Here is a 55,771-nt window from a genome sequence, read left to right as displayed (position 1 = left end):
CGGGGCGCTTTCCTTGGTCAGGTAGCCGGAGGCGCCGGCACGGATCAGGTTGATCGCGTACTGGTCTTCCGGGTAGGTCGACAGGATCAGGACCGGCAACTCGGGCTTGCGCTGGCGAATCAGCTTGAGCACATCGATGCCGTTGCGGTCGGGCATGGAGATGTCCAGCACCAGCACGTCGAACTCGGCATCGCGCAGCTGCGCCATGACCTGGTCGCCGCTGCCGGCCTCGCCCGTCACCTGGATATCGGGCTCTTCGGAAATGAACTGGCGCAGCCCGGCACGCACAATCTCATGGTCGTCGGCGATCAGGACGCGGATCATGGTGGGCTCCACGGTGTTGAACGGCCCGGCACATCTGCCCGGTGCACGTCGGGTGCAGGCGGAACCGCTTGCGATGATGTCATTGTAGTGCCGCGCGCGCGTGCAGGATGTCGGTGTCAGGCTGACAATGCGGGGCGGCGGGAGCGCAGCCGGCGGCGCGTTCTGCGCGCACCAATGCAAAGCGGGACGGAAAAGATCCGTCCCGCTTTGCTGCGGCGCGTCAGGCCCGTGAACATCCCTGGAGGGGGCCCGGCGCGGCCGGCACCGGTTGAGGCTGAGGCTAGTACTGCAAGAGACTATTGGCGCTTACTGCGGTGACTGGCGAGGTTACTGCGCCTTGGCGCCCGCTTCCGCACCAGCGCTGACACCCGCGTCGGCCTTCGACTTCTTGGCCGACTTGGCGGCGTGCTTGCCATGCTTGGCCGCGCTGCCGGCGTCTGCCTTGGCGGCATCGGCGGCGTCGGCGGCGGTGCCCACACTCTTGTCGACGGCCGAGCCGGCGGTGGACAGGCCCTTGTCAGCCGCGCCTGCGGCCCCCGTCGCGGCGCTGCCGGCGGTATTCAGGCCACCGTGCGCCGCGGCGGCTGGCGCGGGGGTACTCACTGATGCGCCGACATCGGCCTTCGTGCCAACAGAGACGCCGGTGCCTTGGGCCATGGCCAGCGAGGAAGCGGCGGCGATCGACAGGACGGACAGGGAGAGCAGCAGTTTCTTCATGGACAGACTCCTTTCAGGGCCCACGGCGAAACATTCGCCGCGGTGATCACGCTGGTGATTGCGTGTATCGAGCCCTCAGTCTAGGGAGCCGGACCGCGCCGGTCTGTGAGCAGTTGAAAGGCTATGTAAGGAGTTGTGAGGCACCGCACACGGTGCCCCGGCATGGCATGGCAGGTCGCCCGCAGCGCTTTTCCCTGCTGCATCAACGGGATGGCGGCGGGGTGCCGCCACCGGCGCCGCCGCCCTGCCGTCGCACCCGGTTACAGGTTGGGTGCGAGCGCGCGCTCCAGCGTGGCGCGGTCTTCGTGGCGGCGCGCCGCCATGTCGTCGAGCTGGTCCTGGCCGATCTTGCCGATGGTGAAGTAGGTCGAGTCGGGATGCGCCAGGTAGAAGCCGCTCACCGACGCGGCTGGCGTCATCGCCAGCGATTCGGTGATGCCCATGCCGATCTCGGCCGCGTCGAGGAATTCGAACATCGGGCCCTTGACGGTGTGCTCCGGGCAGGCCGGATAACCGGGCGCCGGGCGGATGCCGCGGTACGACTCGGCGATCAGCTGCTCGTTGCTGAGCTGCTCGGCGGCGTCGTAGCCCCACAGATCCTTGCGCACGCGTTCGTGCAGGCACTCGGCAAAGCCTTCGGCAAAGCGGTCGGCCAGCGCCTTGAGCATGATCGCGCTGTAGTCGTCATGGTCGGCTTCGAACTGGGCCTCCTTCTTCTCCACGCCCAGGCCCGCGGTCACCGCAAACAGGCCGATATAGTCGGCGATGCCGCTGTCCCTGGGCGCGACAAAGTCCGCCAGGCAGCGGTTGGGCCGGCGCACGCCGTCCACCACCGGGCGCTCGCTCTGCTGGCGCAGGTTGTGCCAGGTCAGCGCAACCTTGCTGCGGGTCTCGTCGGTGTAGATCTCGATATCGTCGTCATTCACCGTGTTGGCCGGCAGCAGCGCGATCACGCCGTTGGCGGTCAGCCAGCGGCCCTGGATCAGGCGCGACAGCATGGCCTTGCCGTCCGAGAACACGCGGCGCGCGGATTCGCCGACGATCTCGTCGTTGAGGATGTCGGGGAATTTGCCGGCAAGGTCCCAGGTCTGGAAGAACGGGCCCCAGTCGATGCAATTGGCCAGCTCCGCCAGGTCATAGTTGCGGAACACGCGCCGGCCGATGAACTTGGGCTTCGGCGGCACGTAGGTGCTCCAGTCGATCGGGGTCTTGTTGGCGCGCGCCTGCGCCAGCGTCACCATCGGCGTGGCCTTCTTGTTGGCGTGCTGGGTGCGGATGCGGTCGTAATCGGACTTCAGATCGTCGAGGTACTTTGCCGCGCCGTCGTCGGACAGCAGGCTCGAGGCCACGCTCACCGAGCGCGAGGCGTCCGGCACGTACACCACCGGGCCTTCGTAGTTGGGCGCGATCTTGACCGCGGTATGCACGCGCGAGGTGGTGGCGCCGCCGATCAGCAGCGGGATCTTCTTCACGCGGAAGTAGTCGTCGCGCTGCATTTCCGACGCGACATACGCCATTTCTTCCAGCGACGGCGTGATCAGCCCCGACAGCCCGACGATATCCGCGCCCTCGACCTTGGCGCGCGCCAGGATCTCGTTGCACGGGACCATCACGCCCATGTTGACCACTTCGAAGTTATTGCACTGGAGCACCACCGACACGATGTTCTTGCCGATGTCGTGCACGTCGCCCTTCACGGTGGCGATCACGATCTTGCCGCGCGCCTTGACGTCGCCGCCGGCCTCGGCCAGCAGGCGCTTTTCTTCCTCGATGTAGGGCAGCAGGTGCGCCACGGCCTGCTTCATCACGCGCGCGCTCTTGACCACCTGCGGCAGGAACATCTTGCCGGCGCCGAACAGGTCGCCGACGATGTTCATGCCGTCCATCAGCGGGCCTTCGATCACCTCGATCGGACGGCCGCCGCGCGCCTCGACCTGCTGGCGGACTTCTTCGGTGTCTTCGACGATGAAGGTGGTGATGCCGTGCACCAGCGCGTGCGCCAGGCGCGCGCCCACCGGCACCGGCTGCTCGGGCGTGCCGCGCCAGGCGAGGTTTTCTTCCTTCCTGGCGCCGCCGCCCTTGAAGCGGTCGGCGATCTCCAGCAGGCGGTCGGTGGAATCCTCGCGGCGGTTCAGCACCACGTCTTCCACGCGCTCGCGCAGCTCGGGGTCAAGCTGGTCGTACACGCCAAGCTGGCCGGCGTTGACGATGCCCATGTCCATGCCCGCGCCGATGGCGTGGTACAGGAACACGGTGTGGATCGCCTCGCGCACCGTGTCATTGCCGCGGAACGAGAACGACACGTTGGACACGCCGCCGCTGACCTTGGCATACGGCAGGTTCTGCTTGATCCAGCGCGTGGCGTCGATAAAGTCCACCGCGTAGTTGTTGTGCTCTTCGATGCCGGTCGCGACCGCGAAGATGTTCGGGTCGAAGATGATGTCTTCCGGCGGGAAGCCGACTTCATTGACCAGGATGTCGTAGCTGCGCTTGCAGATCTCGGTCTTGCGCGCGAAGGTGTCGGCCTGGCCCTTCTCGTCGAAGGCCATCACCACGCTTGCCGCGCCGTAGCGGCGGATCAGCTCGGCGTGGTGGCGGAACTGCTCTTCCCCTTCCTTGAGCGAGATCGAGTTGACCACGGGCTTGCCCTGCACGCACTGCAGGCCGGCCTCGATCACTTCCCACTTGGACGAATCGATCATGATCGGCACGCGCGCGATGTCGGGCTCCGAGGCGATCAGGTTCAGGAAGCGAACCATGGCGGCCTTCGAGTCCAGCATGGCCTCGTCCATGTTGATGTCGATGATCTGCGCGCCGTTCTCGACCTGCTGGCGGGCCACCGCCAGCGCTTCGTCAAACTGGCCGTTCAGGATCATGCGCGCGAAGGCCTTGGAGCCGGTCACGTTGGTGCGCTCGCCGACGTTGACGAACAGCGTGTCGTCGTCGATGGTGAAGGGCTCGAGGCCGGACAGGCGCATCGGGCGCGGGGGCAGTTTGTTGTCGCTCATGTTCAGGGGCTCCGGGCTCAGGCGGCGTCGCGGTACTGGCCGGGCCAGGTGCGGGGGGTCTTGTTGGCCACGCGCTGGGCGATCGCGGCAATATGCTCGGGGGTGGTGCCGCAGCAGCCGCCCACCAGGTTCACCAGCCCGGACGCGGCGAACTCCTCCACCAGCGAGGAGGTGACTTCGGGCGTTTCGTCGAAGCCCGTGTCGCTCATCGGGTTGGGCAAGCCCGCGTTCGGGTAGCACGACACCGCGGCGTCGCAGATCTTGGCCAGCTCGGCGATATACGGGCGCATCAGCGTCGCGCCGAGCGCGCAGTTCAGGCCGAAGGTGACCGGCCGGGCATGGCGCAGGCTGTTCCAGAACGCCTCCACGGTCTGGCCCGACAGGATCCGGCCCGAGGCATCGGTCACGGTGCCGGAGATCATCACCGGCACGCGTTCGCCGGTGTCCTCGAACAGCTGGTCGATGGCGAACAGCGCCGCCTTGGCATTGAGCGTGTCGAAGATGGTCTCGACCAGGAACACGTCGGCGCCGCCCTCCAGCAAGGCTTTGCCCTGTTCGTAGTACGACGCGCGCAGCTCTTCGAAGGACACGTTGCGCGCGCCCGGGTCGTTCACGTCGGGCGAGATGCTGGCGGTCTTGGGGGTCGGGCCGAAGGCGCCGGCGACAAAGCGCGGCTTGTCGGGCGTGCTGTACTTGTCGCAGGCGGCGCGTGCCAGGCGCGCGGCCTCGACATTCATCTCGTACGCCAGGTCGGCCATCTTGTAGTCTTCCTGCGCCACGCGGGTAGCGCCGAAGGTGTTGGTCTCGATCAGGTCGGCGCCGGCGGCCAGGTATTGCTCGTGGATCTCGCTGATGACCTGCGGGCGCGTCAGCAGCAGCAGTTCGTTGTTGCCCTTGACGTCCACCTTGTGTTCCGCGAAACGCTCGCCGCGGTAATCGGCCTCAGACAGCTTGTAGCGCTGGATCATGGTGCCCATGGCGCCATCCAGGATCAGGATGCGTTCTTGCAGCAGCCGGGGCAATTCGGCAGCCCGGGTGTAGGGGCGCGGCGCGGCCGCGGTCGATTCAGGGGCACTCATGGCGGGGAACTCTGGAAAGGCGGGGCCGGCGGAGCTTCGACGGTAGGCCGCGGTGGCCGATGGCGGCCAAGGAAGTGCGATTTTATCAGGTGTATCAAGGCCTTGCGGTCGCCTTCGGTTGCCTGGCGGACGGCCTGGCGCCTACACTGAGAGGCGTAACCATCACCAACGGCGTCGCCGACAGCGCCATCGACAACAAGCGCCCCGGCGCCCTGCTCCCACCCGACCATGCAACACCTTGCCCCTGCCGCCGCCCAGGACCTGCTGGCGCAATCGCCCGAAACCCTCTTCATCGACTGCCGCAGCGAGATGGAATACCTGTTCGTCGGTCATCCCAAGGGGGCGCACAACGTGCCCTGGAACGACGGCCCCGACTGGGAGGTCAACCCGCATTTCGTGCAGATGGTGAAGAAGCTGGCCGGGCAGGCCTCGGCGCGGCCGGTGCTGCTGATCTGCCGCAGCGGCAACCGCTCGTCGGCGGCGGCACGGGCGCTGGAAGGCGCCGGGTTCACCAACGTCCAGTTCGTGCTGCACGGCTTCGAGGGCGACCTCGACGCGCAGCGCCACCGCAATACGCTCAACGGCTGGCGCCATGACGGCCTGCCGTGGGAACAGTATTGAAGACCGTCGTCAGTCACGCCAGCCAACAAAAACGCCCGCCGAAGCGGGCGTGATCGTTCCAGGCAAAGCCGCTCAGTGCATCACCAGCGGGTGCGTCATGACATTGTCGAACTTGCCGAGAAAGTCGTCGACTTCCTCCACGGATGGCTCGCTTTCAATCAGGCGTTTGACGTCGGCGCGGAAGCTCTCGGCAAGATGGCCGCCGAGAAAGATTTCGCGCTTCAGGTTCTTGTCGACGATTTCATAGCCACCGAACTCAAGCGGCGCCTGATCGACATCCGCACCGAATTCCACGATGCAGTAGTTGTCGCTGTTGTAGATCATTTGCATGGCACACCTCCTGGGCGTCATGGATGGGCGGCATGCCCTTGTTGGTTCTCGCCTCAGTTGATGCCTTGAGGGGGCGCCGCGGCTTTACCTCCAAACTTGGGGTGACCGGCGGGAAATCAAGTTATTGGTGCCGGTCACCACGTTGCCACGATTTTCTGCCTTACATAAGTTGGGCATCGGCCAATGCAACAAGTTTCTTGAGCCTTGAACATCAGTGTGTTGCTGGTCACGGAACATCGCACTGGCCCCCACATGCGGCGCTCCCGAGAAAGGCGTCCAGTGCGGCATGGAAGCGTTCGGGCTGCTCCACGTGCACCAGGTGCGCCGCTTGCGGCAGTACTTCGAGCCTGGCGCCGGGGATGGCCGCGGCAATGCTTTGTGCCATTGCCACGGTGGCGCCCTGGTCTTGCTCGCCCGCTACTACCAGCGTAGGACAATGAATGCGGGAAAGCGCGCCGGCGAGGTCAAAAGCCATGATTGCCTCGGCCACCCCCACGTATCCCCGTACCGGCGTGGCAATCAGCGTGTTGCGAATGCGCGACACTTCGTCGCGGTGCGCCGCATGGAAGGCCGGGGTCAGCCAGCGCCCGAGGGTGGCATCGGCCATGCCGGCCATGCCGTGGGCCTCGGCCTGGCCGATGCGGTTGTGCCACATCGGGTGCGCTTCCATCGGCGTCTGGCTGTTGGTGGCCACCAGCGCCAGCGACAACAGCCGCTCGGGATAGCGCAGCCCCATGGTCTGCCCAATCATGCCGCCTACCGAAATGCCGCAGAAATGTGCCTGCGGGATCTCCAGCGCGTCCATCACGGCGACCACATCGTCGGCCAGCCGCGTCATGGTGTAGGGACCGAGCGGGGCGTCGCTGGCGCCGTGGCCGCGCAGGTCCGGGCGCACCACGCGGTAGCGGCCTGCCAGGTGCTGCGCGGTGGCGTCCCACAAGGTGTGGTCGGCGGCCAGGGCATGGGTCAGGATCACCCACGGCCCGTCCGCCCCGTCCACGCGCACGTACAGGTCGGCGCCATCGGCGCGGATGCGCCGGGTTTCGGCGGGTGGCGTGGCAACGGTCATGGCTGGCCTCCTTTTCGGTTAAGCATGCGTCGGTCCTGCGCACCCGGCGGCACTACTGTCCTTCCTTGCCGCGGTACACCAGCTCGATCTGGGTGCCGTCGGGCTCGGTCTGGCGCAGGCGCACCGGCATCCAGCCCAGTGACTGCGCCAGCCAGATCTCGACGCGGCGCCGGTCGCTGGCGCGGCGCGGCAAGCGCACAAAGTGCTTTGCACGCACCGCGCCCTGGCCGGTATCGATCTCGTCCTCTCCAACATACTGCACTTGCATGGGTTCCACATCCCGCGTGTCGGCCACCTGGAAGGTTTCGGTCACACCGGGAGTGGCGTATCGCTGCGGATTGCCGCGCGCCAGCCCCACCAGTTGCAGGAATACGCTGAAGCGGTCCTGCGCCCCGGGCGGGAACGGCGCCTGCGTGCCCGAGGCAAAGACCACCGTGCTGGCCGCTCCGTCAAAGCGCGACGCCTCCGACTTGTTGCGGCGCCGTTCTTCATAGCGCTCCGGCAACAGGCCCTGTTCGGTCATCGCCCCGCTGCTCTGGAAGGCAAAGCGGAACCACAGCACGCGGGTTTCGACGGCCAGCCGGTAGTGGCTGCCGTCCTGCTCCCAGCGGATCAGGCCATCGGGGTTCTGCACCCCGTTGACGTAGCTGGCGTAGTGCATGGTTGCCGACGGGGGGGCGTTGTAGCGCACGCCGTCGACCCCGCCTTGCGGTCCGCCCGAGGGCGCGGGGGTCGGCGCAGGCGCGGCAGGCCTGGCAGCGCTGCCTTCGCCGCCGGTGCCGGCGGCCATCTCGGCCGGGCCTTTGGGGCTGGTGGCGAGCGGGGGTGCGGGCGCAGGGGCGGGCGCCTCCTGCGGTTCGGGCCGGGGTGCCGGCGCGGCCGGCCTGGGCTGCGGACGCGGCCTGGGCATGGGCCGCGGCGCGGGCGCAGCCGGCGGCGCGGGCGGCGGCAGCAGCACCGCTTCCAGCGTGGGCGTGGTGCTGACATCGACCGGGATCAGCGGTCCCGGCATGCGCACGAAGCCCACCACGGCCAGCACGTGGACCAGCAGCACCAGCGCAATGACAAAGATCCAGCGCCGCCGGCGCCGGACGCGGGGATCCGCGCCGGACCGGGCGTGGGAACTAGGATTGGCCGGTTTGTCCGGCCGGCGTGGCGGCACCAAGGTAGCCGAGTTCCGATGAGAGCTGTTGGGCGATGTCACGGATGCGACATTCCATCGTACCGCCCCATTCTGCATCGAATATGCTTTGCGCGCCCAGTACGATCAGTCCCATGGCGAGGTGGCCGTTGGCGTTGAACACCGGCATCGAGAACGCATTGATGCCCGGCAGCACGCCGCCCAGCGTGCGCGCGGCGCCATGCGCGCGCACCTCGGCGCAGATGGCGTCGTACTCGGCCAGCGTGCGCGGCATGTCGGGCACGCCGTCGTTGCCGCGCGCACCCAGTTCGCGCTCGATCAGCGGCAGCGTCTGCTTGCGCGGCAGATAAGCGCCGTAGAGCCGGCCGGTGGCGGAGTTCAGCATCGGCATCACATCGCCCAGGCGCAGGCTGACCGTGACCGGATGGCTGGACTCCTCCCAGTGCACCACGGTGGGACCGTGGTTGCCCCACACCGCGATGCCGGCGGTCAGGTCCAGTTCGTCGCGCAGCTGCGACAGGATCGGGCGCGCCTTCTTGACCGGATCGAGCCGGTTCAGCCCGGCCAGCCCCAGCTGCAGCGCAAACGGCCCCAGGTCATAGCGCCCGCTGACGGGATCCTGCGCCACCGCGCGCAGCCGCATGAAGCTGACCAGGTAGCGGTGGGCCTTGGCCGGGTTCATGTCGGCGGCGGCGGCCAGGTCGCGCAGCATCATCGCGCGCGGCGATGCCGCCAGCGCCTGCAGCAGCCTGAAGCCCACCTCGATGGACTGGATGCCGGAACGCAGCTTGGCGTCTTCTTCTTCGATCTCTGACATGCGGCGATGGACGGGCGATTCCCGGAAGCGTGAGCGAGCAGGTGAATTTACTATACCGAAATCGATTTACCAAAACTGATCAAGGCGGCCGACTGAGTACGCGCGGGCCTTGCACTGGCTTGAAGCGCCAGATTAGGCGCTAGACTAGCGGCCATCGGGCCTGCCCCCAGGGCGCCCCCATCCCTACCGCACTGCATCCATGAAACTCGCAACCCTGAAGGACGGTTCGCGCGACGGCCAGCTGGTGGTCGTGTCGCGCGACCTGAAGACCGCCCACACCGCCAGCGACATCGCCGGCAAGCTGCAGACCGTGCTCGACGACTGGCAGTTCTTCGCGCCGCAGCTGCAGGACCTGTACGACGCACTCAACGCCGGCCGCGCGCGCCACCCCTTCCCGTTTGCGCCAAGGGACTGCATGGCGCCGCTGCCGCGCGCCTACCAGTGGGCCGACGGCTCGGCCTACGTCAATCACGTGGAACTGGTGCGCAAGGCGCGCGGCGCCGAGATGCCGCCGGAATTCTGGACCGACCCGCTGATGTACCAGGGCGGCTCGGACGACTTCGTCGGTCCGCAGGACGATATCGTCAGCGCAAGCGAGGCCTTCGGCATCGACTTCGAGGCCGAAGTGGCCGTGATCACCGGCGACGTGAAGATGGGCGCCACCCCCGAGCAGGCCGGCGAAGCCATCCGGCTGGTGATGCTGGCCAACGATGTCTCGCTGCGCAACCTGATCCCGGCCGAGCTGGGCAAGGGCTTCGGCTTTTTCCAGAGCAAGCCGGCCACGGCGTTCTCGCCGGTGGCGGTGACGCCTGATGAACTCGGCGAAGCCTGGCGCGAGCGCAAGGTGCACCTGCCGATCACCGTGCACTGGAACAGCAAGAAGGTGGGCCAGCCCGACTGCGGCACCGACATGGTGTTTGACTTCGGCCAGCTGATCGCCCATATCTGCAAGACCCGCAATGTGCGCGCCGGCAGCATCGTGGGCTCAGGCACGATCTCCAACGTCGACCGCAAGAAGGGCTACTGCTGTATCGCCGAAAAGCGCATGCTCGAGACCATCGACGAAGGCAAGCCGTCGACCGAGTTCATGAAGTTCGGCGACGCGGTCAAGATTGAAATGTTCGATGCGCTGGGCCATTCGGTGTTCGGCGCGATCGACCAGCTGGTGGCGGCGGCCTGAGGCACGCGGGGGCCACGTGTGTGGCGGCGCGCCGGATATGCATATAATTAACCGACCAATCGGTTGGTAAATTGACGATGCCTCCGGCGCCCCGCTGACCCACGACTTCACAGGCCCCCGATGACTACCCCCACCGCTGACACCCCCCCCCTTTCCCCCCGCTACGAGCGCTATCGCGCCCTGACGCTGCGCCGCCACGGCCCCATCCTGGAAATCATCATGGGCGCGGCCCAGTCGGCCAACCAGAAGCTGGCCACGGCCGATGCCAACATGCACCGCGAACTGGCCGAGATCTGGCGCGACGTCTCCGCCGACCCCGAGGTGCGCGTGGCGCTGATCCGCGGCGAGGGCAAGGGCTTCTCGGCCGGCGGCGACCTGGCCCTGGTCGAGGACATGGCCAACGATTTCGAGACCCGCACCCGCGTCTGGCACGAGGCACGCGACCTGGTCTACAACGTCATCAACTGCGACAAGCCGGTGGTCTCCGCCATGCACGGTCCCGCCGTCGGTGCCGGGCTGGTGGCCGGCCTGCTGGCCGATATCTCGATCGCCGCCAGGACGGCGCGCATCGTCGACGGCCATACCCGGCTGGGCGTGGCCGCGGGCGACCATGCCGCCATCGTGTGGCCGCTGCTGTGCGGAATGGCCAAGGCCAAGTACTATCTGATGCTGTGCGAGTCGGTCAGCGGCGAAGAGGCCGAGCGGATCGGCCTGGTCTCGCTGGCGGTGGAAGAGGATGAACTGGTGGCACGCGCCTTCGAGGTGGCCAACCGGCTGGCAGCGGGGTCGCAGACCGCGATCCGCTGGACCAAGTACGCCCTCAACAACTGGCTGCGCATGGCCGGCCCCGCTTTCGATACCTCGCTGGCGCTTGAATTCATGGGCTTTGCCGGGCCCGACGTGCACGAAGGCATGGCGAGCCTGCGCCAGAAGCGGCCGCCACAGTTCAGATAACGACGACGCAGCCGCCGGCCCGACCGGCCCTCCTGGCCAATCCCGGGGCTGCGCCGCACACGGAGCGCGCAACCATGTTCGGACAGATTCCAGATTTCACCAACGGCTTCGACTTCATGCGCCGGCTGTGGGGCAGCGGCACCGGCATGTCCGCGGGCATGATGCCCGGCCTGCAGGCCATGACCCCGCCGATGGACCTCGACGACCTCGACAAGCGCATCGCCGACCTGAAGGCCGTGGAGAGCTGGCTGCAGCTGAACACCAACCTGCTGCGCACCACCATCCAGGGCCTGGAAGTGCAGCGCGCCACGCTGGTGGCGCTGCAGACCTTCGGCAACGCCCTCTCGCCCGAGGCGATGCAGTCCGCGATGGAAAACGTCGCGCGCGCGGCCAACACGCCCAGCGCCGCGGCACCGGAACGCACCGGCGCGGATACCAGCAGCAGCGCGCAATCAGAGCCGCCTGCCGCCGAGACCCCGCAAGCGGCCGCCAGCGACACCGGGGCAGCCTTGCCGCCCAACGCCGCGCTGTGGTGGGACATGCTGCAGCAGCAATTCAACCAGATCGCCAGCGGTGCCGCGGCGGCCAGCATCGCACCGTTCGGGATGGGCGGTTTCGGCGCACCCGGCGCCGCCAGCGCGGCACAGGCAAGCGCGGCGAAACCGAAGGCCGCCGCGCCAGACCAGGGCGCTGCCACCGGCACGGGCAAGCCCGCCGCCAAGAAGGCGCCTGCGAAGAAGGCACCGGCCAGGAAGCCTGCCAGGGCAAAGCCGGCGAAGGACGCGGGCAACGGCGGCGACGATGCCGGGAACGGTGGCAACAAGGCCACCAACGGCAGCAGCAAGACCTGACAGCCAGAACGTCCGATCCTTCGTCCACACCGACGCAATGCACCGCGAGCCCTTCCCGGCAGCCCGTTCCGCGCCGCAATCCGGCCCCGATCCGGCCGCCACCGCGCTGATCATGATGGGCGGCGGCGCGCGCGCCGCCTACCAGGCGGGCGTGCTGAGCGGGCTGGCCCGCATTGCCGAACGGGTCGGCAAGGGCCGTGGCGCGATGCCGTTCGGCATCATCGCCGGGACTTCGGCAGGCGCGATCAATGGCGCCGGGCTGGCCATCCATGCCGCCGACTTCCAGGCCGCCACGCGGAGCCTGGGCGCACTCTGGCACAGCATCCACGCCGACGACGTCTACCGCACCGATGTGCTGCGCGTGGGCATATCGGGGGCACGCTGGCTGTCGACGCTGGCGCTGGGCTGGGCCACGCAGCGGCACGCACCCCGCGCGCTGTTCGACAACACACCGCTGGGGAGCATGCTGGGCGAGCTGTTCGAGCCCGCGCGCGTGCAGGCCAGCCTCGACAGCGGCGCGCTGCAGGCGTTTGCGGTCACGGCGCTGTCATACAGCACGGGGCGCCATGTGACCTTCTACCAGTCGCACCGCCGCATCCATCCGTGGCACCGCAGCCAGCGCCTTGCGGTGCCGGCGCAGATCACGGTGGACCACCTGCTGGCGTCGTCGTCGATCCCGTTCCTGTTCCAGGCCATGGCGCTGGAGCTGGACGGCCACCATGAGTGGTTCGGCGACGGCACCATGCGGCAGATGTCGCCGCTGTCGCCGGCGATCCACCTGGGCGCGTCGCGCATCCTGGCGATCGGCGCGGCCTCGCGGCAGCGCTCGGGCTGGTTCGACACCATGCCGGCAGGCGGCTATCCGTCGCTGGCGCAGGTGGGCGGCCAGGCGCTGGCCAGCATCTTCCTGGACGGCCTCAATGCCGACCTGGAACGGCTGCTGCATATCAACCGGCTGCTGGCGCGCATGCCCGAAATCGCCGGTGACCGCGAGGGCTGGCGCCCGGTGCAGGTGATGACGGTCGCGCCGAGCGAGCCGATCGAAGCCATCGCCGCCGAACACACGAAGCAGCTGCCGCGCACAGTGCGCGCACTGCTGGCGCCGCTGGGCGGCACCGAGGCGCGCGGCGCCGCCTTCGCCAGCTACCTGCTGTTCGAGCCGGCCTTCACCCAGGCGCTGATGGCGCTGGGCGAGCGCGACGCCGAGGCCCAGGCCGACGAACTGGCGGCCTTCCTGTACGGCATCGTTCCGGGCCCGGCGCCGGCCACGCCGGCCGCCGGCGAGCGCACGGGCGAGCAGGTTGTTTCTCCCTGAGTCCCGGCCGTCACATGGCGTCCAGCCAGGCGCCGCGGCTGGCACATTGGCGCGCCGGCACACCGCTAATCGCCCGCAGAATGTGCGCGCTTGCGCCAGTCTCCGTCAAAAAGCGTTGCATTTGCCCCGATCCGGGCTAAAAAAGAAGAAGAGAATAATTCGCATCTGGTAGAATCTGCCCGGAATTTCAAAGGCTTACCATGCTCTACCCCGAACTGTTCAAATCGTTGGAAGCCGTCCGCTGGCACATGGACAAGGACATCCCCTGGGAGTCCTTCGACGCCAGCATGCTGACGGACGACCAGGCCAAGACCATTCGCATGAATGCGATCACGGAATGGTCCGCCCTGCCCGCGACCGAGATGTTCCTGCGCGACAACCGGCACGACTCTGACTTTTCGGCGTTCATGAGCATCTGGTTCTTCGAGGAACAGAAGCACTCGCTGGTGCTGATGGAGTACCTGCGCCGCTTCCGCCCGGACCTGGTGCCGACCGAGGAAGAGTTGCACGCGGTGCGCTTCGAGTTCGACCCGGCCCCCCCGCTGGAAACGCTGATGCTGCATTTCTGCGGCGAGATCCGCCTGAACCACTGGTACCGCCGCGCTGCCGAATGGCACACGGAGCCGGTGATCAAGCATATCTACCGCACCCTGTCGCAGGACGAAGCGCGCCACGGCGGCGCCTACCTGCGCTACATGAAGAAATACCTGGCGCAGTTCGGCGACAGCGCGCGCGCCGCCTTCGCCAAGATCGGCGTGCTGATGGCATCGGCGCGGCGCACCGAGAAGCCGCTGCACCCGACCAACCTGCACGTCAACAAGGCGCTGTTCCCCAACGACACGGTGCAGTCGCGCCTGCCGGACCCGGACTGGCTCGAGCACTGGCTGGACGAGCAGATCCGCTTTGACGAAGGCTGGGAAAAGAAGGTCATCGAACGGATCCTGCACAACATGTCGCTGCTGTTCGAACGCACCTTCGAGACCGTGCAGGACCTGAACCGCTACCGCAAGGAACTGAACGCCAGCCTGCAAGGCACCGGCGGCGCCCAGCCGGCGCAAGCCTGACGCCAGTCCTGCCGCACGAAAAAAAGCCCCGCCGAAGCGGGGCTTTTTTTCTGCCTTGCTACTACCTTGCGCATTCCCGACAAATGCGACCCGCCGCGGCACACCGGACCGGGCCCGGCTCTGGCGGGTATTCTTGATTGCTGTTTTCCCGATCCCGGAAAATCCAGCGCCTGGCATGCTAAACGAGTTGGCCGCCACGCAGGTAGTAGCCGGTTACTACGTCATTCGAATGCCGTTCCATGCACTGTCGCGGGGCGCCTGCAAACCCACGCCTGACGCCCTTTCGCCGATTTTATTTATATCGGAAAATAAAATAGTTAAATCACGAGGCGATTATCACGACACTTACGCATTCCATGCCAGGTATTACGATTCCATTTAATTCATGGTGTAATACCCAACAATTCCGATAACATCGGAATAACCGCCAGCCACGGCTGGCGATTCTCCGCAGCGCCATTTACCCGGGTGGAATCGCGGCAGCCTTCAGGACCAGATTGCCGCCCCCGGAAATCCGCTCGCCCGCAACGCACGGCGACGCGTGGATTGGACGGCAACGTTGCCGTCAGCAGATATTGATAACCGGCGCGCGATAACGTTCAGGAACGGGAGAAGGAATGCGGCATATCGACTTCAAGGCACTGTCGGTCTTCGTCCAGGTGATGCGCTACGGCAGCATCAGCGTGGCCGCGCAAGCGCTCGGCATCCGCCAGCCCACGGTGGCCTATGCCATTCGCAAGCTGCGCGACGTGACCGGCGACGAACTGTTCTTTGAACGGCGCGGCACGCTGGTGCCGACTGAGTACGGGCTGCGCCTGGAGCGCGCCGCGGCCGGCATCCTGGAACGCTGGCACGGCCTGGTGACGCACGCCGGGGAGCGGCCGCAGCGCAGTGCGCAGTCGCGCCAGGTGCTGCGGATCGGCTTGCCGATGGCGCTGGGCGATCCCGCGCTGGCGCAGGTGCTGGCCAGCCTGGCGGCCGCCTTGCCGGGCGTGCATCTCACCTCCGGCACGATCGACAGTGGCCAGCAGGCCGGCCAGGCCCTGGCCAGGGGCCAGATCGATTGCGCCGTCACGGTCGACGGGCTGCCCGGCGCCGGCGGGGTCATGGCCGAGCATGTCATGATGGCGCAGCGCGCCCTGATCCGGCTGGCGCCGGCGCGAGCCGCCGGCAATTCCGTCGAAAGCGGCGCGCCGGACCCGCGCGAGCACTGGACCCTGCTGACCGACGACGCCGATGCCGAGCACCCGGTGCGGCGCTACCTGACCGGCCGGGCCGATGAGGTCAGGCTGACCGTGGCGCCGTCATGGAACGCGCAAATGGCGTTGTGGCGCTCGCGCGGCGGCGTGACGCCGGTGCTGAAGTACAACGTGCCCTGGATCGACGGCGCCAGCGCGGCCTATGTGACGGACGTGCCCGAGGGCTTTCCGGCGTGGGCCAGCGTGCGCCTGCTCTACCTGGGCGGCAATGCCCAGGCCGCGCAGGTAGACGCCGTCCGGCAGGCGCTGCTGGGCACCTTGCGCGGCATTGCCACCGCCTCGGTGCGGCCACCGGCCCCTGACATTGCCGGCGAGGTCGCCAACGACGCGGCCGTCGCATTGCGCGTGGCGGGCTAGCACGCGGCAAGAACGGGTACCATTCGGGCAAGCAAGCCGGCCCCGCGACGGGGCCGGCCTCCACCTTCAGATGCCGATCCATGTCCGTACCCGCTTTCGAAGCCAAGCTGACCCTGCCCGACAACCCCGCCACGCTGGCCGCGCGCATCGCTGCGTTGCCGCGCCCGCTGGTGTTCACCAACGGCGTGTTCGATATCCTGCACCGCGGCCATGCCACCTACCTGGCACAGGCGCGCGCACTGGGCGCGAGCCTGGTGGTCGGGGTCAACAGCGATGCTTCCGTGAAGATGCTGGGCAAGGGCGACGACCGCCCGCTGAACCATGAATCGGACCGCATGGCGCTGCTGGCCGCACTGGAATCGGTCGACCTGGTGGCGATGTTCCGCGAACAGACGCCGGTGGAGCTGATCCGCCTGGTGCGCCCCGACATCTACGTCAAGGGCGGCGATTACGAGATCGACACGCTGGAAGAAACCCGGCTGGTGCGCAGCTGGGGCGGCCAGGCCTGCGCCATTCCCTTCCTGCACGACCGCTCGACCACCAAGCTGCTGAGCAAAGTGCGCCAGGGCAGCTGAGCCTACGACGCCGGCACGGATCCCGGCGGCTGCAGCTGCATCCGTTCGCCGCGCACCTGCTGCTCCAGCCGCTGCGGTTCGCGCGGCGTTTCAAACCATCCGGACAGCGGGTTCGCACCGAATGCGCCGAGCACCGCCGCCAGCAGCAAGGCATTGGCGCATAGCAGCAACACCAGCGCAATGCGCAGCGAGCGTGGCGGATCGGACTGGCCGGGTGTGGTCATGATTCGGGGCCGGAACGGTGCGTGTGGATGTGCGTGGGTGCGTGGGCAGGCTGATGCGTCTAGGCGCCGGCCAATGCCATCGCATGCAGGCCGAGCAGCACCAGATTATCGTGCATCTCGAACGGCACCGCGAGCGCCCCCGCCAGCGCGCCGCGGGCCCCGCCGGACAGCAGGCAGCGCGCGGGGCGGGCATCCAGGGCGCGCTCACCGAGCGCGCGCCAGGTGCGTTCGATGGCGCCGGCCTGCGCGGCCAGGCAGCCCGCGGCGATGGCGTCGTGCGTGTTGTCGGCCCAGCGCCGCTGCGCGCCGGCCACGCTGCCGGCATCGCCGACGTCCAGCGACGGCAACTGCGCCGTGTTGCGCGCCAGCGTGCCCAGCATCAGCGCCAGGCCGGGCAGGATCAGGCCGCCTTCGAAGCACGCACTGCCGTCGGCGCCCACGGTGACGATATCGAGCGTGGTGGCGGTGCCTGCAGTCACCACCAGCAGCGTGTCGCGCGGCAGCCAGCGGTGCGCGCCGACCGCGCCGACCCAGCGGTCCACGCCCAGCTGGGTGGGCTCGCGATAACCATTGGCCAGGTCGCCGTGCGCGGCGGCGCTGCGCACCCACTGCACCGGCGCGCAGCCACCGCAGGCATCGACCAGCGCGGCATCGACGGCGGCGGCAATGACCGGCCCGGCCACATTGCTGATCCACACCGACGGCATCGGACCGCTTGCGCGCAGCGCGCGCAGCTCAGCCGCCAGCGTCTGCAGCGCGCCCTCGTCCGCATGCGCCACCGCGCCGCCGTGCTGCCATGGCGTGGGCAGCGCGCCCGTGGCGGGCAGCGCGGCACCGGCTTCGCACCAGGCCCACTTGAGGCGGGTATTGCCGATATCGATCAGCAGCAACCGCGGCGCGCTCATGCGGCGTCTCCCTGCCCCGGGGCAGCCCGCAGCGACAGCTCGCCGCTGGCAATGCGCTCAAGCCCCGCGGGCGTCTCCAGCAGCAGGTGGCCGGCTTCGTCGACGCCGCGGGCCATGCCTTCGGCGATCACCTTGCCGTCGTGCAGCAGCCGCACCGGCTGGTCGCGATAGGCATCGGCGGCGGACCAGCGCCGCGCCATCGGCGCAAAGCCGTGCGCGAGGAAGTCCGTGCGCATCGCCGCCAGCCGTTCCAGCAGCGCGGCCAGCAGGCGCGGCGCATCGCGCTGCGCATCGAAGCCGGGCATGGCCTCGGCCACGCCGGCCAGTTCGCGGCCCAGCGCCGCCTCCATCTGTGCATCGCGCACCAGGTTCAGGCCGATGCCGATCACAGCCCAGACTTGCCGCGGCCCGGCCGGCACCGACTCGATCAGGATGCCAGCCAGCTTGCGGCCATCGATCTGCAGGTCATTGGGCCACTTCAGGCCAAGGCGCGCGCCCAGCCCCGCATCGACATCGCCCAGGGCCTCGGCCAGCGCCAGGCCCACGGCCAGGCTCAGGCCGCTCAGCTGCGCTGGCGCCAGCGCCAGCGGCAGCGCCACCGAGAACGTCATGCCCGCCTGCCCCTGCCACGGCCGGCCCTGGCGTCCGCGCCCGGCGGTCTGGCGGTAGGCCAGGCGCAGCCTGCCCGCGTCGGACCACGGTGCCTGGCGGCAGGCCGCGGTGAGATCGGCATTGGTCGAGCCGGTTTCCTCGACCAGCTCCAGCGTCCAGCCGCGCAACGCGGGCGACAGCATGGCCCGCAGCGCGCCGGCATCGATGCGCCATGAAGCGGCGGGAAGATCGGATGGAGTCGGAGGAACGGCGGACATGTGCGGCAAAGGACTTGGATCGATGGCGATCGTGGAAAACACAGGCGCGAACAAGGTGCGGTCCAGGTGCCTGCGGCAGATGCCGCATTGTAGCCGTGCCGCAGCTTCGGCACGGCGCGGTCGCGCCAGCGCGGCGGGTGGCTTAGAATCGAGACTCGGCCATCACATCGCATGCCCTTGGAACGCCAGACGACGCCAGATTTCGATATCACGCGCGGGGACGGAACCGTCAGCGTAGCGCTGCGTGGCGACTGGACCGCGCTCGCCCTGGCCGGCTGCCACCAGGCGCGGCAATTGCGCGCGCAGCTGCACGAGCTGGCGCAGGCGCCGGACAGCGCGCAATGGTCGCTGGCCGGGGTCGAGCGGCTGGACCATATCGGCGGCCAGTTGCTGTGGCAGGCCTGGAACGGCGCGCTGCCGCAACGGCTGGATGCCAGCGAGGGCCAGCGCCGCGTCTTCGAGCGCATCGCGGCGGTGCAGAACGAGGGCTGGAAGAAGCACATGGTGGACCGCTTCAACCCGGTCACGCTGTTCGGGGCCAACGTGCTGTCGTTCGGCGCGCAACTGGGCAGAGGCGTCGCCATGCTGGGCCAGCTGGCCTTCGACCTGATGCGCTTCGCGCGCATGCCGCAGCGCGGCCCCTGGCGCGAGATCTCGGCCAACATCTACAACGTCGGCTACAAGGCACTGGGGATCACGGCGCTGGTGGGCTTCCTGATCGGCATCGTGCTGTCGTACCTGTCGGCCAACCAGCTGCGCATCTTTGGCGCCAGCACTTTCATCGTCAACATCCTCGGCATGGCGGTGATCCGCGAGCTGGGGCCGGTGCTGGCGGCGATCCTGATCGCGGGGCGCTCGGGTTCGGCCATCACCGCGCAGATCGGCGTGATGCGCGTGACCGAGGAGCTGGATGCGATGCGCGTGATGGGCATCTCGCACGGCTTCCGGCTGATCATGCCGCGCGTGATCGCGCTGGCCATCGCCATGCCGCTGCTGGTGGCCTGGACCGACGTGATGGCGCTGGCCGGCGGCATGCTGGCCGCGCGCGCGCAACTGGGCATCAGCGCCACCTTCTTCCTGCGCGAGCTGCCCGATGCGGTGCCAGTGGCCAACCTGTGGCTGGGTCTGGGCAAGGGCGTGGTGTTCGGCATCCTGATCGCGCTGACCGCTTGCCACTTCGGGCTGCGCATCAAGCCCAACACGCAAAGCCTTGGCGAAGGCACCACCGCCTCGGTGGTGACCGCGATCACCATCGTGATCCTGGCCGACGCGGTCTTCGCCATCCTGTTCAAGGACGTGGGCCTGTGAACGCGGCGCAAGCGAACGCTACCCCGGAACGCGCGCCGGACCGCACCCCGGTCATCGAGGTGCGCGACCTGGTCAAGCGCTTCGGCAAGGCGGTGGTGCATGACCATGTGAACCTGGACGTCTACCGCGACGAGGTGCTGTCGGTCGTGGGCGGCTCGGGCAGCGGCAAGACCGTGCTGCTGCGCCAGATCGTGGGGCTGGAGCGGCCCACCTCGGGCACCATCAAGGTGTTCGGCGAAGACCCGACCCGGCTGCGCCCGGCGCAACTGCAAGTGCTGCGCAACCGCTGGGGGCTGCAGTTCCAGCGCGGCGCGCTGTTCTCGGCGCTGTCGGTGATCGACAATATCGCGCTGCCCCTGCGCGAACTGCGCGCGCTGCCCGACAACCTGATCTGCCAGGCGGCCATGCTCAAGCTGCAACTGGTGGGGCTGTCGGCGCGCGATGCCGACAAGATGCCGTCGGACCTGTCCGGCGGCATGATCAAGCGCGTGGCGCTGGCGCGCGCGCTGGCGCTCGAGCCCGAACTGCTGTTCCTGGACGAGCCCACGGCGGGGCTGGACCCGATGGCCTCGGACGACTACGTGGCGCTGATCCGCGAGCTGCGCCGCGAACTGGGCCTGACCGTGGTGATGATCACGCACGACCTGGACACGCTGGTGGCGCTGTCCGACCGGGTCGCGGTGCTGGCCGACCACAAGGTGATCGCCGCCGCGCCGATCCCGGAAGTGGTGAAGGTGGACCACCCCTTCATCCGCGAGTATTTCCTGGGCGATCGCGCCCAGCGCGCCATGCAGGCGCTGCCGCCGAACGGGCAGCCGCAGTCACGGGATATGGCGCCCCCTGGAGAAGCATGATGGAAAACAAGTCACACGCATTCCTTGCCGGCGTGTTCACCATCGGCCTGGCCGTGCTGGTGCTGTTCGCGATCTTCTGGTTCAGCAGCGACCATGCCGTGCGCGTGCCGTATGACCTGATCACGCGTTCCACCGTCAACGGCCTGCAGCCGCAGGGCGACGTGAAATACCGCGGGCTTGCGGTGGGCAAGGTCGAATCGATCAAGTTCGACCCGCAGGTGCCGGGCCAGATCATTGTGCGCGTCACCGTCAACAAGGACACGCCGATCACGCGCACCACCTATGGCACGCTGGGGTTCCAGGGCGTGACCGGGATCGCCTACGTGCAGCTCGACGACGCCGCCGCGCACGATGGCGCCGGGACCTCGCCGCCGCTGCCGACCTCGCCCAAGGCGGTGGCGCGCATCGCCATGCGGCCGGGCTTCTTCGAAGAGCTGGAAAAGCGCGGCGACTCGCTGCTGACGCAGGTCGAGACCATAATGGCCTCGCTCAACGACATGTTCCAGGGCGCCAACCGTGACGAGCTGATGGCGACGATCCGCTCGGTGCACAAGACCGCCGACGACTACTCGCGGCTGTCCGATTCGCTGGCCCCGGCCGCCAACCGGCTGCCCAAGGTGGCCGAGAACCTGAATGCGACGCTGGAATCGACCCGGCGCCTGACGCAGGAAGTGGCCAACCCCAACGGCACGGTGATGCGCACCGTCGACAGCGTCGGGCGCGACATGCAGGGCGCGGCCGCCTCGGTGCAGACCGCCGCCGGCAACTTCAGCCAGGAAACGCTGCCGCAGCTCAATGGCCTCGCGCGCGACGCGCGCCAGACCGCGCGCAGCTTCGAGCGCGCCGCCGGCCGCTTCGATGAAAGCCCGAGCAGCGTGCTGTTCGGCGCGCCCGCGCCCACGCCGGGCCCGGGCGAATCCGGCTTCAACGCGCCATAGCCGTGTGCGCGCCTCCATCAATCGCCACTGCCGAGACATCGCCGTGACCCCTGCGACCAAGATGCCAAGCCTGCGCCGACCCGCTCCCACTTTCCTGTCAGTCCGCCTGGTCGCGTTGCTGGTGACCGCCGCCGCGCTCGCGCTGCCGGGCTGCGCCCTGACACACGGCACGCCCACCGTGACCTACGACCTGGGTCCGGCGGCCGCCGCCGGGAACACCGCGGCAGCAAAACTGCCCAAGCTGCGGGTGGCGCAGACCGATGGCCCGGACTGGCTGGAGGGCAACGCCCTCTACTACCGGCTCCAGTACGCACAGGCGCAGCGGCTGCAGGCCTACGCCACGCAGCGCTGGGTGATGTCGCCCACACGCCTGTTCGACAGCCGGCTGCGCGAAGCCGTGTCGGCGCAGGGCGCGCTGGCCTGGTCCGGCGACACCAGCGTGCCGGCCCTCAAGGTGGACCTGCTGGGGTTCGAGCAGGTATTCGACAGCGCCACCACCAGCCAGGGCGTGGTGCGCCTGCGCGCCACGGTGTACCGCCAGGGCATGATCGGCCAGCAGACCTTCGAGGCGCGCCGGCCCGCGGCCAGCGCCGATGGCGCCGGCGGCGTCAAGGCGCTGGCCGAGGCCAGCGACGCGGTGATCGCGGCGCTGCTCGACTGGACCGGCACGCTGGAGCTAAAGTAAAACCGCAAGGAAAATTGCCATGGAGCCGGCTCCCCCGCCGCCCTCCGCGCCGCCCCCGGCGGCTCAGCCAACGCCTGAACCCTCCGGCCCGCAGCACTCGCCGCTGGCCCGCGTGGGGCTGCTCTGCTTCACGCTGCTGGTGGTGTACGCCAGCCTGTACCCGTTCTCGGGCTGGGTCGACAACGGCGTCTCGCCCTTTGCCTTCCTGACCGCGCCCAAGCCGCGCTACATCACGGAGTTCGACCTGCTGACCAATGTGCTCGGGTACGTCCCGTTCGGCGCGCTGGTGGTGCTGTCGCTGCATCCGCGCATGTCGGGCGGGCGCGCCACGCTGGTGGCGCTGGTGGCCGGGGCGCTGCTGTCCACCTGCATGGAAGCCCTCCAGACCTGGCTGCCAAGCCGCATATCGTCAAATATCGACCTGATCACCAACGCGCTGGGCGCGCTGCTTGGGGGCGCCGTGGTGGCGCCATTCACGCACATGCTGATCGACGACGGCCGGCTGACGCGGCTGCGCCAGGCCTGGTTCGAGCCGCATGCCAGCTTTGCCATCATCCTGCTGATGCTGTGGCCGTTCGCCCAGGTGTTTCCGCAAGAGCACCTGTTCGGCATGGGCAGCATCGTGCGCGAATGGCTGACCGACCCGGAATCGTGGCCGATGCAGGTGCTGCAGATGCTGTTCCCGCAGCTGGAGGCCTGGCAGGGCAATATCGGCCTGCGGCCCGAGGACATGCAGAGCCAGCAGTTGCTGGAATCGCTGGTGACCGCCAGCAGCTGGATCGGCACGGGCCTGTTCGCCTCGATCGCGATGCGGCGCAGCGCGCCGATGCTGCGTATCCTGGCAGGCCTGCTGGCCGCCGCGCTGTTGCTCAAGGCCACCGCGGCCGAGCTGCAGTTTCCCACCGAAAGCGCCTTTGTCTGGCTGTCGGAGGGCGGGCGCTTTGCCCTGCTGACCAGTTCGCTGGTGCTGGCGCTGCTGCTGTACCTGCCGCGCTGGCTGCGCGCGATCCTGGCAATGGTGGCGCTGGTCGTGCTGGTGGCGCTGACCAACGTGCTGCCATCCAACCCCTACGCGTGGATCTCGGAACAAGGCTGGCGCATGGGCCGCTTCATCCACTTCAACAGCCTGGCGCAATGGCTGGGCTGGCTGTGGCCGTTCCTGGCGTTCTGCTATGTGATCTGGCGCTTCGAACAGGTCAGCCTGCGCCGCCATGCCTTGAAAAAGAAGGCCGCGGCACGCCGTGAGGCGGCCGCGGCCGGTACTACGCAGGAATAGCGCGGTGGCTAGTGCAGCTGCCCGCCTTGCTCGCGCACATCGGCGCGGGTCGACAGCGCCGTCGCCACCGCCGCGCGCAACCCCTTCACCAGCGTTTCCTGCGCCAGGCTCGGCTGGCCCGGATGGCGCGCCGCCTGCTCGGGCAGGTAGGGAATGTGGATAAAGCCGCCGCGCACGTCCTCGCCCGGCTGCCGCGCCAGCCGGTGCATCAGTCCGTAGAAGACATGGTTGCAGACGAAGGTGCCGGCAGTCTGCGACACCGAGGCCGGCACGCCCGCCGCGCGCATGTCGCGCACCATCGCCTTGATCGGCAGCGTGGCAAAGTAGGCGGCGGGGCCGTCCGGGGCAATGGCGGTATCGATGGGCTGGGCGCCGGCGTTGTCGGCAATGCGCGCATCGTCGACATTGATCGCCACGCGCTCGACCGAGATCTCGGCGCGCCCGCCGGCCTGGCCCACGGCGATCACCAGCGCGGGGCGCAGCCCATCGACCAGCTCGCCGATGGCGTCGATCGCCGCGCCGAACACGCACGGCAGCTGGCGCGCCACGATCACCGCGTCGCCGACGCGTTCGCCGTCAAGGGCGCGCACCGCCTCCCATGACGGATTGACCGGTTCATTCTCGAACGGCTCGAAGCCGGTCAGCAGCACGGTACGCATGGCAGGGCTCCACGGTTACATCAGGAAGTACAGCAGCGCGATATTGGCCACCAGGATCGCCAGCGCGGTCGGCACCTGCGCGCGGATCACGGCGTTCTTGTCGTCGAGTTCCAGCAGCGCCGCCGGCACGATATTGAAGTTGGCCGCCATCGGCGTCATCAGCGTGCCGCAATAGCCCGAGAACATGCCGATCGCCGCCATCACCGCCGGGTTGCCGCCGAACATGCCGACCAGGATGGGCACGCCCACACCGCCGGTCATCACCGGGAATGCGGCGAAGCCATTGCCCATGATCACCGTGAACAGCGCCATGCCCACGCAATAGACCGCCACCGCCACCAGCTTGTAGTCCATGTTGATATAGGCGGTGGTCAGGTGCGCCACGGCCTTGCCCACGCCCGCGTCGGCAAACACCAGGCCCAGCATCGCCAGCATCTGCGGCAGCACCAGCGCCCAGCCCAGCGACTCGGTCAGCCGGCGCGATTCGCGCAGGCCCTGCGCCACGGTGTCGCGCGTGAGCCAGCACACCACCGCCAGCGAGATCAGGCAGCCGATCCCCAGCGAGACGAAGGTCACGTTCTTGGGATCGAGCAGCGGCAAGCCGGCGACCTTGACGTCCTTGAACAGCATGGTGCCGATCACGGTCACCAGCGGGATCAGCAGCGCCGGAATAAACAGCTTGTTGCCCAGGCGGCGCGCGCTGGCACGGCGTTCTTCCTCGGGCAGGCTCTCATGCTTGCCGTGGCCAACGCCGCCAAAGCCCGCAATCAGCGCCATCACCACCGCGCCGATGCCGACCGCGGCCGGCGGCAGCCGGTCGCCAGCCAGGAACACGATCGCGTACAGCAGCCAGAACAGGCCGGTGCTGAAGCGGCGCGGATGCTCGCGGTCGGCGAAGGTCAACAGCGCGGTGATCGCCAGCACCAGGCCGGCGAGCCAGTAGAGATATTCGATGGAAATGATCATGGCGCGCTCCTTATTCGCCGCTCTTGGGCGTTGCGGCGGCCGCGGCGGATGCGGCAGCCTTGCCGCCCAGCTCGCGCTCGAGCCAGCCGTCCAGGCGCTTCAGGCGCACGGCATGGATCAGGAAGGCGCAGATCGCGGTGGGAATGCCCCACACGGCAATACGCAGCGGCTCCACGTCGATGTTCGACGACAGCAGGAAGGTGTGCATCAGCGCGATCGCGCCGAACGCCACGAAGATATCCTCGCCGAAGAACAGGCCCACGTTGTCGGTAGCGGCGCAGAAGGCCAGCACGCGCTGGCGCACCGGCTCGGGCAGGTGGCCGAAGCGGTTCTCGGCCGCGCCCTCGGCCATCGGCGCCAGCAGCGGGCGCACCATCTGCGGATGGCCGCCCAGGCTGGTCAGTCCGACCGCGGCGGTCAGCTCGCGCACGCCCAGGTAGACGATCAGCAGCCGGCCGACCGTGGCCGAGGCAATGCGCGCGATCCACGCCTGCGCATGCTCGCGCAGCCCGTGCCGCTCCAGCAGGCCGATCACGGTCAGCGGCAGCAGGATGATCAGCGGCAGGTTGCGCGCCTTGACGAAGGCGGTGCCGATTGCAGAGAAGATCTGCATCAGCGGCATCGGCGCGGCCAGCCCCGTGGCCAGCGCGGCGAGCACCACCACCAGCATGGGATTGAAGCGCAGCACGAAGCCGATGATGATGACGCCGACCCCGACAAGGGGCCAGAGATTGACGGCCTGTTCCATGAGAGACACCAAGCGAGTGTGATGGAGGCAACGGACGGCAGCCGTCTTACAGCACGACGGGGCCGCCCGCGGTGAATGCTGGCGATTGACGCATAGCGTTCAGTCGCCGGCGCGGATCGCGATGCCCTCTGCCCCCAGCCGTTCCCGGATGCGGCGCGCAAAGGCCAGCGCGTGGGCGCCGTCGCCGTGCAGGCACACGGTTTCGGCTTGAATCGGTACCCAAGTGCCGTCGATGGCGCGCACGCGCTTTTCGCGCACCATGGTCAGGGTCTGGTTCAGCGCGGCTTCCTCGTCCTCGTGCAGCGCGCCCGGCGTGCCGCGCCTGACCAGCGTGCCGTCGGGGTTGTAGCCGCGGTCGGCAAAGACCTCCTGCCTGACGCGCAGGCCGGCCTCTTTTGCCACGCTGATCATCTGGCTGCCGGCCAGGCCGAAGAAGACCAGGTCGGAGTCGAAGTCGCGCACCGCGCGCACGATGGCGCGGGCCAGCGCCGGATCGCGCGCGGCCTGGTTGTACAGCGCGCCGTGCGGCTTGACGTGGTGCAACTCGCCGCCTTGCGCGCGCACGATCGCGTCGAGCGCGCCGATCTGGTACAGCACGTCGGCATAAACGTGTTCCGGGTCGCGCTGCATCTCGGTGCGGCCGAAGTTCTCGCGGTCGGGGTAGCTCGGGTGCGCCCCGATCGCCACGCCGTGCTCCAGCGCCCACTTCACGGTCTGCGCCATGGTGGCCGCGTCGCCCGCGTGCCAGCCGCATGCGATATTGGCCGAACTGATCAGCGCCAGCAGCGCCTCGTCGTTGTCACAGCCTTCGCCAAGGTCAGCGTTCAAATCGATCTGCATTGCCTTTCTCCTGTGCGGCGCATTGCGTCGCCCGATTGCTGTTGTGCGTGCGCGCTTATGCCGCCACGCGAGTATGTGCGCGCCGCCGCGCGGCGATGGGCATGCCATCGCCCTGCCACTGCAGCGCCTGGTCGATCTGGCGCAGGTAGCGCGCCAGCTCGGCCTGCGCCGCCTCTGCCTGCGCCAGCGTCACCTGCACAAAGCGCACCGGCGCCGCCAGCGGCACCTGCGCCAGCCGCCACAGGTCCGCGCCGATCACCACGCCGATCTTGGGATAGCCGCCGGTGGTCTGCGCATCGGCCATCAGCGCGATCGGCTGGCCGCCCGGCGGCACCTGCATCACGCCTGGCACCACGCCATGCGACAGCAGGTCGGCGCTGCATTCGGCGCGCCGCGCCAGCGCGGGCCCGTTCAGGCGCAGCCCGATGCGGTTGCTGTTGGGCGTGACGGTCCAGTCCGCCTGCCACAGCGCAGCCTGCGATGGCGCGTCAAAGTCCTCGTATTCCGGGCCGGGCAGCATGCGGATCGCCGTGGCCTTGCCCTCGACGGCAGCGGGCAGCGCCCATGCCGGCGCCTGCACGCCGATCCAGTCGGTCTCGGCCGCCAGCCCCGGGCGCCCCGCGGGCAAACGGTCGCCCTCCTGCAGCGCGCGTCCGGCCAGTCCGCCGAAGCCGGATTTCAGGTCGGTGCTGCGCGATCCCATCACCGGGTCGACCGCTATGCCCCCTGCCACGCACAGGTACACGCGCGTGCCGCCGCGCGTCGACGGCAGCGTCAGCGTCTCGCCCTTGTGCACATCGAAGGCATGCCATGACCACACCGGCACGCCGTCCAGGTTGGCGCCGCATTCGGCACCGGCCAGCGCCACGCGCATATCGGCAAGAAAGCGCAGCGCTGCGCGGCCCAGCGTGAATTCAATCACAGCGCAGCCCGGCGCATTGCCGAGCAGGCGGTTGCCCACCTCCACCGCCAGCGCGTCCATCGCCCCGCAGCGGCCGACGCCAAACCGGCGAAAGCCGGTACGGCCCAGGTCCTGCACCGAGGCGAGCGCGCCGGGGCGAATGATCTCAATCACGCGACGATTTCCTCGGCGACAAAGCGCACGGTGTCGCCGGGCGCGAACAGGGACGGCGGATCGCGGTCGGCCACGAAGAGTTCGGCTTCGGTGCGCCCGATCAGTTGCCAGCCGCCCGGCAGCACCGCCGGATACACGCCGGTCTGCTCGCCGCCAATGCCGACCGACCCGGCCGGCACGGCCACCCGGGGCTCACGCCGGCGCGGCGTGGCCAGTTCCGGTGCCAGCCCGCCCATATAGGCAAAGCCGGGCTGGAAGCCCAGGAAGTAGACGACGTACTCGCCCGCCACGTGGCGGCGCACCACTTCCTGCGGCGTGAGGCCAGTATGGGCCGCCACGTCGCCCAGGTCCGGGCCATGTTCGCCGCCGTAGCGCACCGGGATCTCCACCAGCCTGCCGGTGGCATTGCGCGTCTCGCCCGAGGCCCACGCGAGCTTCAGGTTGCGCTCCAGCGCATCCACATCGGCGCTGCCGTCGAAGATCACCGTCAGGTTGTTCATGCCTGGCACCACATCCACCACACCACGCCAGTCCGCGGCCCGGGCCGCCATCGCCCAGATCCGGCGCTGGACTTCCAGCGAGGCGGGAGGAGCCACGCTGTACAGCAGCGCCTGCTCGGCGAGTCGGTGGATGGTGCAGTTCATGGGAGTCCCGGTAGTGCACTTGCTACCAGTTTAGGCAGGCGAGGCGAAAATGTGACGTGTTTGTATTTCATCGATAATTTATCGATGAATTCATCATATCGAAAGGTTGAGTGGGGAAATAGTCAGGGATGACCCTTAGGGCTTGGGCTGTTTTGCTGGGGGTGGCCGGCTGGTCTGCAGCTGGTTGGCTTGGTTTTGTAGGTCGGGTTTGATGTTGTCGTAGGTTGGACGGCCTGGTTCCGCCCTGCTGGGCGGGTCACTTTTGTCCGAGCGACAAAAGATGGAATGAACGCGCCCCGGCCCTCCGATCAAAGGCGCCGGTAGTTCAGTTGTGCATCCGGGGAAACGTGACAGGATAGGCGGGTCCCCCATCACGAAACGGCATCGATGTGCCAGAGTGGGAGTGTCACCAACCACGCGAGGATGGAGGGACCCGAGATGAATACTACGACTTACGGCCTGGATATTGCAAAGACTGTCTTCCAGCTCTATTGGGTCGAGCCTTCCGGCAAGTGTTCCAACCGCCGCTTCAGCCGGCCCAAGCTGCTGGAGTTTCTCGCGAATCGCGAGCCCGGACGTATCGCGCTCGAAGCATGTGGCAGCGCGCACTGGTGGGCCCGCCAACTGCAAGCCTTGGGTCATGAGCCAGTGCTGCTGCACGCCAGGTACGTGCGACCGTTCGTGCAGACGAACAAAACCGATGCGGCCGATGCCAAGGCTATCTGGACCGCGGCGCAGCAGCCCGGGATGCCGTTCGTGGCCCCGAAGACCGAGCCGCAACAGTGCGTGCTCAGCCTGCACGCCATGCGCCAGCTGCGCGTGAAGATGCGCACCATGCTGGTCAACCAATTGCGCGGCACGTTGTTTGAGTTCGGAATCCGGATCCGTCCCGGGCTACGGATTGGCCTGCAGGAAATCGTGCAACGAATGGACGAAATCGAACAGGACGTGCCGCCCTTGCTGTTCGAGTTCGTGCGCGAACAATTGCAAAGCATCGAACGGCTCGATCAAGAGATAGCTCGCCTGGATCAACGCATTGATACCTGGGGTCGGCAAAGTCAGGCCTGCAAAACGATTTTGGCCATTCCCGGCATCGGCATGCTTACCGCCACGGCCATGGTTGCCACCATTGGCGACGCGCACACCTTCAAGTCCGGGCGCCAACTGGCGGCTTATCTTGGCCTAGTGCCCAAACAGACCGGCACCGGCGGCAAGGTCTGGCTGAGCGGCATCAGCAAACGCGGCGACCCCTATCTGCGCACCTTGCTGATTCACGGCGCTCGGGTCGTGCTGAGTCATCTGCGCAGAAAGAACCAGCCCGGCTGGAGCCTGATGCTCGCCCAGCGACGGCCGAAAAACGTCGCGGCTGTTGCCCTGGCTAACAAGACGGTGCGTACCATCTGGGCCCTGTTGGTCCACGACCGCACCTATGACCGAGACTACGTCTCGGTCAGGCCTGCCTAGCGGGCAGGCCTGAGCTAGCAAGCAAGGAACCCGTCCACAGGTTGCGAGGGTAATGTCCACGTGATGGCAAAACAGGTTGGACCGCGGGAGTGCAAGCCCAATTGGTTACTGGTGCTCAAAGCACGGCCAAAAGATAGGGACACTCCCGGCGAAATCCATCAGGGCCTGCAGGCCAGGCCTGCACCGCAAGGCCGGATATAAGTCTGCAGCCAATCCTGTCCAAGCCTGATGTTGGCTTTACCTTGCAAACCGGGGCGCGTTCATATAAGTAACCAAAAACGCGTCGCCGGTACGACTCACCCACATAGGTAACAGAACAGTTCAAGCACATAGGTAACAGTTTTCTACCCTGCATGGGCGACAGCCAAAGGGAGGCGCCCATGCCCTGGAGTGAGCTCAAACCTATGGACCAACGACTTCTGTTCATTGCCGAGCACCTGCGCCGCGCGGACAGCGTCAGCGCGCTGTGCGAGCGCTATGGCATCAGCCGCAAGACTGGCTACAAGTGGATCGATCGTTACGCCAATGAAGGCGCCAGTGGGCTCGCGGACCACAGCCGCAGCCGCCATGCGCAGGAGCGGATCGCCTATCCGATCCGCCAGGCGATCCTGGAACTGCGCGGGCAAGGCGGGATGGAGCTGGGGCCGAAGAAGATCCAGCAGCGCCTGGCCGAACGGTTTGGCGAGGCAGAGATACCCTCGCGCACGACCATCTACAACATCCTGAAGGCAGCGGGCCGGATCGATCCGCAACGCAAGCGCCGACGGGTGATGCGGTATGGCACGCCGCTGCGCTCGCCGCGCGAGCCGAACGCGCTGTGGAGTGCGGACTTCAAGGGACAGTTCCTGACGGCGGACCAGTGCTGGTGCTATCCGCTCACGGTGATGGACCACGCCAGCCGTTACCTGCTGAGTTGCAAGGGCCTGGCCGGCCCGCGGCTGGCGCCGACGAAGTCGGTGTTCAAGCGGCTGTTCCGGCGTTATGGGTTGCCGGACCGGCTGCGCACCGACAACGGCGTGCCGTTCGCGTCCACGGGGTGTGGAGGACTGTCGCAGCTGTCGATCTGGTGGCTGAAGCTGGGGATTGTGCCGGAGCGGATTGCGCCCGGGCATCCGGAGCAGAACGGCAGGCACGAGCGCATGCACCGCACGCTCAAGCGCGCGACGGCGTTGCCGCCAGCGGCGACGCTGGCGGCGCAGCAACGGCGCATGGATGCGTTCCGGCGCTTCTATAACGAACAGCGCCCACACGAAGCGCTGGGCCAGCAGACGCCGCACAGCTGCTACACCTCATCGAATCGGGAGTATCCGAGCCGGCTGCCGGAGATGAGCTATCCAAGCTACATGGAGACGTACCGAGTGAGCACCGCCGGTTTGCTCTACCGCCACAACGTGGTGATGTATGTCGGACACTTGCTGCGAGGAGAACTGGTGGGACTGGAGGCGATCGACGATGGCGTCTGGCATGTTCACTTCGGCCCAATCGTGATTGGAGGAATAGATGAACGCCACAACCGCAAGCGCTATCTAAGTCTCAAAGTGTTACCCATGTGAGTGAACTCGTTTGTTACCCATGTGGTTGTCCCGTACACGCCTCAGGCGGCTGGCCACCCATTCCACGGTGTGGGTGGTTCGGGCGGCGGTGATTTCCGTTCGATGGGGTAGGTGGTTCAGGCCTGCTACGCTCCCGGGATGTGCCTGCTTCCACGGACTATTGGACGAACCCGACTTTAGGCTATTGGCAGCCTTCTAACGAGGTTATCGGTAGGACGCCTACGGCTGCGCTGCGCGCACTCAGTATCGTAGGTCGGGGGCTCGGGCACGGAGTGCGTCGCTGCGCTCGCACGGCGTTGTCGCGGATGATGCCGGGCCAACAGCGGCAATCAGGACGTGGCCGCTGGTTCTGCCACGTTAGGACGTGCGCGCAGCGCAGCCGTAGGCGTCCGACCGACGCCGTAGTTAGCAGGCTGCCAATAGCCTAGAGTCGGGTTCGTCCAATAGTCCCTGGACGCAAGGCACATCCCAGGAGCGTAGCAGGGTTGAACCACCTACCCCACTGAACGGAAATCACCGCCGCCCGACCCACCAACACCGTGGAATTGGTGGCCAGCCGCCAGAGGCGACGCGTTTTTTGGTTACTTTTTGTCGCTCCCCTCCATGTCAGGATAGTTGTCGCCTCGCCGCCTTTCGATGAAGGACAATGGAGGGCGGTAACGGTTGGAAGATGAAGCGTTATCCGGCGGAGTACAAGGAATGGGTGGTTGAGCAGATGATGCCGCCCTTGAATCGGTCGGTTGTGGAGTTGGCCAAGGAGACGGGTGTCACGACGGTGAGCCTGCGTACGTGGCGCAACGAAGCCCGAGAGCAAGGACAGGTTGTGCCAGGCAACGGCAAGCAGAGTGACAAGTGGTCAAGTGCGGACAAGTTCCGGGTGGTGCTGGAGACAGCGCCCCTGAGCGAGGCGGAGCTGTCCGAATACTGCCGCAGGAAGGGCATTCAGCCGGAACAGATCCGGCAGTGGCGCGCCGCCTGTGAGCAGGCTAACGCGAAGACGCTGGCCAAGCCCGGCCTGGCGCAGCGCCGCGAGGAAGAGACTGCCCAGAAACGGATCCGCGATCTGGAGCGCGAACTCAAGCGCAAGAATGCGGCGCTGGCGGAGACAGCGGCGCTGCTGGTGCTGCGAAAAAAAGCCGAGGCGATCTGGGGAAGGGACGAGGAGGACTGATCAACGTCTCGGATCGCCGCGAAGCCATCATGTTGATCGATGAAGCGGTAAAGAGCGGTGCGCGTCAAGCCAGCGCCTGCAGGGAGTTGGGCCTGAACGAGCGCACCTTGCAGCGCTGGCGTCATGTGCCTGCGGATGGCCGCCCGGGCGCGCAGCGCCCAGTGCCGGCCAATAAGCTCAGCGAGGCGGAGCGGCAGGCCGTGCTGGCCGCGGCCAACCAGCGCGGCTACGAGAGCCTGACGCCGCACCAGATCGTGCCGAAGCTGGCCGACGAAGGCCGCTATGTGGCCTCGGAGTCGACGTTCTACCGCGTGCTCAAGGCCGAAGGCCAGGCGCGCCGGCGCGGGCGCAGCCACAATGCCAAGTCCTCGCGCCCGCTGACTACACACCGCGCCGACGGACCGAACCAGGTGTGGTGCTGGGACATCACGTGGATGCCCACGACGGTGAAAGGTCGCTTCTTTTACTGGTACATGATGCAGGACATCTACAGCCGCAAGCTGGTAGTCAACGAGGTGCACGAGAGCGAATCGGCTGAACATGCCAGCCAACTGCTGTCGCTAGGCTGCCTGCGCGAGCAGACCGCCGGGCGGCCGCTGGTGCTGCATTCGGACAATGGCAGCGTCATGAAAGGAGGGACGATGCTGGCGACGATGGGTTACCTGGGCGTGCAGCCCTCATACAGTCGCCCGCGCGTGAGCAATGACAACGCTTACGCAGAAGCGCTGTTCCGCACAGCCAAGTATTGCCCGCTGTGGCCGGATCGGCCATTCGATACGCTGCAGCAAGCGCGCGATTGGGTCCATCGGTTCGTGCACTGGTACAACGAGGAGCACCGCCACAGTGGCCTGAAGTACGTCACGCCGAACCAGCGGCACCGCGAGGAAGCGGTGCCCCTGCTGGCGCGACGCACGATGCTGTATCAGGCAGCCCGCACCCGACATCCGCAGCGCTGGTCGCGGGGAATCCGGAATTGGAAGCTGGAGCCAGTGGTCTACCTGAACCCCGAGCGAGCTGAACAGGAACCCAAGGAATACCGGAAAGCTGCATGACGGCGAACGCGACAACTACCTTGACACACACCGCTCGGACAAAAAGTGACCCGCCCAGCAGGGCGGAACCAGGCCGTAAAACCTACGACAACATCAAACCCGACCTACAAAACCAAGCCAACCAGCAAAAGCCCCACCCACCCCAACAAAACAGCCACCCCTGCCAAGAGCAACAACCGACCACACGGCAGCAAGCCCAAAAACCAATGAAAAACGGCCGGGAATCCCGGCCGTTTTTCATTCCATCAACAGACAACCCCAAAAATCAAGCAAACCCCGCCTGATGCGCCTGCTGATCCGCATGGTACGAACTCCGCACCATCGCGCCCACGGCAGCGTGGGTGAAGCCCATCTTGTAAGCCTCTTCCTCGAACATCTTGAAGGTGTCGGGATGCACGTAGCGCAGCACCGGCAGGTGGTGGTTCGACGGCGCCAGGTACTGGCCGATGGTCAGCATGTCGATATCGTGGGCCCGCATGTCGCGCATGACCTGGAGGATTTCCTCGTCGGTCTCGCCCAGGCCAACCATCAGGCCCGACTTGGTCGGCACGTTCGGGTTGCGGCGCTTGAATTCCTGCAGCAGCTTGAGCGAGTGCTCATAGTCAGCGCCCGGGCGGGCCTGCTTGTACAGGCGCGGCACGGTTTCCATATTGTGGTTCATCACGTCCGGCGGGCATGCCTGCAGGATGTCCAGCGCCTTGTCCAGGCGGCCGCGGAAGTCCGGCACCAGCACTTCGATGCGGGTGATGGGCGACAGCTCGCGCGTCTGCGAGATGCAGTCGACGTAGTGCTGGGCACCGCCGTCGCGCAGGTCGTCGCGGTCGACGCTGGTGATCACCACATAGTTGAGCTTGAGCTGGGCGATGGTGCGGGCCAGGTTGCCCGGCTCATTCACGTCCAGCGGATCGGGGCGGCCGTGGCCCACGTCGCAGAACGGGCAGCGGCGCGTGCACTTGTCGCCCATGATCATGAAGGTGGCGGTGCCCTTGCCGAAGCACTCGCCGATATTGGGGCAGCTGGCTTCCTCGCACACCGTCACCAGGTTGTTGGCGCGCAGGATGTCCTTGATCTCATAGAAACGCGAATTGCCGGTGGCGGCCTTCACGCGGATCCAGTCCGGCTTCTTGAGCTTTTCGGCCGGCACGATCTTGATGGGGATGCGTGCGGTCTTGTCGGCCGACTTCTGCTTGCGGGTCGGGTCGTACTGCTCCGCGGGGGATTGCGGGGCTTCGCTGGAAGTGGCGATCAGGGCGTCGCTCATACATTTCTCCGCACGCGCTCGGCGTGCATTTCGCTTTTTGACTAGGAGGCCAGGGCCGGGGCGGCAGCTTCTTCAGCCGCCAGCACGCGAGCTTCGTGCGCTGCCAGCACCTCGCACAATGCAGCCGCCAGGCGCTGCGCGATTTCGGGTTGTTTTGCCGCGGTCACGGGCAATGGGGCGCCATCGGCATCCGCCACCGGGCAGGCGGCCCCCGCGGTGGCCATGTCGACTGTTTCCAGCCCGGCATAGCCGCAGGGATTGATGCGCAGGAACGGCGCCAGGTCCATCTGCACATTAAGGCTGACGCCGTGGTAGCTGCAGCCGTTGCGGATCTTGAGGCCGAGCGCGGCAATCTTGGCGCCCTGGTGCGGCCCGTCGGACAGGTAGATGCCGGGGGCGCCGGGCTTGCGTTCGGCTGCGAGATTATACGCCGCGAGCGTGTCCAGCACCGCCTGCTCGATGCCATGCACCAGCTCGCGCACCATCAGGCGGCGGCGGCGCAGATCCAGCAGCAGGTAGGCCACGACCTGGCCGGGACCGTGATAAGTGATCTGCCCGCCGCGATCGATCTGCACCACCGGAATCTGTTCGTCCGGGGCCAGCAGATGTGCGGGGTCGCCCGCCTGGCCCAGGGTGTAGACCGGCGGATGCTCGACCAGCCAGATCTGGTCAGACGTCTCGGGCGTGCGTGCGGCGGTGAAGGCGCGCATCGCGTCGAAACACGGCTGATAGTCCTCGCGGCCGCGTTCGATGACTTGAATCGGATGCATGGCGAGAGTGTAACGAAAAGGGCCAGCTTGCGCCGGCCCTGCCTCGGTCACTTCTGTTACCCGCTCAGGGCACTGGCCGGCGGGAATCGTCCGATGCGTCACGCGACCAGACCAGGCGCAGATGCGTGCGGCTGCGGTGTGATGCGGACGATGCCCCGCCGGGCTTTGCCTCAGGATGCGGTGACCTGGTCCTGGTTAGGCGTCCAGTCCGTGCCTCGAATCAGGCGGCGCAGGCTGCGGTACACCAGGTGCGGCACGTCGGCCAGCGCCAGCGCCGGGCGGCGGGCTTCGGCGATCAGGGCCAGCCGCACCGGGTGCTCCGCACGCGGGTCTACGCTCAGCACCACCTCGTCACCCGGGCGCAGCAGCAGGCTACCGCCACAACGCAGCCAGTAGTCCTCCGAATCGTTCTCGCGGGTCAGCCATACGTCGGTGCCGCGAGCCTCTTCGACATGCAGGCGCTGGGCAGCATGCACCGACAGCGTAGTGACTTCGCCAGGATTCAGGGTGAACACAGTCGTTGTGAGCACGGTTTTCATGGTGGTTCTCCGTTCAGCCGGCCTCGGCGAGGATGCGCCAGACGCAGTACGAATTGGCGGCGGGGCACCGGAACTGGCCCGGCAAGGGGACCAGGCCAGTTAAATCCTATGAATATCGCCATGAAGTAAATAACTACTGCGGGGGCCGGTGATGGAATATTAGTGATTGCCCGACCACTATCAAAACGATATATTTTCTTTGTTCTTGTTAGACAAATTCACATACACACGACCGCCTGGAGACCGCCATGGCCTGGAAGAGCGCCTGGGAAAAGGACCTGCCGCGCGGCTGGCACCGCGAATTGCCGCGCCTGCCGGCGCTGACCGCGCTGCGCGCGTTCGAGGCCGCGGCGCGGCACGAGAGCTTTTCGCGCGCGGCCACGGAGCTGTTTGTCACGCACGGCGCGGTCAGCCACCAGATCCGCGCGCTGGAAGACGAGCTGGGCATGCCGCTGTTCGAGCGCCACGGCAAGCGCGTGGCGCTGACGCCGGCCGGGCGCCTCTACGCCGAGCGCGTGCGTGACGCTCTGCTGCAGATCGCCGATGCCACGCGCGCGCTCCAGGCCGGCAACCGCGACAAGCGCCTGACCATCAGCACCATGCCATCGTTCGCCGCGCGCTGGCTGACACCGCGCATCGGCAGCTTTATCGAGCGCCACCCGGAACTGGATGTGGAGCTGCTGTCGTCGAACACGCTGGTCAATTTCGCCCATGAAGAGGTCGATATCGCGCTGCGCATGGGCAGCGGCGATTATCCCGGCCTGTACGTGGAACGGCTGCTGGACGACGTCTTCTTCCCGGTCTGCAGCCCCGGCTTCAATGGCGGGCGCCTGCCCGAACGGCCGCAGGACATGGCCGGGCTGCCGTTGCTGCGCGGCGAGGGCGATCCGTGGAAGCCCTGGTTCGAGGCCGCCGGCCTGGACTGGCCGGAACCGCGCAAGGGGCTGCTGCTGGAAGATTCCTCGCTGCTGCTGCAGGCGGCGTCCGAAGGCCAGGGCATTGCGCTGATCCGCTCGTCGCTGGCCTATAACGACCTCCTGGCCGGGCGCGTGGCGCGGCTGTTCGATGTCAGCATCCCGTGTCCGTGGCTGCTGCATTTCGTGTGCGCACCGGGCTCATTGAACCTGCCCAAGGTGCAGGCGTTCCGCGGCTGGCTGCTGCCCGAAATCGAGCGCTTCCGCGAAGTGCTGGCGCAGTGGGAGTGAGTTAGTCTTCCGGCGTTGCGCCGGGGTCGGCAGCGGCGTCCGGCGCCGGCTTGGCGCGCGCCCGCCCCGCGCGCGGATGGGCCTTGTCGTAGACCTTCGCGAGGTGCTGGAAATCAAGCGCGGTATAGACCTGCGTGGTCGAGATGCTGGCGTGGCCCAGCATCTCCTGCACCGCGCGCAGGTCGCCGGAGGACTGCAGCACGTGGGTGGCGAACGAATGCCGCAGCATATGCGGATGCACATCGGCCGGCACGCCGGCACGCAGCGCCTGCTGCTTGAGCCGCAACTGCACAGTGCGCATCGACAGGCGCCGCCCGCGCGGACCGAGGAACAGTGCGCTGGCGTCTTCCGGCGGGGCGCCGGGGCGCAGCAGTGTTTCGCGCAGCGCCAGCCAGGCATGCAGCGCCTCGATGGCTTTGCTGCCGACCGGCACCGAGCGCTGGCGCGAACCCTTGCCGGTCACGGTGACTTCCGCGCCGGCCAGGTCAAGCCAGCCGCTGGAGCGGTAGCCGTCGGCATCGGTATAGCGCAGGTCCAGCTGCACCAGCTCGGACAGCCGCAGCCCGCTTGAATAGAACAGTTCGTAGACCGCATGGTCGCGCAACGCCTGGGCATCGGTGCCGGCAGGATGCGCGACCAGCGCCACCGCGTGCTCGACCGACAGCGCCTTGGGCAAGGCGTGGCCTGAACGCGGCGCGCGCACGCCGTCGACCGGATTCACCGCGACGCCATGGCCGTGACGCGCCGCCCACTGGAAGAAACCACGCCACGCCGACAAGGTGCGCGCGATGCTGGTGCCGGCCAGGCCGGCGCCATGCAGCCGCGCGGCAAAGTTGCGGATATGGTGGGTCTGCAGTGCCAGCAGGGCCACGCCAGGCGCATAGCGCGCCGCAAGCTCTTGCAGCACGCGCAGGTCGCGGCTGTAGCTGGTCAGCGTGTGCCCGGCGAGCTTGCGGCTGCCGCGCAGCCAGTCGAGGTAGCGCGCGACCAGCGGATCGGGTGCCGGCGGCGGTTCGTCGCCGGCAGGCGCAAGGTCCACCACGGCATGGCGGGGCGGCCGGCGCGCGCTCATGGGGTCAGGCGGAGGGCGTCGCGCCTCAGTCGCGCAGCCGGTGCAGCGCGGCGCCCGCGACTTCACCGATTTGCGACAGGTAGGCGGTGCCCATGCCTTCGTGGAAACGGCGCGGATCGGGCGAGCCCAGCACCAGCAGGCCGAAGGCGGCACCGCGCACGTCGGCAGCGGCCTCGGCATCGCCGGCACGCAAGGGCACGCGCAGCGTCACCATCGCCAGCGAGGTGACGTCGTCGCGCTCCAGCAGCGCCGCGGCCTCGAAGCCGCTGTTGCTGCCGCAGAACGGCGCGCGCAGGCCTTCGGCAAAGATGCGCAGGTCTTCGCTGGCGCCCTGCGTCACTTCCATGTGCGCGTACTGGTCGGCGACATCCCACAGCCTGAGCGCCACCGCCGGCACGTCAAACATCTGCTGCAGGCCGTCCTGCACGGCATAGGGCAGCGCGTGCGAATCGGCTTCGGCCAGCAGGCGCAGCTGCCAGGCATGCATGCGCTGCTGGGTGCGGTCGTTGTCATGGCCGTGGCGGACCAGGTCCGCCAGGCGCAGCTCCAGGCCTTTGTTCTTCTCGCGCAGGATTTCCATCTGGCGCTCCTGCAGCGACACGGCGCGGTGGCTGTGCGGGCTGGTCAGTTGCACCGCGGCCAGCAGATCGGCGTGCTCTTCGAAGAATTCGGGATGGCTCTGCAGGTAGGCGGCAACGTCTTGGGCGTTCATGGGGCGTGGACCGGTAGAGGTAAGGTGGGTGGCAGTTTAGCAAATGCCACCTGCGCAAAGGAGGCACGCGGTTTTGGATGCACCCAAGCCGCCCGAGCTAGCCTGAGCAAGGTGTTCTCCCTCGCCCCTCATGGGGAGAGGGCCGGGGTGAGGGGTGGTCTAGCCAGGAACCACATGAAGCGGGGCCAACGGTTTTTTCCAGCACAGTGGCTCCGGCCAGCACCCGCCCTCACCCCACCCCTCTCCCTCGCAGCCCTCGCAGCCCTCGCAGCGAGAGAGGGGGGAGCCTGCTGCCGGCGTTATCGCAATCGAGGCAGGCTCCCCCCGCTACGTCTGAATCAGCCGCTTCTGCCGCGAAATGCTCATCAGGATGCCGATGCCGGCACCCAGCGTCACCAGCGCGGTGCCGCCATAGCTCATCAACGGCAGCGGCACGCCCACCACGGGCAGGATGCCGCTGACCATGCCCATGTTGACAAAGGCATAGGTGAAGAAGATCAGCGTGATCGACCCCGCCAGCAGCCGCGAGAACAGCGTCGGCGCATTGGCTGCGATAAACAGCCCGCGGAAGATCAGCAGCAGGTACAGCACCAGCAGCACCGCATTGCCGATCAGGCCGAATTCTTCCGAGTACACGGCGAAGATAAAGTCGGTGTGCTTTTCCGGGATGAACTCCAGGTGCGTCTGCGTGCCCTTGAGCCAGCCCTTGCCCTCGACCCCGCCAGAGCCGATGGCGATGATCGACTGGATCGTGTGGAAGCCCTTGCCCAGCGGATCGGTGGTCGGGTCCAGCAGCGTGCACACGCGGTGCTGCTGGTAATCGTGCAGCACCGGCCAGTTCACGCCCGGCGCGCAGATATCGTTCTGGAACGTGATCAGCAGCGCGACCGCCACCACCAGCAGCCCCAGCACCGGCAGGATCAGCTTCCACGTCAGGCCCGCGAAGTAGATCACGTAGACGCCCGCGGCCATCACCAGCAGCGCGGTGCCCAGGTCGGGCTGCTTGGCGATCAGGCCGACCGGGATCAGCAGCAGCAGCAGCGCCACGACAAAGTCGAACCACTTGATCACGCCCTCGCGCTTCTGGAAGTACCAGGCCAGCATCAGCGGCATAGAGATCTTCATGATCTCGGACGGCTGGATCACCATGCCGACATAGAGCCAGCGCCGCGCGCCCTTGCGGATCAGGCCGAACATGGCCACCGCGATCAGCAGCGCCACCCCGACCGTGTAGATGGGCACCGCCACCCGCATCAGCGTCTGCGTGGGCAGGTAGGCAATCACCAGCATTACCACGTAGGACAGCAAGATGTTGCGCAGCTGGTCCTCGACCCGGCCCGGCATGTCGATGGCGGCCGAGTACAGCGCCACGATGCCGGTGGCGAACAACAGGAAAACGATCAGCGAGAGTGGTTTGTCAAAACCGCTCAGCGCGGTCTTGACCAATGACACGACGCGGCGTCGATCCATGCGCGTCTCCTTCAGCGAGTGGCGTCGGCACCGCTGGCTGCCTTGGCAGCCACGGGCCTGACGCGTGGTTTGGGCGCGGGCGCCTTGGCCGGCGCAACCGGCGTGGAAGCCGGTGCCTGCGGCTTGCTGTGGCCGAGCGCCTGCAGCATGCGTTCATCCAGCGTCTGCACGGCCGAGGCCGGCGCGATCGCGGCCGGGTCCAGCACCGCCGCGATCGCGTCGGACGCCCCGGCGTGCGCGCCCGAGGCCGCTGCGACCGCGCTGGCGGCCGCGCCGCTGGCCGGCGCGCCGCCGCCCGACATCACCGTGGCGCTGGCAATGCTGGCAGTCTGGCCGGTGGTGAACACGCTGGGCGTGGCCACCGGCGGGCGGCCCGCCATGCGCTCGGCTTCCGGCGGCGCGATGGCTTCAAGCTCCTCGGGCCATTTGCCGGTCAGGTAGTAATCCATCACCTTGCGCGCGATCGGCGCGGCCACCGCCGCGCCGAAGCCCGCGTTCTCGACGATCAGCGCGATCGCGATCTTTGGGTTGTCCGCGGGCGCGAAGGCCGTGTACAGCGAGTGGTCGCGCTTGCGCTCGTCCAGCGCGTGGTGGTTGTACTTCTCGCCCTTGCCCAGGCTGTAGGTCTGCGCCGTGCCGGTCTTGCCCGCCGATTCATAGGCAGCCCCGGCAAATGCGCGCGCGGCCGTGCCGGAGTGCGTCACCGCCACCATGGCGCGCTTGATCACGTCGATATCGGCCTGCTTGAGCGGAATCCGATAGCTTTCCTTGGGCACCGTCAGCGAACGCTTGCGCGTGACCGCGTCTTCCACCGCCTTGACCAGGTGGGGCTTCATCACGCTGCCGTTGTTGACGATGACCGAGGTGGCCTGCGCCAGCTGCAGGATGGTGAAGCTGTTGTAGCCCTGGCCGATGCCCAGCGAAATGGTCTCGCCGTCGTACCACTTCTGCTGCTCGGGCTTGCGGTATGCGCGGCGTTTCCATTCGGTGGACGGCAGGATGCCGCGGCTTTCGCCCTCGATGTCGATGCCGGTGATCTGGCCGAAGCCCAGCGGCTTCATGAAGTCATGGATGCCGTTGACGCCCATGTCGCGCGCCAGCGCGTAGTAGTAAGTGTCGCACGACTGCACGATCGAGCTGTGCATGTCGACCCAGCCGTGCCCGCCCGGCTTGTCGTCGCGGAAGGTATGGTTGCCCAGCGTGAAGAAGCCGGGATCGTGCATGCCCCAGTTGGCGGTGCGCTTGCCGGTGGTCAGCGCCGCCAGCGCCATGAACGGCTTGTAGGTCGAGCCCGGCGGATAGGTGCCCCTGAGAGGTCGGTTCAGCAGCGGCTTGTCGGGCGAGCTGTTGAGCTCGTTCCAGGTATTGGTATCAATGCCTTCGACGAACAGGTTGGGGTCGTAGGTCGGCTTGGAGACAAAGGCCAGGATGTCGCCGGTGGACGGCTCGATCGCCACCAGCGCGCCGCGGCGGTCGCCGTAGAGGGCCTCGGCCAGCTGCTGCAGGCGGATGTCGAGCGACAGGATCAGGTTGTTGCCGGGCGTGGCGGGCGAGGTGGACAGCGTGCGGATCGGGCGCCCGCCCGCGCTGACTTCCACTTCCTCGAAGCCGGTCAGGCCGTGCAGCTCGCTCTCGTAGCTCTGCTCCAGGCCGATCTTGCCGATGTAGTTGGTGCCCTTGTAGTTGTCGGCATCCTTGCGCGGGTCGTACTTGACGCCCTCGGCGTCGTTGGCCTCGTCCATGGCCTCGATGCGCTCCTGGTCGCGCTGCGAGATGCGGCCCAGGTAGCCGATTACGTGCGAGGCCGACTCGCCCAGCGGGTACTGGCGGAACAGCCGCGCGCGCACGTCCACGCCCGGGAAGCGGAAGCGCTGCGCCGAAAAGCGCGCCACTTCCTCGTCGGTCAGCTGGCTGCGGATCGGCAGGCTTTCAAAGCTGCGCGACTCTTCCATCAGCCGCTTGAAGCGGCGCCGGTCGCGCGGCTGGATGTCGACCAGCCCGGCCAGGCCCTCGATGGTGTTGTCCAGCGTATCGGTCAGCTTGGACGGCGTGACCTCCAGCGTGTACGCCGAATAATTGCGCGCCAGCACGATCCCGTTGCGGTCCATGATGATGCCGCGGTTGGGCTCGATCGGCGCCACCGAGATGCGGTTGTCCTCGGCCTTGGCCGAGTACTGGTCGTGCTTGTACCACTGCAGCCACAGGAAGCGCGAGAACAGCAGGCCAAAGCAGATCACCGTGAACAGGGCAGCAGCCGCCACGCGGATGCGGAAGCGGCCGATTTCCAGTTCGACGTTGCGGATTTCGGTCATGGTACTGCCTGGGCCCGGAGATTAGCGTTTAGGTGCGGCGTCAGATCGGACGGGTCTCGTCGACATCGTTCGAGCGGCGCTGCGGCGCCAGCAGCAGGCTGGTGGCCAGCGGCCACAAAAGCGCCTCGATCGCCGGCGCCAGCAGCAGCGGCCAGCCCGGCAGCGGCGCGCCCATGGCCAGCCGGATCAGCACCGGCACCGCGTGCGCGATAAACAGCAGCGGCAGCACGTGCAGCGCCTGGGTGTAGACGGTGAACCACAGCACGCGGCGGTGGATGGTGATGGCAAAGTAGGCCAGCAGCGTGTAGGCCAGCGCGTGCTCGCCCAGCAGCCGGGCATCGTGCACGTCCATCAGCAGGCCCAGCAGGAAGGCCACGCCCATGCCCACCTTGCGCGGCTGGTGGATGTTCCAGAACACCAGCACCAGCGCCACCATGTCGGGAATCCACAGCGTGGCGCCCCAGGGCATCAGGTTGAACAGGAACGCCAGCACGAAGCTGAAGGCGATAAAGGCGGGATTGACCGGCCGCAGCAGGTATTGGGGATTGGTCACGGTTCCTCCTTGGCGGGCGCGGCCTTGGCTGCCGCCGCGCTGTCGGCGGCAGCGCGCGCCGCGGCGGACCTGGCGCCCCTGAGCGGCGCCTCGGGCTTGGCCTCAACGGTTTCGCGCGCGGGGATGGCCGCGTCGTAGCGCACCACCAGCAACTGGCGGTGCGAGCGCACGCCGGCCACCGGCTCGCAATAGACGCGCGAGAACGCGGTATCGGCCTTGCGCTCGATCTGGACAATCTTCGCCACCGGCAGGCCCGGCGGGTAGGTGCCGTCCAGGCCCGAGGTCACCAGCAGGTCGCCCTGCTGCAGGTCGGCGGCGGCGGCCATGAAGCGCAGGTCCAGCTGGCCCGCGCGCGCGCCGCCGAAGGCCACGCTGCGCAGGCCGTTGCGCACCACCTGCACGGGAATCGCCTGGTCCTTGTCGGTCAGCAGCGTCACCTCGGACTGGAACGGCGACACGCGCGTGACCTGCCCCACCACGCCGCGCTCGTCGATCACCGGGTAGCCGGCGCGCAGGCCGTGCTGGCTGCCCTTGTCGATCACGATGCGCTGGCTGTAGGGATCGCGCGCGTCATAGAGAATCTCGGCCGCCGTGACCGGCGTGGCCGACTGCTGTGCCAGCCCGAGCAGCTTGCGCAACTGGTTGTTCTCGGCCTCGAGCTGCGCCTGGCGCACCGAGGCCTGGGCCTGCTGCACGGCGTTCTGGCGCAGTTCGCGGTTTTCGGTGGCGAGCGTCGCCGACGACTGCGCATAGTCGAACATGGTGCGCAGCGCGTCGCGCGGCGTCAGCACCAGGCGCTCGACCGGCATCAGCACGGTGGCGGCAACCTGCCGGCCCACGCTGAGCGCGTTGAAGCGGGCGTCGACCACCAGCAGCGCCAGCGCGATACCCACGTACAGGACCAGCCTGGCGACAGCCGAGGTGCCTTGCTTGAAGAGCGGCGGAGGGGAGTAATCCATTTACCCGAACAAAAGCCGGAGCCCACGCGGAAACGGCCCGCCGCCCGCCGTGCCGCGCCCACATCCGGTGCAGGGATGGGCGCGGCCCGGCCGGGCGGCGGGGGCTGCCGGGGCCTGGCCCCGGCGGGTGAGGCGCCGCGACGCCGCCCTGATCGATCGATCCGGCAGGCCGCGCATCGCCACGTGAGCGTCCTTCTTACTCGTAGGAGAAGATGCTGCCGAGCTTGTCCATGCGCTCCAGCGCCATGCCGGAGCCGCGCACCACGCAGGTCAGCGGGTCTTCGGCCACCAGCACCGGCAGGCCGGTTTCCTCGGCCAGCAGACGGTCCAGGTCGCGCAGCAGCGCGCCGCCGCCGGTCAGCATCATGCCGCGCTCGGCGATGTCCGCGCCCAGTTCGGGCGGGGTCTGTTCCAGCGCGATCTTCACCGCCGACACGATCTGGTTGAGCGGATCGGTCAGGGCTTCCAGGATTTCATTGGACGACACCGTGAAGGCGCGCGGGATGCCTTCGGACAGGTTGCGGCCCTTGACTTCCATCTCGCGGACTTCGGAGCCCGGGAAGGCCGAGCCGATTTCCTTCTTGATGGCTTCGGCGGTCTGTTCGCCGATCAGCATGCCGTAGTTGCGGCGGATGTAGTTGACGATGGCCTCGTCGAACTTGTCGCCGCCCACGCGCACCGAACCCTTGTAGACCATGCCGCCCAGCGAGATGATGCCCACCTCGGTGGTGCCGCCGCCGATATCCACCACCATCGAGCCCGACGGCTCCGACACCGGCAGGCCGGCGCCGATCGCGGCCGACATCGGCTCCTCGATCAGGTACACCTGGCTGGCGCCGGCGCCCAGCGCCGATTCGCGGATGGCGCGGCGCTCGACCTGGGTCGAGCCGCACGGCACGCAGATGATGATGCGCGGGCTCGGGCGCAGCAGCTTGCTGTCGTGCACCATCTTGATGAACTGCTTGAGCATCTGCTCGGTGACGGTGAAGTCGGCGATCACGCCGTCCTTCATCGGGCGGATCGCCTCGATATTGCCCGGCACCTTGCCCAGCATCTGCTTGGCTTCCTTGCCCACCGCCGTGATGGTCTTCTTGGCATTGGGGCCGCCTTCCTGGCGGATCGCAACCACCGAGGGCTCGTCCAGCACGATGCCCTTGTCGCGCATGTAGATCAGCGTGTTGGCGGTGCCGAGGTCGATCGCCAGGTCGTTGGAGAAATAGCTGCGGAGAAATCCGAACATCAGGAATCCTGTCTGTGATGGTGTTCGCGGGTAGGCGAAGCGACCGGCACCGCGGGCGGTCCGGCCACGAAATACGTTGTGTTGAATACGGAATGGTTCTCGGCATCCCGGTCCGCCCGCCATCCGGCACGGGGGCTGCCCGGGCCGGGGATGGAGTGGGAACGGCACCGCCGGCGCACCGTGCGCGCCGGCCCTACGGGAACCTTTGATTAGACCCCGCGAAAAAGTTCGCGGAAATGTGCAGGCACCGGCGCCTCATGTCGAATGTGATCCAACATGTGCTGGCCGGCGGCAAGGCCTAATCAGAGGACCCAGGTTTGCCCTTCGGGCGCCTTCGGATGCCTGGCGCGGATGCGCCCGCCAGGGACCACGTTGCGGCCCGGCGCGGGAGCCGTTCCGCGGCCATGTGGCGTAGGCGTTGCCAAAGGTCGGTAACACGCAATGATACCTTATAATTCCTGCTGCTTCGGGCGTTTACGGCCTGAAAATACCTGTAATTCCGACGACTCCGGGGCGCCACTCCGGCGCCCCCGGTCAGGCCACGGGCAGTGCGACGCAGCCGCCCCATGAGCCGGCCGCCGGCGCAGCCCGCGCCCTCCGCATCCGAGCATCGAACCACCACGCCATGGCCCTCGACCTATCCGACGTCAAGCGCATCGCCCACCTGGCCCGCATCGAAACCAGCGATGACGAGGCCGCCCAGACGCTTGCGCAGCTGAACAACTTTTTCTCGCTGGTCGAGCAGATGCAGGCGGTCGACACCACCGGCATCGAGCCGCTGGCCCACCCGCTGTCGGCCGTGCGCGACATGGTCCAGCGCCTGCGCGAGGACGTGGTCACCGAAACCGACCGCCGCGCCGACTACCAGCGCCCCGCGCCGGCCACCGAAGACGGCCTGTACCTGGTGCCCAAGGTCATCGAATGACCATCGCCCGGCACGGACGCCACGCACCCGACGCCCGCACTGCCGTCCGCCGCCGGCCGCCCGCCAGTACAACACCCCTGATGCCAACCGACTGTCATGCCCTTTTCCGCTGATTCCGTGACCTCCCTGCGCCAGCTTGCCGACGCCCTGGCCGCGCGCTCCGTCTCCGCCGAGGAACTCGCGCGCGAGTACCTGGCCCGCATCGAGCAGGCCGCCGCGCTCAACGCCTTTATCCACGTCGATGCCGAGCGGACCCTGGCCCAGGCGCGCGCCGCCGACGAACGCCGCGCGCGTGGCGAGGCTGCGCCGCTGACCGGCGTGCCGATCGCGCACAAGGACGTGTTCGTCACGCGCGGCTGGCGCGCCACCGCCGGCTCGAAGATGCTGGGCAACTATGAAAGCCCGTTCGACGCCACCGTGGTCGAGCGCATGGCCGCGGCCGGCATGGTCACGCTGGGCAAGACCAATATGGACGAGTTCGCGATGGGCTCGTCCAACGAGAACTCGCATTTCGGCCCGGTGCGCAATCCCTGGGACACCAGCCGCGTGCCCGGCGGTTCGTCGGGCGGCTCGGCCGCGGCCGTGGCCGCTGGCCTGGCACCGGCCGCCACCGGTACCGACACCGGCGGCTCGATCCGCCAGCCGTCGTCGTTCTCGGGCATCACCGGCATCAAGCCAACCTACGGCCGCGTGTCGCGCTACGGCATGATCGCCTTCGCCTCGTCGCTGGACCAGGGCGGCCCGATGGCCCATAGCGCCGAAGACTGCGCGCTGCTGCTCAACACCATGGCCGGCTTCGACCCCAGGGACTCCACCAGCATCCCGCCCGCGCAGGGCGGCGTGGACGAGGACTACACCCGCCTGCTGGGCCAGCCCCGCGCCGGCGCCAGCGCCGGGTGCCCGCTTGCCGGGCTGCGCATCGGCCTGCCCAAGGAATACTTCGGCAAGGGCCTCGCGGCCGATGTCGAGCAGGCCGTGCGCGCCGCGCTGGCCGAGTATGAAAAGCTGGGCGCCACGCTGGTCGAGGTGACGCTGCCCAAGACCGAGCTGTCGATCCCGGTGTACTACGTGATCGCACCGGCCGAGGCCTCGTCCAACCTGTCGCGCTTTGACGGCGTGCGCTACGGCCACCGCGCGGCCGACTACCGCGACCTGCTCGACATGTACAAGAAGAGCCGCGCCGAAGGCTTCGGCGCCGAGGTCAAGCGCCGCATCATGGTCGGCACCTATGTGCTCTCGCACGGCTACTACGACGCCTACTACCTGCAGGCGCAGAAGATCCGCCGCATCATCGCCGACGACTTCCAGCGCGCCTTCGCCCAGTGCGACGTGATCATGGGGCCGGTGGCGCCGACGGTGGCGTGGAAGCTGGGCGAGAAGACCTCGGACCCGCTGCAGATGTACCTGGCCGACATCTTCACGCTGTCCACCAGCCTGGCCGGCCTGCCCGGCATGAGCGTGCCGTGCGGCTTCGGCGAGGCCGGCATGCCGGTGGGCCTGCAGCTGATCGGCAACTACTTCGACGAAGCGCGCCTGCTGCAGACCGCGCACGCGTTCCAGCAGGCGACCGACTGGCACCTGCGCCGTCCCGCCAAGGCCTGACCATGACCGCGCGCTCCTCGCTGACTCTGCGCCTGATGGCCGCGGCCGCGCTTGCCGCGGCGGTGGCCGGCTGCATCCCGCTGCCGGGCGTGCCGGGGCGGCCCGCGCCCCCGGCGCCGATCGCCAGCCGCGATATCAACCTGGCCGGCGACTGCCGCCGCACCGAAGAAGACGGCTTCCGCGAGGACGCCCAGCTGCGCGTGTCGGGCAACAGCGTGCAGCAGCTGTCGTGGAAGCTGTGGGTGGGCAAGCGCGGCTCGTGCAGCTTCAACCTGGCGGACTTCCGCCAGATCCAGAAGACACCGCATATCGAGCTGCGCGCCAATGACGGCAGCGCCTGCAAGCTGATGGTCTGGCAGGACCCGCGCCGCGTCACGCTGGCACACGCCAACTGCCAGCAGCGCTGCACCCCCGGCATCTACGAAGAAGCCTGGCCCGTGATGTTCGAGCCGGGCACCGGCGCCTGCGCCCGCACGCGCTGAAGCCAACCAAGCCGGTCATGACCCAAGCACCCGCCATCCCGAATCGCTCCCCGCGCGCCGCGCGCCCGGCGCTGGGGGTGCTTCGTGCCGCGGTGGCACTGGGGCTGGGCGCATGGCTGGCCGGCGCGGCCGCGCATACGCCGGACCTGTCCGGCCCCGCGCTGGAGTTGCCGGCGCCGCAGACGCCGGCCGGCGTGCTGGCGCCGAATGCGGTGAACCGGGCGGCGCCAGCATCCGCGGCCGCGGCAGCCGTGCCCGCGCAGCGCGTCCAGCTGCGTGGCGATGCGGCCACGCCCGAACTGACCGCCTACTGGTTCCTGCCACGCGAAGGCGCCACGCCGCGCGCGCTGCCCGTGGTGGTGGCGCTGCACGGCTGCGGCGGCCTGCTGTCCGCGCGCCCCTCGCGCGCGAGCACGGCGGGCGTCGGCGAAACCGACAAGGCCGACGTGTCCGGACTGCTGCAGCAACGCTACCGCGAATACGCGCGCTGGCTGACCGAACGCGGCTATGCTGTGCTGATGCCCGACAGCTTCAGCGCGCGCGGCAGGCCCCACGGCATCTGCTCGGATCCCATCGACGCGCGCGCCGTTGACGACCGCACGCGCCGCGCCGATACGCTGGCCGCGCTGCGCTGGGTGGCGCAGCAGCCCGCGGTCGACACCGCGCGCATCGTGCTGCTGGGCTGGTCCAACGGCGCGCAGGCCGTGCTGGCCACCGTCGATGCCAGCCGCCCGTGGCCGGCCGGCACGCCCCAGGTGGAGCGCGCGGTGGCGTTCTACCCCGGCTGCAAGCGCGCCGTGCAGCAGCACAACTTCCGCCTGCGCGCGCCGCTGCTGCTGCTGATCGGCGGCGCCGACGACTGGACGCCCGCGACCCGCTGCGCCATGCTGCAGAGCGCGGTGCAGGCGCGCCAGCCGGACGCGCGCTTCCGGCTGGAGATTTACCCCGGCGCCTATCACGGCTTTGACGGCACCAGCGAGCTGCATATCCGCCGCGACGTGCCCGCCGGCATGCGCAAGGCCCAGGGCGTCACCGTCGGCGGCGACGCGGTGGCCCGCGTGGCCGCGCTGGCCCAGCTTGATTCCTGGCTTGCCAGCCCCGACCCGTGACGGCAAGGGGCCAGGCCAGACAGAACACCGGAGCGGCGCAGCCGCTCCCTCGCAACAGACAACACCGAAAGAACCGAACAGGAATACCGCCATGCAATGGGAAGTGGTGATCGGCCTCGAAACGCACGCGCAGCTCTCGACGGCCTCCAAGATTTTTTCCGGCACCTCGACCGCCTTCGGGGCCGAGGCCAACACGCAGGCCTCGCCGGTGGACCTGGCGTTGCCCGGCGTGCTGCCGGTGCTCAACAAGGGCGCGGTCGAGCGCGCCATCCAGTTCGGCCTGGCGATCGGCGCCACCATCGCGCCGCGCAGCATCTTTGCGCGCAAGAACTACTTCTACCCCGACCTGCCCAAGGGCTACCAGATCAGCCAGTATGAGATCCCGGTGGTACAGGGCGGCACCATCACCATCCAGGTCGAAGGCAAGCAGGGCGAGTCCTACGAAAAGACCGTCAACCTGACGCGCGCCCACCTGGAAGAAGACGCGGGCAAGTCGCTGCACGAGGACTTTGCCGGCATGACCGGCATCGACCTGAACCGCGCCGGCACCCCGCTGCTGGAAATCGTCACCGAGCCCGACATGCGCAGCGCCGCCGAAGCCGTGGCCTATGCCAAGGCGCTGCACTCGCTGGTGGTGTGGCTGGGCATCTGCGACGGCAACATGCAGGAAGGCAGCTTCCGCTGCGACGCCAACGTGTCGGTGCGCCCGCTCGGCCAGAAGGAATTCGGCACCCGCCGCGAGATCAAGAACCTGAACTCGTTCCGCTTCCTGCAGCAGGCCATCGACTACGAAGTGCAGTGGCAGATCGCCGAGATCGAGGACGGCCGCAAGATCCAGCAGGCCACCGTGCTGTTCGATCCGGATACGGGCGAAACGCGCGCCATGCGCACCAAGGAAGACGCACACGACTACCGCTACTTCCCCGATCCGGACCTGATGCCGCTGGAAATCGAGCCCGGCTGGGTCGAGCGCGTGCGCGGCGAACTGCCGGAGCTGCCGGCCGCGATGCAGGCACGCTTTGTCTCGCAGTACGGCCTGTCGGCGTATGACGCCACCACGCTGACCGCCACCAAGGCCTTCGCCGCGTACTATGAGGCCGTGGTGGCCCGCGCCGGCGCCGCCAACGCCAAGCCCGCGGCCAACTGGCTGATGGGCGACGTGGCCTCGCAGCTGAACCGCGAAGGCATCGCCATCGACGCCGCACCGGTCACGCCGGCGCAACTGGCAAAGCTGCTCACGCGCATCGCCGACGGCACGGTGTCGAACAACACCGCCAAGAAGGATGTGTTCCCGGCGATGTGGGCGGGCGAGCACGGCGGCGACGCCGACGCCATCATCGACGCCAGGGGCCTGAAGCAGATGTCCGACAGCGGCGAGCTGGAGAAGATCATTGACGACGTGCTGGCGGCCAACGCCAAGTCGGTCGAGGAGTTCCGCGCGGGCAAGGAGAAGGCATTCAACGCGCTGGTCGGGCAGGCGATGAAGGCGACCAGGGGCAAGGCCAACCCGGCGCAGGTGAATGAGCTGCTGAAGAAGAAGCTGGGCTGAGCCTGGCAACAGCGACAAACTATACAGACCGCTGGTTTGCTCCCTTCTCCCGCTTTGCGGGAGAAGGGCACGGGGGTGAGGGCAGGCGCAGGCAAACCAACACGCCTCACTTCGTCGATACTCCGGCCCTCACCCCAGCCCTCTCCCGCAAGCGGGAGAGGGCGCACCCAATCGGGAGGCGAAAATCCTGCGTCTTTCCGACTCGCCTTCTCACCTCCCCGCCTTACTCCGCACCGTCTCCTCCAGCAACGACCGCAGCTTCGCCAGCGCCCCCGGATCCCCATGCGCGGCCGAGCGCGCGTACCAGATCTTGGCTTGCTCGATATCCTGGTCCACCACCCCGGGCTCGCCGTGCTCGTAGTAACTGCCGACGATATATTGCGCGCCGCCGTCGCCGGCACTCGCCGCACGGCTGTACCAGGTGAATGCCTGGCCGTAGTCGCGCGGCACGCCGCGGCCGGTGAAATAGTTTGTCGCCAGCGCCATCTGCGCCTGCACATGTCCGCCCTGCGCGGCCAGGGCATACCAGCGGTTGGCCTCCTCCAGCGACTTCGGCACCAGTTCGCCGCGCTCGTAGAGATCGCCCCAGGTGTACTGGGCATGCGTCATCTGGTTGTCGGCCGCTTTCTTCAGCCAGACCAGTGCCTCCTGCGGACGGACGGCGGTGCCCTCGCCGCGCAGCAGCATCATCGCGTAGTTGAATTGCGCCAGGCGGTTGCCTTGCTTCGCGGCATTGGCGAAGCCGCGCAGCGCCTGGTCGAAGTTGCCCGCTTCATAGGCAGCGACCGCATCACGGGTCTGTGCCTGGGCTGGGGCAGGCGGCTGCGGCGCGGAGGCAGCCGGCTGCATGCATTGCAGCCATGCGGCAGCGGCGCCGGCCAGCAAGGCGGCAATCGGGGGACGGGCAATCGACATGGCGGACTCCGGGTGCGGCGCCTTCCTGCTTCCAGTGTAGGAGTCAGGACCGGGCGCAGGTAGGCACGCGCGGAGTCCGAGTTTTATCCACGGGAATAATCGATCACCAATATTCTGGCAATCGATCATTCGTCGCGCGGATGAAAATAGAACCTCAGATCTGCTTGGGGCGTTGGTGCGCGTCGAGAGCGTCTTCCACTCCCCGTGGAATCTCCGCTGACCGGATGGTGCAATCGTAACAAGGCATTGCATTGCGCCCCGGTTCGCCCGCACGCAGTGGCGCAGCGCAAGCCACTCTGGCCACACTTGCCTGGCGCGCTGGCGTGCCATACCGGTGCAGATGGAACCCACGCGCCACCTGCGGTACATATCGATCCAATTGTTACAGTTCGCGACAGATACGACGTTAGAATGTGGCATTTCCACGGTCACCCGGCTATGTCCCAGAAGAAATCGCCACGCTTCGAGCTGCGCAGTGGCAACGTCGACGCCCTCCTTCTCGCCCTCCAGACCGCCGACATGGCTGCGCTGCGGGATGACCTCCTCACCCGCTTTGAAGCCACTCCCGACTTCTTCTCCAATGACGTGATCGCGCTGGACCTGCGCGCGCTGGAAGATGACAGTGAAGTCGCGCTTGGCACCGTGATCGACACGCTGGCAACGCTCAAGGCACGCGCCATCGGCGTGGTGGCCCGCCCCGGCCAGCGCGAGTGGGCCGAGCGCTTTGGCCTGCCGCTGCTCGACAGCCAGGCCCGCCGCGGCAGTGCCGCCGATCGTGCCACCGACCGCGCCGCCGAGGCCAAGGCCGCTGCCGCGGCGGAACAGGCCGCCGCCGAACAGGCCGCGCGCGAGGAATCCGCCCGCGCCGCCGCGCAGGCAGCGACGGACGCCGCCGTGGCCGCCGCCATCCGCCAGACCCAGACCATGCTGATCGACAAGCCGCTGCGCTCGGGCCAGCAGGTCTACGCGCACGGCGACGTGGTGATCCTGGACGTGGTCAGCTACGGCGCCGAAGTGATCGCCGAAGGCAACATCCATATCTATGCCCCGCTGCGCGGCCGTGCGCTGGCGGGCGTCAAGGGCAATACCGGCGCGCGCATCTTCAGCACATGCATGGAGCCCGAGCTGATTTCCATCGCCGGCATCTACCGGACCGCGGAGCAGACGCTTCCGGCCGATGTGCTCGGCAAGACCGCCCAGGTACGCCTGGCCGATGAAAAACTGATCCTCGAAGGGCTGCGGCTCAAGTAGCCGCGGCGCCGCTCGGGACCAAACCGCAGACAGCGCAAGCATCAACTTATTACTGGACCAAAGAGCCATGGCAAAAATCATCGTTGTGACCTCCGGCAAGGGAGGCGTCGGCAAGACCACCACCAGCGCCAGCTTTGCGGCCGGCCTGGCCCTGCGCGGCCACAAGACTGCCGTGATCGACTTCGACGTCGGCCTGCGCAACCTCGACCTGATCATGGGTTGCGAACGCCGCGTGGTGTATGACCTGATCAACGTGGTGCAGGGCGAAGCCAACCTGCGCCAGGCACTGATCAAGGACAAGAAGTGCGAGAACCTGTTCATCCTGCCGGCCTCGCAGACGCGCGACAAGGATGCGCTCACGCGTGAAGGCGTCGAGAAGGTCATCGACGGCCTGATCGAGATGGATTTCGAATTCATCGTCTGCGACTCGCCCGCCGGTATCGAGTCGGGCGCGCTGATGGCCATGTATTTCGCCGACGAGGCGCTGATCGTGACCAACCCGGAAGTGTCGTCGGTGCGCGACTCGGACCGCATCCTGGGCATCCTGGCGTCCAAGACCAAGCGCGCCACGGAAGGCGGCGATCCGATCAAGGAACACCTGCTGATCACCCGCTACAACCCCAAGCGCGTGCATGGCGGCGAGATGCTGTCGCTGACCGACATCCAGGAAATCCTGCGCATCAAGCTGATCGGCGTGGTGCCGGAATCGGAAGCCGTGCTGCACGCCTCCAACCAGGGCACACCCGCCATTCACCTGGAAGGCAGCGACGTGTCGGACGCCTACAGCGACGTGGTGGACCGCTTCCTCGGCAAGGACAAGCCGATGCGTTTCACCGACTATCAGAAGCCGGGCCTGCTCTCGCGCATCTTCGGCAACAAGTAACGGTCAAGGAGGGTTCACCCCATGTCGATCCTTTCCTTCCTGCTGGGAGAGAAGAAAAAATCCGCGTCGGTCGCAAAGGAGCGGCTGCAGATCATCCTGGCGCATGAGCGCACCGGCCATTCCGCGCCCGCCGACTACCTGCCCGCGCTGCAGCGCGAGCTGGTGGCGGTGATCTCCAAGTACGTCAAGATCGGCGACCAGGACCTGCGCGTCAGCCTGGAACGCCAGGACAACCTCGAAGTGCTCGAGGTCAAGATCGAGATCCCGCAGCACTGAGGACGGGCCCCGGCGCCGCCGCCGGGTTCGCCCGCCCTATTGTCCTCCGCTGCCCCCGCCCCCGTGCCGACTGCGCCACTTGCGCGCCTGGGTCGGCCGGTTTCATTTTTCCCCGTCCCGATCCCCTCTGGCCCGGTATAGGCCACACAACTGTGCTACTGCAGCGCACCAACTCGGAATTCTGTAGCGGCCAGACAACGGATTTGCACCAAAGTCCTGCTTGAAAGCACGCCTTCACGGAGTTTTGTGTCTTTGTTCCTTACGTTTTGCTAAATTTTCGCGGCGTTTACACGAAACGTAGACCTCGTCCCCGTCGTGATCCGGCGGTGAGAAAAGTACAAGACAGAAAAGGAGCACCATGAAGAAATCGCTACTCACCCTCGCACTCGGTTCGCTGTTTGCCAGCGGCGCCTACGCGCAATCGTCAGTCACGCTGTACGGCATCGCCGACGCCAGCATCCACTACACCACCAACGCCGACGCCAACAACCACAGCCAAACCGCGATGGACAATGGCGCCGTCACGCAAAGCCGCTGGGGTCTGAAGGGCGCCGAAGCCCTGGGCAACAACCTGAAGGCCATCTTCCAACTGGAAAACGGCTTCAACGTGCCCAACGGCACGATGAGCTCGTCGGGTCAGCTCTTCAATCGTCAAGCCTACGTTGGCCTGGCTGGTGACTTCGGCGCCGTGAAGCTGGGCCGCCAGTACACCGAAGGGTTTAACTTCTTCGGCGACTACGATCCGCTGACCATCGGTAACTACACCGGCAACTCGTGGATGTACTACAGCCTGA

General features: G+C 67.5%; 55 protein-coding genes (2 of these 55 running past the window's edge). 27 read left to right on the top strand and 28 right to left on the bottom strand.

All coding sequences use genetic code 11. The features are described from left to right. The 4 genes from ACREYQ_RS00770 to ACREYQ_RS00755 all read right to left on the bottom strand — a co-directional run. On the bottom strand, positions 1–324 hold the 5' portion of the coding sequence (locus ACREYQ_RS00770; protein WP_432258919.1) for a response regulator. Its footprint begins 309 nt before the window's first position; the window shows 324 of its 633 coding nt (coding positions 1–324); the start codon lies at positions 322–324; its stop codon lies beyond the left edge, outside the window. A 327-nt stretch (positions 325–651) separates the two neighbouring features. Further along, entirely contained in the window at positions 652–1,041 is a 390-nt protein-coding gene (locus ACREYQ_RS00765) for a hypothetical protein (RefSeq protein ID WP_432258918.1), read from the bottom strand. A 260-nt stretch (positions 1,042–1,301) separates the two neighbouring features. Then, the gene (gene metH / locus ACREYQ_RS00760) at positions 1,302–4,049 is read right to left on the bottom strand and encodes a methionine synthase (protein WP_432258917.1); all 2,748 of its coding nucleotides are present in this window, start codon (positions 4,047–4,049) and stop codon (positions 1,302–1,304) included. Between the two features lie 17 nt (positions 4,050–4,066). Beyond that, on the bottom strand, positions 4,067–5,128 hold the full coding sequence (locus ACREYQ_RS00755) for a homocysteine S-methyltransferase family protein (protein ID WP_432258916.1): 1,062 nt from the start codon (positions 5,126–5,128) through the stop codon (positions 4,067–4,069). A gap of 228 nt (positions 5,129–5,356) precedes the next feature. On the opposite strand from ACREYQ_RS00755, the gene ACREYQ_RS00750 reads away from it, so the two are divergent. Continuing rightward, on the top strand, positions 5,357–5,749 hold the full coding sequence (locus tag ACREYQ_RS00750) for a rhodanese-like domain-containing protein (protein ID WP_432258915.1): 393 nt from the start codon (positions 5,357–5,359) through the stop codon (positions 5,747–5,749). A 72-nt stretch (positions 5,750–5,821) separates the two neighbouring features. Here ACREYQ_RS00750 and ACREYQ_RS00745 read toward each other — a convergent pair whose 3' ends face one another. The 4 genes from ACREYQ_RS00745 to ACREYQ_RS00730 form a co-directional block, all read right to left on the bottom strand. Continuing rightward, positions 5,822–6,079 (bottom strand): BTH_I0359 family protein, encoded by a 258-nt coding sequence (locus tag ACREYQ_RS00745; RefSeq protein ID WP_018314386.1) that lies wholly within the window; start codon positions 6,077–6,079, stop codon positions 5,822–5,824. Positions 6,080–6,305: 226 nt separating this feature from the next. Next, positions 6,306–7,148 carry an alpha/beta fold hydrolase gene (locus ACREYQ_RS00740; protein ID WP_432258914.1) on the bottom strand — a complete coding sequence of 281 codons (843 nt, stop codon included), beginning with the start codon at positions 7,146–7,148 and terminating at the stop codon, positions 6,306–6,308. A 52-nt stretch (positions 7,149–7,200) separates the two neighbouring features. Further along, positions 7,201–8,202, bottom strand: a complete 1,002-nt coding sequence (locus ACREYQ_RS00735) for a DUF3108 domain-containing protein (RefSeq protein ID WP_432258913.1) — start codon at positions 8,200–8,202, stop codon at positions 7,201–7,203. A 70-nt stretch (positions 8,203–8,272) separates the two neighbouring features. Beyond that, complete coding sequence (locus ACREYQ_RS00730) at positions 8,273–9,106, bottom strand: IclR family transcriptional regulator (RefSeq protein WP_432258912.1); 834 nt, start codon at positions 9,104–9,106, stop codon at positions 8,273–8,275. A gap of 199 nt (positions 9,107–9,305) precedes the next feature. Between ACREYQ_RS00730 and ACREYQ_RS00725 the strand changes: the two genes are divergently transcribed. The 7 genes from ACREYQ_RS00725 (at position 9,306) to rfaE2 (ending at position 16,661) form a co-directional block, all read left to right on the top strand. Continuing rightward, positions 9,306–10,286: a fumarylacetoacetate hydrolase family protein gene (locus ACREYQ_RS00725; protein WP_432258911.1), complete on the top strand. Its 981-nt coding sequence runs from the start codon at positions 9,306–9,308 to the stop codon at positions 10,284–10,286. Positions 10,287–10,406: 120 nt separating this feature from the next. Continuing rightward, positions 10,407–11,240 (top strand): enoyl-CoA hydratase/isomerase family protein, encoded by an 834-nt coding sequence (locus ACREYQ_RS00720; RefSeq protein ID WP_432258910.1) that lies wholly within the window; start codon positions 10,407–10,409, stop codon positions 11,238–11,240. A 74-nt stretch (positions 11,241–11,314) separates the two neighbouring features. Next, entirely contained in the window at positions 11,315–12,091 is a 777-nt protein-coding gene (locus tag ACREYQ_RS00715; protein ID WP_432258909.1) for a PhaM family polyhydroxyalkanoate granule multifunctional regulatory protein, read from the top strand. Between the two features lie 37 nt (positions 12,092–12,128). Next, entirely contained in the window at positions 12,129–13,406 is a 1,278-nt protein-coding gene (locus ACREYQ_RS00710; protein ID WP_432258908.1) for a patatin-like phospholipase family protein, read from the top strand. A 200-nt stretch (positions 13,407–13,606) separates the two neighbouring features. Further along, positions 13,607–14,470, top strand: coding sequence for a ferritin (locus tag ACREYQ_RS00705; RefSeq protein ID WP_078194744.1), 864 nt, complete (start codon positions 13,607–13,609; stop codon positions 14,468–14,470). A gap of 617 nt (positions 14,471–15,087) precedes the next feature. Then, entirely contained in the window at positions 15,088–16,086 is a 999-nt protein-coding gene (locus ACREYQ_RS00700; RefSeq protein ID WP_432258907.1) for a LysR family transcriptional regulator, read from the top strand. Positions 16,087–16,166: 80 nt separating this feature from the next. Beyond that, positions 16,167–16,661, top strand: a complete 495-nt coding sequence (gene rfaE2, locus ACREYQ_RS00695) for a D-glycero-beta-D-manno-heptose 1-phosphate adenylyltransferase (RefSeq protein ID WP_432258906.1) — start codon at positions 16,167–16,169, stop codon at positions 16,659–16,661. 2 nt (positions 16,662–16,663) lie between these two features. Here the strand turns inward: rfaE2 and ACREYQ_RS00690 are convergent, their stop codons facing one another. From ACREYQ_RS00690 to ACREYQ_RS00680, 3 genes are read right to left on the bottom strand one after another with little or no spacing between them, the layout of a single operon-like run. Further along, positions 16,664–16,885 carry a hypothetical protein gene (locus ACREYQ_RS00690; RefSeq protein ID WP_432258905.1) on the bottom strand — a complete coding sequence of 74 codons (222 nt, stop codon included), beginning with the start codon at positions 16,883–16,885 and terminating at the stop codon, positions 16,664–16,666. A 59-nt stretch (positions 16,886–16,944) separates the two neighbouring features. Continuing rightward, a complete protein-coding gene (locus ACREYQ_RS00685; RefSeq protein ID WP_432258904.1) occupies positions 16,945–17,790 on the bottom strand; it encodes a type III pantothenate kinase in 846 nt (281 codons plus the stop codon). Then, positions 17,787–18,659, bottom strand: coding sequence for a biotin--[acetyl-CoA-carboxylase] ligase (locus ACREYQ_RS00680; protein ID WP_432258903.1), 873 nt, complete (start codon positions 18,657–18,659; stop codon positions 17,787–17,789). Before ACREYQ_RS00680 ends, ACREYQ_RS00685 begins: the two co-directional genes overlap by 4 nt. 171 nt (positions 18,660–18,830) lie before the next feature. Between ACREYQ_RS00680 and ACREYQ_RS00675 the strand changes: the two genes are divergently transcribed. Genes ACREYQ_RS00675 through ACREYQ_RS00655 form a run of 5 tightly spaced genes read left to right on the top strand, consistent with a single transcriptional unit; the run spans position 18,831 to position 23,720 of the window. Further along, positions 18,831–19,967 (top strand): MlaE family ABC transporter permease, encoded by a 1,137-nt coding sequence (locus ACREYQ_RS00675; RefSeq protein WP_432258902.1) that lies wholly within the window; start codon positions 18,831–18,833, stop codon positions 19,965–19,967. Next, complete coding sequence (locus ACREYQ_RS00670) at positions 19,964–20,821, top strand: ABC transporter ATP-binding protein (protein ID WP_432258901.1); 858 nt, start codon at positions 19,964–19,966, stop codon at positions 20,819–20,821. Before ACREYQ_RS00675 ends, ACREYQ_RS00670 begins: the two co-directional genes overlap by 4 nt. After that, complete coding sequence (locus ACREYQ_RS00665) at positions 20,818–21,759, top strand: MlaD family protein (protein WP_432258900.1); 942 nt, start codon at positions 20,818–20,820, stop codon at positions 21,757–21,759. Before ACREYQ_RS00670 ends, ACREYQ_RS00665 begins: the two co-directional genes overlap by 4 nt. A 43-nt stretch (positions 21,760–21,802) precedes the next feature. After that, complete coding sequence (locus tag ACREYQ_RS00660) at positions 21,803–22,444, top strand: ABC-type transport auxiliary lipoprotein family protein (protein ID WP_432258899.1); 642 nt, start codon at positions 21,803–21,805, stop codon at positions 22,442–22,444. A 19-nt stretch (positions 22,445–22,463) separates the two neighbouring features. Further along, positions 22,464–23,720, top strand: a complete 1,257-nt coding sequence (locus ACREYQ_RS00655) for a VanZ family protein (protein ID WP_432258898.1) — start codon at positions 22,464–22,466, stop codon at positions 23,718–23,720. 8 nt (positions 23,721–23,728) lie between these two features. Here ACREYQ_RS00655 and pcp read toward each other — a convergent pair whose 3' ends face one another. From pcp to pxpB, 6 genes are all read right to left on the bottom strand, one after another. Continuing rightward, positions 23,729–24,379, bottom strand: coding sequence for a pyroglutamyl-peptidase I (gene pcp / locus ACREYQ_RS00650; RefSeq protein WP_432258897.1), 651 nt, complete (start codon positions 24,377–24,379; stop codon positions 23,729–23,731). A 15-nt stretch (positions 24,380–24,394) separates the two neighbouring features. Beyond that, positions 24,395–25,345: a DUF979 domain-containing protein gene (locus tag ACREYQ_RS00645; protein ID WP_432258896.1), complete on the bottom strand. Its 951-nt coding sequence runs from the start codon at positions 25,343–25,345 to the stop codon at positions 24,395–24,397. Positions 25,346–25,355: 10 nt separating this feature from the next. Further along, the gene (locus tag ACREYQ_RS00640; RefSeq protein ID WP_432258895.1) at positions 25,356–26,093 is read right to left on the bottom strand and encodes a DUF969 domain-containing protein; all 738 of its coding nucleotides are present in this window, start codon (positions 26,091–26,093) and stop codon (positions 25,356–25,358) included. A 99-nt stretch (positions 26,094–26,192) separates the two neighbouring features. After that, a complete protein-coding gene (pxpA, locus tag ACREYQ_RS00635; protein WP_432258894.1) occupies positions 26,193–26,933 on the bottom strand; it encodes a 5-oxoprolinase subunit PxpA in 741 nt (246 codons plus the stop codon). 55 nt (positions 26,934–26,988) lie between these two features. Then, entirely contained in the window at positions 26,989–28,008 is a 1,020-nt protein-coding gene (locus ACREYQ_RS00630) for a biotin-dependent carboxyltransferase family protein (protein ID WP_432258893.1), read from the bottom strand. Beyond that, positions 28,005–28,652, bottom strand: coding sequence for a 5-oxoprolinase subunit PxpB (gene pxpB / locus ACREYQ_RS00625; protein WP_432258892.1), 648 nt, complete (start codon positions 28,650–28,652; stop codon positions 28,005–28,007). Before pxpB ends, ACREYQ_RS00630 begins: the two co-directional genes overlap by 4 nt. 438 nt (positions 28,653–29,090) lie before the next feature. Here pxpB and ACREYQ_RS00620 point away from each other — a divergent pair, with 438 nt between their 5' ends. From ACREYQ_RS00620 to ACREYQ_RS00605, 4 genes are all read left to right on the top strand, one after another. Then, positions 29,091–30,116, top strand: coding sequence for an IS110 family transposase (locus ACREYQ_RS00620; protein WP_432257737.1), 1,026 nt, complete (start codon positions 29,091–29,093; stop codon positions 30,114–30,116). A 404-nt stretch (positions 30,117–30,520) separates the two neighbouring features. After that, on the top strand, positions 30,521–31,669 hold the full coding sequence (locus ACREYQ_RS00615) for an integrase core domain-containing protein (protein ID WP_432258891.1): 1,149 nt from the start codon (positions 30,521–30,523) through the stop codon (positions 31,667–31,669). Positions 31,670–32,339: 670 nt separating this feature from the next. After that, a protein-coding gene (locus ACREYQ_RS00610) for an IS3 family transposase (RefSeq protein WP_432258890.1) occupies positions 32,340–33,892 on the top strand; the annotation gives its coding sequence in 2 pieces (ribosomal slippage) (positions 32,340–32,826 and positions 32,826–33,892; 1,554 coding nt in all). Next, a complete protein-coding gene (locus ACREYQ_RS00605) occupies positions 33,889–34,176 on the top strand; it encodes a hypothetical protein (protein ID WP_432258889.1) in 288 nt (95 codons plus the stop codon). Before ACREYQ_RS00610 ends, ACREYQ_RS00605 begins: the two co-directional genes overlap by 4 nt. Here the strand turns inward: ACREYQ_RS00605 and lipA are convergent. The 3 genes from lipA to ACREYQ_RS00590 all read right to left on the bottom strand — a co-directional run bounded on the left by lipA (position 34,158) and on the right by ACREYQ_RS00590 (position 36,462). Next, complete coding sequence (gene lipA, locus ACREYQ_RS00600; RefSeq protein WP_432258888.1) at positions 34,158–35,153, bottom strand: lipoyl synthase; 996 nt, start codon at positions 35,151–35,153, stop codon at positions 34,158–34,160. The genes ACREYQ_RS00605 and lipA overlap by 19 nt on opposite strands. A gap of 41 nt (positions 35,154–35,194) precedes the next feature. Next, on the bottom strand, positions 35,195–35,923 hold the full coding sequence (gene lipB / locus ACREYQ_RS00595) for a lipoyl(octanoyl) transferase LipB (protein WP_432258887.1): 729 nt from the start codon (positions 35,921–35,923) through the stop codon (positions 35,195–35,197). 170 nt (positions 35,924–36,093) lie between these two features. Then, a complete protein-coding gene (locus ACREYQ_RS00590) occupies positions 36,094–36,462 on the bottom strand; it encodes a DUF2917 domain-containing protein (protein WP_432258886.1) in 369 nt (122 codons plus the stop codon). Between the two features lie 248 nt (positions 36,463–36,710). Here ACREYQ_RS00590 and ACREYQ_RS00585 point away from each other — a divergent pair, with 248 nt between their 5' ends. Further along, complete coding sequence (locus ACREYQ_RS00585) at positions 36,711–37,667, top strand: transcriptional regulator GcvA (protein ID WP_432258885.1); 957 nt, start codon at positions 36,711–36,713, stop codon at positions 37,665–37,667. 1 nt (position 37,668) lies between these two features. On the opposite strand, the gene ACREYQ_RS00580 is transcribed toward ACREYQ_RS00585, so the two are convergent. The 7 genes from ACREYQ_RS00580 to ACREYQ_RS00550 form a co-directional block, all read right to left on the bottom strand. Beyond that, positions 37,669–38,739, bottom strand: coding sequence for a tyrosine recombinase XerC (locus tag ACREYQ_RS00580; RefSeq protein ID WP_432258884.1), 1,071 nt, complete (start codon positions 38,737–38,739; stop codon positions 37,669–37,671). A 25-nt stretch (positions 38,740–38,764) separates the two neighbouring features. Next, positions 38,765–39,451 carry a DUF484 family protein gene (locus ACREYQ_RS00575; RefSeq protein WP_432258883.1) on the bottom strand — a complete coding sequence of 229 codons (687 nt, stop codon included), beginning with the start codon at positions 39,449–39,451 and terminating at the stop codon, positions 38,765–38,767. A gap of 327 nt (positions 39,452–39,778) precedes the next feature. Then, positions 39,779–40,921, bottom strand: a complete 1,143-nt coding sequence (rodA, locus tag ACREYQ_RS00570; protein ID WP_432258882.1) for a rod shape-determining protein RodA — start codon at positions 40,919–40,921, stop codon at positions 39,779–39,781. An 11-nt stretch (positions 40,922–40,932) separates the two neighbouring features. Then, positions 40,933–43,233 carry a penicillin-binding protein 2 gene (mrdA, locus tag ACREYQ_RS00565; protein WP_432258881.1) on the bottom strand — a complete coding sequence of 767 codons (2,301 nt, stop codon included), beginning with the start codon at positions 43,231–43,233 and terminating at the stop codon, positions 40,933–40,935. 40 nt (positions 43,234–43,273) lie between these two features. Beyond that, positions 43,274–43,786 carry a rod shape-determining protein MreD gene (mreD, locus tag ACREYQ_RS00560; RefSeq protein ID WP_432258880.1) on the bottom strand — a complete coding sequence of 171 codons (513 nt, stop codon included), beginning with the start codon at positions 43,784–43,786 and terminating at the stop codon, positions 43,274–43,276. Next, entirely contained in the window at positions 43,783–44,745 is a 963-nt protein-coding gene (gene mreC, locus ACREYQ_RS00555; protein ID WP_432258879.1) for a rod shape-determining protein MreC, read from the bottom strand. Before mreC ends, mreD begins: the two co-directional genes overlap by 4 nt. A 196-nt stretch (positions 44,746–44,941) precedes the next feature. Next, positions 44,942–45,985: a rod shape-determining protein gene (locus tag ACREYQ_RS00550; RefSeq protein ID WP_008648066.1), complete on the bottom strand. Its 1,044-nt coding sequence runs from the start codon at positions 45,983–45,985 to the stop codon at positions 44,942–44,944. 625 nt (positions 45,986–46,610) lie between these two features. On the opposite strand from ACREYQ_RS00550, the gene gatC reads away from it, so the two are divergent. The 5 genes from gatC (at position 46,611) to gatB (ending at position 51,652) form a co-directional block, all read left to right on the top strand. Further along, complete coding sequence (gene gatC / locus ACREYQ_RS00545) at positions 46,611–46,910, top strand: Asp-tRNA(Asn)/Glu-tRNA(Gln) amidotransferase subunit GatC (protein ID WP_078194718.1); 300 nt, start codon at positions 46,611–46,613, stop codon at positions 46,908–46,910. Between the two features lie 96 nt (positions 46,911–47,006). Beyond that, complete coding sequence (gene gatA, locus ACREYQ_RS00540) at positions 47,007–48,512, top strand: Asp-tRNA(Asn)/Glu-tRNA(Gln) amidotransferase subunit GatA (protein ID WP_432258878.1); 1,506 nt, start codon at positions 47,007–47,009, stop codon at positions 48,510–48,512. 2 nt (positions 48,513–48,514) lie between these two features. Next, positions 48,515–48,994, top strand: coding sequence for a hypothetical protein (locus ACREYQ_RS00535; RefSeq protein ID WP_432258877.1), 480 nt, complete (start codon positions 48,515–48,517; stop codon positions 48,992–48,994). Between the two features lie 17 nt (positions 48,995–49,011). After that, positions 49,012–50,103 (top strand): dienelactone hydrolase family protein, encoded by a 1,092-nt coding sequence (locus ACREYQ_RS00530; protein WP_432258876.1) that lies wholly within the window; start codon positions 49,012–49,014, stop codon positions 50,101–50,103. A 91-nt stretch (positions 50,104–50,194) separates the two neighbouring features. After that, complete coding sequence (gene gatB, locus ACREYQ_RS00525) at positions 50,195–51,652, top strand: Asp-tRNA(Asn)/Glu-tRNA(Gln) amidotransferase subunit GatB (protein ID WP_432258875.1); 1,458 nt, start codon at positions 50,195–50,197, stop codon at positions 51,650–51,652. Positions 51,653–51,862: 210 nt separating this feature from the next. Here the strand turns inward: gatB and ACREYQ_RS00520 are convergent, their stop codons facing one another. Next, positions 51,863–52,567: a tetratricopeptide repeat protein gene (locus ACREYQ_RS00520; protein WP_432258874.1), complete on the bottom strand. Its 705-nt coding sequence runs from the start codon at positions 52,565–52,567 to the stop codon at positions 51,863–51,865. Between the two features lie 438 nt (positions 52,568–53,005). Between ACREYQ_RS00520 and minC the strand changes: the two genes are divergently transcribed. From minC to ACREYQ_RS00500, 4 genes are all read left to right on the top strand, one after another. Further along, entirely contained in the window at positions 53,006–53,818 is an 813-nt protein-coding gene (minC, locus tag ACREYQ_RS00515; RefSeq protein ID WP_432258873.1) for a septum site-determining protein MinC, read from the top strand. Positions 53,819–53,885: 67 nt separating this feature from the next. Further along, a complete protein-coding gene (gene minD / locus ACREYQ_RS00510; RefSeq protein WP_432258872.1) occupies positions 53,886–54,701 on the top strand; it encodes a septum site-determining protein MinD in 816 nt (271 codons plus the stop codon). Between the two features lie 21 nt (positions 54,702–54,722). After that, on the top strand, positions 54,723–54,977 hold the full coding sequence (gene minE, locus ACREYQ_RS00505) for a cell division topological specificity factor MinE (protein WP_012351386.1): 255 nt from the start codon (positions 54,723–54,725) through the stop codon (positions 54,975–54,977). Between the two features lie 358 nt (positions 54,978–55,335). Continuing rightward, positions 55,336–55,771: the start of a porin gene (locus ACREYQ_RS00500; protein WP_432258871.1), read on the top strand. It continues 689 nt past the right edge of the window; the window shows 436 of its 1,125 coding nt (coding positions 1–436); the start codon lies at positions 55,336–55,338; its stop codon lies off the right edge, out of view.

Source organism: Cupriavidus sp. TMH.W2, assembly GCF_050847365.1.
Classification (GTDB): Bacteria; Pseudomonadota; Gammaproteobacteria; order Burkholderiales; family Burkholderiaceae; genus Cupriavidus.
This window is presented reverse-complemented; position numbering and strand designations above follow the sequence as displayed.

Coding starts and splice junctions, on each gene's coding strand:
- ACREYQ_RS00765 (WP_432258918.1), bottom strand. CDS start 1,041: ATGAAGAAACTGCTGCTCTCCCTGTCCGTCCTGTCGATCGCCGCCGCT.
- metH (WP_432258917.1), bottom strand. CDS start 4,049: ATGAGCGACAACAAACTGCCCCCGCGCCCGATGCGCCTGTCCGGCCTC.
- ACREYQ_RS00755 (WP_432258916.1), bottom strand. CDS start 5,128: ATGAGTGCCCCTGAATCGACCGCGGCCGCGCCGCGCCCCTACACCCGG.
- ACREYQ_RS00750 (WP_432258915.1), top strand. CDS start 5,357: ATGCAACACCTTGCCCCTGCCGCCGCCCAGGACCTGCTGGCGCAATCG.
- ACREYQ_RS00745 (WP_018314386.1), bottom strand. CDS start 6,079: ATGCAAATGATCTACAACAGCGACAACTACTGCATCGTGGAATTCGGT.
- ACREYQ_RS00740 (WP_432258914.1), bottom strand. CDS start 7,148: ATGACCGTTGCCACGCCACCCGCCGAAACCCGGCGCATCCGCGCCGAT.
- ACREYQ_RS00730 (WP_432258912.1), bottom strand. CDS start 9,106: ATGTCAGAGATCGAAGAAGAAGACGCCAAGCTGCGTTCCGGCATCCAG.
- ACREYQ_RS00725 (WP_432258911.1), top strand. CDS start 9,306: ATGAAACTCGCAACCCTGAAGGACGGTTCGCGCGACGGCCAGCTGGTG.
- ACREYQ_RS00720 (WP_432258910.1), top strand. CDS start 10,407: ATGACTACCCCCACCGCTGACACCCCCCCCCTTTCCCCCCGCTACGAG.
- ACREYQ_RS00715 (WP_432258909.1), top strand. CDS start 11,315: ATGTTCGGACAGATTCCAGATTTCACCAACGGCTTCGACTTCATGCGC.
- ACREYQ_RS00710 (WP_432258908.1), top strand. CDS start 12,129: ATGCACCGCGAGCCCTTCCCGGCAGCCCGTTCCGCGCCGCAATCCGGC.
- ACREYQ_RS00705 (WP_078194744.1), top strand. CDS start 13,607: ATGCTCTACCCCGAACTGTTCAAATCGTTGGAAGCCGTCCGCTGGCAC.
- ACREYQ_RS00700 (WP_432258907.1), top strand. CDS start 15,088: ATGCGGCATATCGACTTCAAGGCACTGTCGGTCTTCGTCCAGGTGATG.
- rfaE2 (WP_432258906.1), top strand. CDS start 16,167: ATGTCCGTACCCGCTTTCGAAGCCAAGCTGACCCTGCCCGACAACCCC.
- ACREYQ_RS00690 (WP_432258905.1), bottom strand. CDS start 16,885: ATGACCACACCCGGCCAGTCCGATCCGCCACGCTCGCTGCGCATTGCG.
- ACREYQ_RS00685 (WP_432258904.1), bottom strand. CDS start 17,790: ATGAGCGCGCCGCGGTTGCTGCTGATCGATATCGGCAATACCCGCCTC.
- ACREYQ_RS00680 (WP_432258903.1), bottom strand. CDS start 18,659: ATGTCCGCCGTTCCTCCGACTCCATCCGATCTTCCCGCCGCTTCATGG.
- ACREYQ_RS00675 (WP_432258902.1), top strand. CDS start 18,831: ATGCCCTTGGAACGCCAGACGACGCCAGATTTCGATATCACGCGCGGG.
- ACREYQ_RS00665 (WP_432258900.1), top strand. CDS start 20,818: ATGATGGAAAACAAGTCACACGCATTCCTTGCCGGCGTGTTCACCATC.
- ACREYQ_RS00655 (WP_432258898.1), top strand. CDS start 22,464: ATGGAGCCGGCTCCCCCGCCGCCCTCCGCGCCGCCCCCGGCGGCTCAG.
- pcp (WP_432258897.1), bottom strand. CDS start 24,379: ATGCGTACCGTGCTGCTGACCGGCTTCGAGCCGTTCGAGAATGAACCG.
- ACREYQ_RS00645 (WP_432258896.1), bottom strand. CDS start 25,345: ATGATCATTTCCATCGAATATCTCTACTGGCTCGCCGGCCTGGTGCTG.
- ACREYQ_RS00640 (WP_432258895.1), bottom strand. CDS start 26,093: ATGGAACAGGCCGTCAATCTCTGGCCCCTTGTCGGGGTCGGCGTCATC.
- pxpA (WP_432258894.1), bottom strand. CDS start 26,933: ATGCAGATCGATTTGAACGCTGACCTTGGCGAAGGCTGTGACAACGAC.
- pxpB (WP_432258892.1), bottom strand. CDS start 28,652: ATGAACTGCACCATCCACCGACTCGCCGAGCAGGCGCTGCTGTACAGC.
- ACREYQ_RS00620 (WP_432257737.1), top strand. CDS start 29,091: ATGAATACTACGACTTACGGCCTGGATATTGCAAAGACTGTCTTCCAG.
- ACREYQ_RS00615 (WP_432258891.1), top strand. CDS start 30,521: ATGGACCAACGACTTCTGTTCATTGCCGAGCACCTGCGCCGCGCGGAC.
- ACREYQ_RS00605 (WP_432258889.1), top strand. CDS start 33,889: ATGACGGCGAACGCGACAACTACCTTGACACACACCGCTCGGACAAAA.
- lipA (WP_432258888.1), bottom strand. CDS start 35,153: ATGAGCGACGCCCTGATCGCCACTTCCAGCGAAGCCCCGCAATCCCCC.
- lipB (WP_432258887.1), bottom strand. CDS start 35,923: ATGCATCCGATTCAAGTCATCGAACGCGGCCGCGAGGACTATCAGCCG.
- ACREYQ_RS00590 (WP_432258886.1), bottom strand. CDS start 36,462: ATGAAAACCGTGCTCACAACGACTGTGTTCACCCTGAATCCTGGCGAA.
- ACREYQ_RS00585 (WP_432258885.1), top strand. CDS start 36,711: ATGGCCTGGAAGAGCGCCTGGGAAAAGGACCTGCCGCGCGGCTGGCAC.
- ACREYQ_RS00580 (WP_432258884.1), bottom strand. CDS start 38,739: ATGAGCGCGCGCCGGCCGCCCCGCCATGCCGTGGTGGACCTTGCGCCT.
- ACREYQ_RS00575 (WP_432258883.1), bottom strand. CDS start 39,451: ATGAACGCCCAAGACGTTGCCGCCTACCTGCAGAGCCATCCCGAATTC.
- rodA (WP_432258882.1), bottom strand. CDS start 40,921: ATGGATCGACGCCGCGTCGTGTCATTGGTCAAGACCGCGCTGAGCGGT.
- mrdA (WP_432258881.1), bottom strand. CDS start 43,233: ATGACCGAAATCCGCAACGTCGAACTGGAAATCGGCCGCTTCCGCATC.
- mreC (WP_432258879.1), bottom strand. CDS start 44,745: ATGGATTACTCCCCTCCGCCGCTCTTCAAGCAAGGCACCTCGGCTGTC.
- ACREYQ_RS00550 (WP_008648066.1), bottom strand. CDS start 45,985: ATGTTCGGATTTCTCCGCAGCTATTTCTCCAACGACCTGGCGATCGAC.
- gatC (WP_078194718.1), top strand. CDS start 46,611: ATGGCCCTCGACCTATCCGACGTCAAGCGCATCGCCCACCTGGCCCGC.
- gatA (WP_432258878.1), top strand. CDS start 47,007: ATGCCCTTTTCCGCTGATTCCGTGACCTCCCTGCGCCAGCTTGCCGAC.
- ACREYQ_RS00535 (WP_432258877.1), top strand. CDS start 48,515: ATGACCGCGCGCTCCTCGCTGACTCTGCGCCTGATGGCCGCGGCCGCG.
- ACREYQ_RS00530 (WP_432258876.1), top strand. CDS start 49,012: ATGACCCAAGCACCCGCCATCCCGAATCGCTCCCCGCGCGCCGCGCGC.
- gatB (WP_432258875.1), top strand. CDS start 50,195: ATGCAATGGGAAGTGGTGATCGGCCTCGAAACGCACGCGCAGCTCTCG.
- ACREYQ_RS00520 (WP_432258874.1), bottom strand. CDS start 52,567: ATGTCGATTGCCCGTCCCCCGATTGCCGCCTTGCTGGCCGGCGCCGCT.
- minC (WP_432258873.1), top strand. CDS start 53,006: ATGTCCCAGAAGAAATCGCCACGCTTCGAGCTGCGCAGTGGCAACGTC.
- minD (WP_432258872.1), top strand. CDS start 53,886: ATGGCAAAAATCATCGTTGTGACCTCCGGCAAGGGAGGCGTCGGCAAG.
- minE (WP_012351386.1), top strand. CDS start 54,723: ATGTCGATCCTTTCCTTCCTGCTGGGAGAGAAGAAAAAATCCGCGTCG.